A 55649-nucleotide genomic window follows, 5' to 3' on the forward strand; every position below is an offset into this window, starting at 1 on the left:
CGCCTCGCCTGAACGTCACGGCATGCGCCCCAACCGACCCGAGTGCGTTAACCGCAGTACAGGCAGTACAGGCAGTACAGGCACTACACGCAGGACCCGCAGTACAGGCAGTACCCGCAGCACTGACTGGAGCCCTCTCGACCGGTCCGCCGTCCTGGCCGAGGGGGCTCGGCCATGTCCGCGTACGGTCGGCTACCTCAGCTGGTCGACGTACCGGTCGGTCCCCGGCACCGTGGGGATGAACGGCGCCACCAGCTCCACCCGCCCCAGCCCCGCCTCCGCGACCTCCGCGTCCAGCCCCTGGAAGCGGTCCCAGCAGGTCCGGGGGTCCTGCTCCAGGAACCACAGGAGCGTCAGGCGGGTGTCGACCCCCTCGACCTGCTTGACGTACGTCATCCGGTCGCCGGGCAGCGGCGTCGGCCGGAAGACCGTCACCATCGCGGCAGGGGAGCCCTGCAGCCGCTTCGGCAGGGCCCGTGCGCGCAGCCACTCCAGCAGCTCGGCCCGCTGCGCCGGGCCGTCGGCGTCGACGACCTGGACGACGAGGCCGGCGTACGGGTGGTCGAGGGCGTGGAAGTCCCGCGGACCGGCGGCCCCGTCGCGGTAGACGGTGGCCTCGTGGTCCTGGAAGGCCGTGAACACGTGGGTGCGGTCCTGGTAGACCCGCCCGTCTCGATTGAGCCTCTTGTTGATGCCGACCGTCCACTTCATGTGCTCGTCGTAGCGGCCCTCGGTGACCCAGTACGTCGAGATGTAGCAGCCGGCGGTGACGGGCTGGGCGACGGCCGACTTCTCCGGGTAGCGCAGTTCCTGGAGTTCGCGGGTGGCCACCCAGCGCCGGCCCGCGTACATCCAGGGCATGGCCATCGCCCCGGCGTAGTAGTGGTCGTCCTCGTACCAGCGGTTGTACGCGTGCTCGTGGCCGGGATGCGGCTCCACCATGGTGATCAGCGCATGGCCGGGGCGGACGCCGTACGGGCCGACGGCCGCGAGCTCGGCGTAGTCCCCGGCGCGGGTGTCCCGCTCTTCTGTCGTCATGCGACCGGTGTAGCTGATGTGACGTCAGATCGGGAGTCCTCGGGGGCCGTTCACCATGTGACACATAGGTGTCGTCTGCACCTTTCAGTGGCTACGATGCCCGCACCCCACACCCGGAGGAGAGCCCACCGTGCCCGCTGCCGCCGTCTCCGCTCCCGACTCGGACTCCGCTCGCGCCGCCGCGCCGCCGCCCGCGTTCGCCTCGCGCGCCGCCTCGGTCGGCGGCTCCCCCGTACGGGAGATCCTCGCCCTCACCGAACGCCCCGGGGTGATCTCCTTCGCCGGCGGCCTCCCCGCGCCCGAGCTCTTCGACGCCGAGGGCCTGCGGACGGCGTACGACACCGCCTTCGCCGTGTCGGCACGGCGGGCGCTGCAGTACTCGACCACCGAGGGCGCGCCGGAGCTGCGCGAGGCCGTCGCGCGCCGGGCCACGGCCCGGGGCCTGGCGACGGGCGCGCAGGACGTGCTCGTCACCTCGGGCTCGCAGCAGGCCCTCACCCTCCTCACCACCGCGCTGGTCGAGCCCGGGGACGTGGTGCTGGTCGAGAACCCCACCTACCTGGCGGCGCTCCAGTGCTTCGGGCTGGCCGGGGCCCGTGTGGTGGCGGTGCCCTGTGACGCGGAGGGCCTGATACCCGAGGCCCTGGAGGAGATCGTCGCCCGCGAACGCCCCAAGCTGCTCTACACCGTCCCCACCTTCCAGAACCCGACGGGGCGCACCCTGCCGGGAGCCCGCCGGGCGGCTGTGGCGCGGACGGCGGCGCGGCTGGGGCTGTGGCTGATCGAGGACGACCCGTACGGGGACCTGCGCTACGAGGGGGCCCAGGTGCCGTGGCTGGCGGCGCATCCGGGGGCGGAGGACCGCACCGCCCTGCTCGGCAGCTTCTCGAAGATCATGGCGCCGGGGCTGCGGCTGGGCTGGCTGCGGGCGCCGGCGGCGCTGCGCCGGGCCGCGGTGGTCGCCAAGCAGGCGGCGGACCTGCACACCTCGACCGTGGACCAGCTGGCCGCCGCGCACTACTTGGCGGCGGTGGACCTCGACGCGCACGTGGCCGCGGTCCGCACCGCCTACCGGGCCCGGCGCGACGCCCTGCTGGCGGGTCTGGCCGGGGCCCTGCCGGAGGGCTCCGCCTGGAACCGTCCGGAGGGCGGCATGTTCGTGTGGGCGCGCCTTCCGGAGGCCCACGACGCGACGGCCCTGCTGAAGGCGGCCCTCGCCCACGACGTGGCCTTCGTCCCGGGCGCCCCGTTCTACACGGGCACCCCGGACCCCCGCACCCTGCGCCTGTCCTTCACCACGCACACCCCGGAGGAGATCACGGAGGGCCTGACCCGCCTGGCGGCGGCGGTGGCGGCGGGTTGAAGCCCGCCGAGGCGCGCGGTTGCACTCAGTCCGTGGCTTGCCGGACGCCGGAAAGGCCACCGGTTCGGGCGGTTCCGCGCGAGGCACGGCGCGATGCGGGCAGGGCCCGGCTAAACTTCTGAAAGGCCATCGGGAAGGTCTTGCTTCCTCGTTGGATCAGACCCTCGGCCGGGATTGCCGTCCCGCCGGGGGTCGTCTCATGTCTGGAGTTGTCGCGGCGAGCATATGCCAGGCAACCCCACGCGAATCCAGTCGAGTTGGACGGATTCACCCGACCGGGCGATTGCGGTCGAACGGGGAGGCTGGAGGGGTTGGGTCTGGTTCTTTCTCCGGTTCTTTGGTGGTTGACCACCGACACGACCGCACCCCCCGCGACCGGCGCACAGCGTTGCACCACCCGGTCCGAACAGGGCAGTTGTGCGTCCGGGCGCGTCGGCCCGCCCCGTGGGCGAACCGGCCGCGGCTACGGCGAGGACGGCGCGGGAGCCGTCCGCGTGGCGCCCGTCGGTTCGGGGGCGGTCGGCACGTGGCCCGGGTACACGTGGCCGGGGGTCACGATGCTCGTGATCGCCTCGCCGAAGAGCGTGCTCGGCTCCTGGCCCTTGTACAGGACGTCGGTGTTGAGCAGGACGACCATGGTGGCCTGGGCCTCCGGCAGGTAGACCGTCAGGGTCTCGTAGCCGGGCAGCGAGCCGTTGTGGCCGATCCAGCCCTGGACGTTGAAGATGCCCAGGCCGTATCCGGCGCCGGGTATGCCGTCGATCGAGGTGGTCTTCAGGCGCTCGGCCTGGGTCGCGGGCGTCAGCAGCGTGCCGGTGGCCACGGTGCGCGCCCAGCTGCGCAGGTCCATGAGGTCCGAGATCATCGCGCCCGCGGCCCAGGCCCACGACGGGTTCCAGTCGGTCGCGTTCACGATCTTCCCCGTCGTGTCGTCCGTGTAGCCCTGCGGGTGCGGGTCGGGGAAGTGCGCGTCGGTGGGGAAGAGCGTCTTGCGCAGCCCGGCGGGCTCCAGCACCTCCTCCCGGATGAACTCCTGGAGGGGCTTGCCCCCGACCTTCTCCACGACCAGGCCGAGCAGGATCAGGTTGGTGTTGCTGTACTGCCACTTCGCGTTCGGCTCGAACTGCACCGGGTGCCTGAAGGAGTAGCCGAGCAGCTGCTGCGGCGTGAAGGGCCGGGTCGGGCCGGCCGCGAGCGCCTTGTTGAAGTCCTCGTCCAGGCTGTAGTTGAAGAGCCCGCTGCGCATGCCCGCCAGTTCGCGCAGGGTGATGCGGTCCCCGTTCGGGACTCCGCTGACGTAGGTGCCGATGGTGTCGTCGAGGGCCAGCTTGCCCTGGTCGACGAGTTCGAGGAGCGCGGTGACCGTGAACGTCTTGGTCTCGCTGCCGATGCGGATGTTGAAGCCGGTCTCCATGGGGGAGCCCGTCGCCTTGTCGGCCGTGCCGAAGGTGCGTACGTAGCTCCCCTTGCCGGGAGCCCACAGCCCCACGATCACGCCCGGCACCCCGGACTCGCGCAGGACCTGCCGGATCGCGGCGTCCAGCTTCGCCGCGACGGCCGGGGTGAGCTCGGGGAAGGCGGCGGCGCCGTCCGGGGACGGGGCAGCGGAGGAGGCGGAGGGGCCCGGCGTGGGAGCACCGTGGGCGGGGCCCGCGAGGGCCGGGGTGACGAGCAGACCTGCTGCTGCGGCGGCCACGCAGGCCCGGCGCAGCCGTGTGCGGGTGGGACTCACGGCATGCCTCCTGTCGCACGGGGGAACGAACGCACGTACGAGTACGCGGACCCCGTACGCGGACCAAGGCAGCACGACCAGCGTAGGCCCGCCCCGACCGGGTCGCGAGGCGAGCGGCCCGGAGGCCCGGCGGCGAACGGGCCGACCCGCTCCCCACCCCTTCCCATCCCGCCGCCGGGACCCTAGCCTGACGAACCGTCAGATCCACTGTTCCTGGAGGCCCGTCATGCTGCTGCGAGGGAAGACCGTCATCGTCTCCGGAGTCGGGGCCGGGCTCGGGCACCAGGTCGCCGCCACCGTGGTCCGCGACGGCGGGAACGCCGTGCTGGGGGCGCGGACCGAGGCGAATCTGGCCAAGTCCGCCGCCGAGATCGACCCCGACGGGGCGCGCACCGCCTACCTGCCCACCGACATCGGCGACGAGCGCCAGTGCGAGGCCCTCGCCGCGCTCGCACGCGAGCGCTTCGGCCGGATCGACGCCGTCGTGCACGTCGCCGCCTGGGACTCGTACTTCGGCGGCCTGGAGGACGCCGACTTCGGCACCTGGCAGCAGATCCTCGACGTGAACCTGCTGGGAACCCTCCGGATGACCCGGGCCTGCCTGCCCGCGCTCAAGGAGAACGGCGGCTCCGTCGTCATCATCGGCACGCAGTCCGCCGTCGCCGCGCCCAACGAGGTCCAGCAGGCCGCCTACGCCGCCTCCAAAGGCGCCCTGACCTCCGCCATGTACTCCATGGCCCGCGAGCTCGGGCCGCACCGGATCCGGGTCAACACCGTGCTCCCCGGCTGGATGTGGGGCCCGCCCGTGCAGGCCTTCGTCACCTTCACCGCCCACACCGAGAACGTCCCCGAGGCCGAGGTCCACGCCCGCCTGACCGAGCGCATGGCGCTGCCCGACCTCGCCACCGACGGGGACGTCGCCGACGCCGCCGCCTTCCTCGCCTCCGACCGGGCGCGGTCGATAACCGGCCAGTCGCTGCTGGTCAACGCCGGTGAGCTGATGCGGTGAGCACGCCGATCGCCTCCCCCTGCCCGTACGACCGGATCGTATGCTCGGCCCATGACCACTCCGAGTGACGCTCCGACCGAAAACGCGATGCGCCGCGCGCTCCGGCGGGCCCGCGACGGCGTCGCGCTCGACGCGACCGAGGCGGCCGTACTCCTCCAGGCGCGCGGTGAGGCGCTCGACGACCTCACCGCCTCCGCCGCCCGCGTGAGGGACTCCGGACTCGCCGCCGCCGGGCGGCCCGGTGTCATCACGTACTCGAAGAGCGTGTTCATCCCGCTGACCCGCCTGTGCCGCGACAAGTGCCACTACTGCACCTTCGCCACCGTCCCCGGCCGGCTCCGCCGCGCCGGCCACGGGATGTACATGTCCCCGGACGAGGTCCTCGACATCGCCCGCCGCGGCGCGGCGCTCGGCTGCAAGGAAGCGCTCATCACCCTCGGCGACAAGCCCGAGGACCGCTGGCCCGAGGCGCGCGAGTGGCTCGAGGCGGAGGGCTACAGCGACACCATCTCCTACGTCCGGGCCATCTCCATCCGGATCCTGGAGGAGACCGGCCTGCTCCCCCACCTGAACCCGGGCGTGATGTCCTGGGCCGACTTCCAGCGGCTCAAGCCCGTCGCCCCGTCCATGGGCATGATGCTGGAGACCACGGCCACCCGCCTGTGGTCCGAGCCGGGCGGCCCGCACCACGGCTCCCCCGACAAGGAGCCGGCGGTCCGGCTGCGCGTGCTGGAGGACGCCGGGCGGTCCTCGGTCCCCTTCACGAGCGGCCTGCTGATCGGCATCGGCGAGACCTACGAGGAGCGCGCCGAGTCCCTCTTCGCGCTGCGCCGGGTCGCCCGCTCCTACCACGGCATACAGGAGCTGATCATCCAGAACTTCCGCGCCAAGCCGGACACGGCCATGCGCGGGATGCCGGACGCCGAACTCGACGACCTCGTCGCCACGATCGCCGTCGCCCGGCACATCATGGGCCCCTCCGCCTGCCTGCAGGCGCCGCCCAACCTGGTCGACGGCGAGTACGCCCGCCTGATCGGCGCCGGGATCGACGACTGGGGCGGCGTCTCGCCGCTGACCCCCGACCACGTCAACCCCGAGCGCCCGTGGCCGCAGATCGACCTGCTGGCCGAGCGGTCCGCGGCGGCCGGTTTCGAGCTGCGGGAACGGCTGTGCGTGTACCCGGAGTTCGTGCAGCGCGGCGAACCCTGGCTGGACCCGCGGCTGCTGCCGCACGTGCGGGCGCTCGCCGACCCGGACACGGGGCTGGCCGACGCCTCCGCCGAGGTCGTGGGCCGGCCGTGGCAGGAGCCGGACGAGGGCTTCGCCGCGTACGGGCGCACCGATCTGCACACCGCCATCGACAGCGAGGGCCGCACCGGCGACCGCCGCGAGGACTTCGACCACGTCTACGGCGACTGGGAGGCGCTGCGGGAGGCCGCCGCGCCCGGGATGGTGCCCGAGCGCATCGACACCGACGTACGGGCCGCGCTCGCGCAGGCCGCCGACGACCCGACCCTGCTCACCGACGCGCAGGCCCTGGCCCTGCTGCACGCCGACGGGCCGGCCCTGGACGCCCTCTGCCGGATCGCCGACGACCTGCGGAAGTCGGTGGTCGGCGACGAGGTCACCTACATCGTCACGCGCAACATCAACTTCACCAACGTCTGCTACACCGGCTGCCGCTTCTGCGCCTTCGCGCAGCGCCGTACGGACGCCGACGCGTACACCCTCTCCCTGGACCAGGTCGCCGACCGGGCCGCCCAGGCCTGGGACGTGGGCGCGGTCGAGGTGTGCATGCAGGGCGGCATCCACCCGGACCTGCCCGGGACGGCGTACTTCGACATCGCGCGCGCGGTCAAGCAGCGCGTCCCCGGGATGCACGTGCACGCCTTCTCGCCGATGGAGGTCGTCAACGGGGCCACGCGGACGGGCATGTCCGTACGGGACTGGCTGACGGCCGCCAAGGAGGCCGGGCTCGACTCCGTCCCCGGCACGGCGGCGGAGATCCTCGACGACGAGGTGCGGTGGGTCCTGACCAAGGGCAAGCTGCCGACGGCGGACTGGATCGAGGTCATCAGCACGGCGCACGAGCTCGGCATCCGGTCCTCGTCCACGATGATGTACGGGCACGTGGACCAGCCGCGGCACTGGCTCGGGCACTTCCGCACGCTGGCCCGGATCCAGCAGAGCGCCCTGTCCAAGGGCGTGGAGGGCTTCACCGAGTTCGTGACGCTGCCGTTCATCCACACCAACGCGCCCGTGTACCTGGCGGGCATCGCCCGGCCCGGGCCCACGGTCCGCGACAACCGGGCGGTCACGGCGATGGCGCGGCTGCTGCTCCACCCGTACATCCCCAACATCCAGACCAGCTGGGTGAAGCTGGGCACGGAGGGTGCGGCCGAGATGCTCCGGTCCGGAGCCAACGACCTCGGCGGGACCCTGATGGAGGAGACCATCTCGCGGATGGCGGGATCGAGTTACGGCTCGTACAAGTCGGTCCGGGACCTGGTCGCCGTCGCGGAGGCGGCGGGGCGGCCCGCGAAGGCCCGTACGACGCTGTACGGGGAGGTGCCGGCGGAGCGCCAGGACGCGGCCCGCGCCTCGGACGGGCACCTGCCGGATCTGCTGCCCGTCCTGGACTAGCGGCGGGCGCTACCGCGAGGGGAACGGGGGGAGCCCGGCCGGGGCGTGGCGTGTCCGGCCGGGCTCCCGCACGGGGTGCGCCCCGTCAGCCGACCAGGAGGTCCTTCTTGAGCTGCTTCAGCTCGCGGGCGTCGATGCCGAGCCCGTCCGCGAGGTAGCGGTCGAAGGAGCCGTACTTCGCGGTGACCTCGTCGTAGCCCGCGTTCAGGTACTCGGGGCGCACGTCGAGCAGGGGCTTGTAGACGGCGGCCTGCTGGGCGGGCAGGTGGGAGAGGACCGCCTCGTTCGCGGCCCTGCGGTAGTCGTTGCTGGCCAGGTAGTCGGCCTCGACGGTCGCCCGGGGGACGCCGAGGGCGGTCAGCAGCGCGGCGTTGGCCCAACCGGTGCGGTCCTTGCCGGCGGTGCAGTGGAACAGGACCGAGCGGCCGCGGTCGCGCTCGATGCCCTCGAGGACCTGCGTGTAGGCCTTCCTGCCGCCCTCGTCGGAGACCATGGCCTTCTCCGCGTCGACCATGGCCCCGACGGCCTCGTCGGGGGTCTTGGGCAGGGTCTGGAAGGAGCCGGAGCCCGCGAAGACGTCGGCGACGACGTACGCGGCACCCGCGGGGACCTTGTCGGCGGCCTGGGCGCGCTCGTCCGCCATGCGCAGGTCGAAGACCGTCCTGACGCGCAGGCGCTGGAGCTTGGCCAGGTCGCTCCCGGTCAGCTTGTCGAGGGCGTCGGAGCGGTAGACCTCGCCCATCTTGACCCACTGGCCGTTCGCGGTGCGGTAGCCGCCGGCGTCGCGGAAGTTGACGGTGCCGTCCAGCTTGACCAGTCGGTCGGCGAGGCGCAGACCCTGGCCGCGCCGCGGCTTGAAGTCGAACCACTGGCGGTCGGCGGCGGGCAGCCCGGTGACGACGGCCCGGCCCTGGGCGCCGCCCTGGGCGACGACCTTTCCGTTCGCCCTGACCTCCACCCGCTGGGTGCCTTCGGCCTTCCACTGCAGGGTGAAGGAGCCGTCGGCTCCGGCGGTGACGGTGGCCTCGGTGAACGGGATGGCGGACCGGTCCTGCCGGTCCCCGCCGGAGGCGGCGGCGAGCGGGGCCGCGAGCAGGGAGGCGGTGACGGCGGAGGCGACGAGGGTCGCGGCGAGGAGTGCCTTCTTCATGCCTGTGAGGCTGGGCGGCCGCGGAGAACCGGGGATGAACGGGGCATGGCGGGGACCGGCCGGCTCGAAGGCCAGTGGCAAAACGTGTCATCAGCCGGGGCGGCGGCCGAAAGTGTTCGGTTTCCGGCCGTTCTCCGCATGCTTACGGACCGCTTGAGGGGCCGCTTCCGGATGCAACCGAAGCTGTCCACTACAGTGCGCGCCAGTGCCGCCGCGGCGGCGGCCGCAGGCACGGCCAGGGGGACGGTGAGGGCGATGGACGCGACAACGGGCGCGGGCGCGGAGGTCATTCAGGGCACACCGACCGGCCCGGCACCGGGCCCAGCCCCGAGCCCGCCCGCCACCGGCCCGACCCCGGCCGCCCCCGTCCCGAACGAGCCCCCGTACACCGGCGGCACGGCGACGGGCCCGTCCGCCACCGGCCCGACCCCCTCGACGGACGGCCGCGGCACCCCGTACGCCCCCGGCACCGGGCCAGCCACCGACGGGCACGGCATGACGACCGGGCCCGGCCCGGCACAGCCGACGGACGGCCGGGGCACCCCGTACGCCCCCGGCACCGGCCCGGCCACCGACGGGCACGGCATGACGACCGGGCCCGGCCCGGCACAGCCGACGGACGGCCGGGGCACCCCGTACGCCCCCGGCACCGGGCCGGCGGCCCAGGGTCGCGGGACGTCGTGCCGGCCGGACGGTGCCGGGGTCGCCGGGGCGGGTCCGGCGGAGGCCGGGCCCGGCGGGCCGGGGCAGGCCGTGCACGGGCGCGGCGGCGCCCCCGTGCGGCGGGTCGCGTCGCCCGCCACCGGCCTGTGGGGGCGGTTCGAGCAACAGGACTTCCGCAGCCGGGTCCGCGGCACCCTCCTCGGCTCCGCCATCGGCGACGCCTTCGGCGCGTCCGTCGGCGCGCTCACCCTCGACGCCATCCGCGCAGCACACGGCCCGCAGGGCCTGACCACGCCCGCCGCCGGCCCCGTCACGGCCGCCACCCAGCTCACCCTCTTCACGGTGGACGGGCTCATACGGGCCCACGTACGCCGGGACACCGGCACCTGGCACCCGCCCACCGACATCCACCGCGCCTACCTCCGCTGGGCCGCCACCCAGCACGACTGGGGTCCCGACGAGCGCCGCAAGGACAACGGCTGGCTCGCGCAGCAGGAGTGGCTCTACGCCCGCCGCGGCCCCGACCGCGCCTGCCTGACCGGCTTCGCCGACGACATCCTCGGCACCCCCGCCCAGCCGAAGAACCCCGCCGCCCGCGGCGCGGCCGCCGCCACCCGCTCGGCACCCTTCGGCCTGCTCGTCGGCTGGGAGCCGGCCCTGGTCCTCCAACTCGCCGTCGAATGCGCCGCGCAGAGCCACGGCCACCCCGCCGCGTACCTCTCCGCCGGCGCCTTCGCCCTCGTCGTGCACGGCCTGACGCGCGGCGAGCCCCTGGACTCCGCCGTCCAGCGCGCCCTCGGCCAGCTGGGCAGCCGCCCCGGGCACCAACCCGTCACCGACGCCCTCCAGCGCGCCCTGGCGGCCGTCACACAGGGCGTGCCCGGCCCCGCGACCGTGGAGACCCTCGCCGCCGGTGACGCCGAAGCCGCCCTCGCCGTGGCCGTCTACTGCACGCTGGTCGCCGAGGACGTCCCGCACGGCCTGCGCCTGGCCGTGAACCACGGCGGGGACTCGGCCGCCGCCGGAGCCCTGTGCGGAGCACTCCTCGGCGCCCTGCACGGCGAGACCGCCCTCCCGGCCGCCTGGCTCGCCGAGCTCGACGGCCGCGCCACGCTGCTGGAGCTCGCCGACGACTTCGCCCTGGAGATGACCCAGGGCCCCGCCCTGCACGGCCCCTCGACCGCCTCCCCCGGCTGGCTGGCCCGCTACCCGCGCGGCTAGGGAGCCTCCGTTGCGGGAGCCCCACTGGCGGGTGCTCCCGCGGCGGGTGCCTGGTGGGGGACTCGCGCGGTGATCAGATCGCCCACACCGGCAACCTCGTTGAGTGCCTCGGCGAGCGAGAGCAACACCTTGCGCACGCCGTTGATCTCCTCACGCAGCTCGGCCGCCAGCGCCCACCGCCGTTCATGCGAGACGGGATCGACGTGGTCCCCCCGCGTCGCCTCGTGCGCGGTGAGCAGCGGATGCCACCGACTGAGCAGCGGCCTGATCGAGAGGTTGAGTACGTTGACCGCCAGGACCCCGAACGTCACGTGGCCCGGCGCCACGCGAGGAGCGACCGCGGGCCCGTACCGGCGCAGGATCTCCCGGGTGGTGCCGAAGACGGTGTAGAGGGAGGACAACGCCTCCCTCAAGAGGCCTTCGTCCTCGCCCAGTTCCACGACCGAAATCCGGGTGGCCAGTTCCACGTAGAGCTCCCAGGCGGCCTCGCGCTCGGAGTCCACGGGCTCCCAGATGCCGCTGATCTCCCCGACGAACGGGATGGCGAGCTTGACCGTGATCTCCTGTGGGCCGAACCCTCCACCGCTACGCCTACCCCTGCGCCGCAACACCATCCGCCAACCCCTCCCGTGCAGCAAAGTCTCCGTGTAACCCTACGAGTTGAGCGAGATCACACAAGTAGCGGGCGAGCCGGGGGGCAGTCATGGACCGCGAACGCGATGCGTTCATTTCGTATAGCCACAAGCGGGATGTCACGCTGGCGCAGGGTCTTCAACGCGGCCTGCATCGGCTCGCCCGGCCATGGACACGCCGCCAGGTCATCAACGTCTTCCGGGACACCACGAGTCTCTCGGCCAACAGCGACCTCGGCGGATCCATCAAAGAGGAGCTGGCGCGCTCCCGTTACTTCATATACCTGGCCTCGCCCGAGGCCGCGGCCTCCCGCTGGGTGCGCGAGGAAATCGAGTTCTGGGTTGCGAACCGGCCCATGGACCGCTTCCTCATCGCGGTCAGTGGAGGCACGGTCGCCTGGGACACACGCACGGGTGACTTCGACTGGGACGGCACCACCGCTCTGCCGCCGGTCCTCCGCGGCAAGTTCGCGACAGAACCGCTCTGGGTGGACCTGACTGCCTTCCGGGGGTCCGAGAATCTCTCCTTACGCCAGGCGGATTTCCGTGACGCCGTCGCCACCCTCGCCGCCCCGCTCCACGGCCGCAGCAAGGACGCGCTGGACAGCGAGGACCTCCGCCAGCACCGGATCGCCACCCGCATGCTCCGCGGCGCCGTAGCCGCCCTTTCCGTGCTCCTGGTGACTGCCCTCATCGCCGGCGGCCTCGCCTGGCAGCAACGGGGCGAAGCCCTCGACCGCGCACGGCGCTCCGCCTCCCAGGCCCTCGCGGCCCGCGCCCTGGAAATCTCCGGAACGGACCCCCGCAGGGCTGCCCAGCTCGCCCTCTACGCGGAGGCAGTACAGCCCACCGGCGAGTCGGCGCAGGCCATGGCCCGGGCGGTGGCGGCCAACGAGGGCGTGACACGGCACTTCGAGGCGGGAAGCGATCAGGTATTCGGGTCTCGCGGTGCGGGTACGATCCCCGCCGCCGAAGTGGCGATCAGCCCCGACGGCAGCATGCTCGCGTACTACCTGGACTTCGGCGAGGTTCATCTCTACGACACACGCTCCGGCACCGCCCTGCCGTCGCTGCCCACCAGTGGGCCGCAGAACGGAGGGGCACTGCGGTTCAGCGCGGACGGGAAGCTGCTCGTGATGGAGACCGCCTACAACGAGATCGAGCTGTGGGACGTGCCCGGCGCCAAGCTGCTGCGGACCATCGTCGCGAGCAACGGAAGAGAACTGTCCCAAGCACACGTGAGGCTGAAGGGTCAGGCGCTGTCCGACGACGGAAAATGGCTCGCCGCGACCTACTACACCCAAGCCATGGACGTCGAACACCTCGGCGTCTGGGATACCGGCACCGGTAACGCCGTCACCCAAGGCCCGGCCTCGGCGGACGGGCTCAGCCTCGCCTTCGACGGCTCGAACCGGCTTGTCACCTTTGCCAGTGACACGGGCACCGTACGGGAATACACCCCGGCGTCGAACACGTGGAGCCCCTCGCGCCAGGTGCAGGGGCTGCCCACAGGGGACGAGGCGAGGAGCGTCATACTCTCGCCTCACGGGGACTGGGCATACGTCCTCGCTCCGAAGAAGGGGGGCAAGGACGAGCTGTGGAGTCTGACCGAGCACAGGCGCATCGCAGAACTGGCGGATGCACCGCCGCTGGCCACCCGCTCGACCGGCGCGCGCGCTCTCGCCCTTCCCGCCGACAGCGGCCGGCTGATCACGATGTCAGACGGCCAGTCGGTGACCGTCTACGACCCTGCCCTTCGACGACGGCGCAGTCTGGGTTCGTTCACGTGGCCCGTTCTCAGCGTCGCCGCCTCCGCCGATGGCAAGTGGGTGGCCGCGGCGGCCGAGAACGGAGCCGTGTCCCTCTTCGCCACGACGACGGGACAAGGTGGCGAATCCCTGCCGAACGAGGACCGGGTCAAGCCGGACGAGCTCAGTCCTGCCGGCTGGCTGGCGCTGCGGTCGAACGGGGACAGCACCGACCTGTGGACGGTAGCCGGTGGAGACGCCGGTGTTCAGCGCGTGGGACACATCCCGCGAAAGCTCCACTCGAACGAATCCGTGGTGGCCGTGAATGCCGACGGCAGTCGCGCGGCCTTGGTGGAAGGGGCGGAACTGTCGCTCTGGGATCCACGCACGGGTACCCAGGTGGGATCTTCCCGGACGTTCCCCGAGCGGTACACCGGAAACCGGAGCCGCCGGCCGCTCCTCTTCATGCCGGACGGGATACACGTCGTCGTGGCCGGGGCCGACAGGCTCCTACTGGTCGACAGCCGGTCCTGGGAGACCCGCCAGGACCTGGGTGAGTACAGCACGAACGGGGACAGCGCCGAGACCAGCGGAGATGGAAGAACGCTGATCGCCATGGACGTCCTCGGGGACGTAACCGTGTGGGGGTGGACCGGTAACGCCCACCTCAAGCAGGTACGCAAGGGCTCGGTCGGCAACATGGTGCAAAGCGTCGTGGTCAGCCACGAGGGGGAAAAGCTCGCGGCCGTCGACGGCAATCGCCGCATCAGCATTCTTGACGTCGGAACCGGGCACGTCACGCGGAGTTCGGCCGGAATGCAGTACAGCGAGGGTTCCGTCGTCTTCAGCAAGGACGCCAGGCTCCTTGTGCAACGCGTCAGGAGCGGCGCCGAGTGGACCCTGCAGTTCTGGGACACGGTTTCCGGCGACGCCGTCGGCAGCTGGACCGTCCCGACGTGGGGCACCGACAGCGAGAGCGCCGTGCAACTGCTCTCCGGCCCCGGAGGCGGAGTCCTCTCCCTCAAGGAGGACGGGACCTTCGCACGGCACACCATCGACTTCTCCTCGTGGCACAAAGCCCTGTGCGCGCTCGTGCCGGAGCCACTCCCCAAGGACGAGTACGACCGCTATCTCAAGGATGTGGAGGTCGTCGCGCCCTGCCGTCCGTAGGCGGAAGCCCGTACCTTGTCCTTCCCACGTCTCGGAGGTGCCAGAAGCCATGCGGATCGCCACGACCATCTTCCTCACCGACCGCACCGTCTCGCCCGTCCGCCTCGCGCGCAGTCTGGAGGAGCGGGGCTTCGCCGGGCTCTACCTGCCGGAGCACACCCACATCCCGGTCGTCCGCGAGACCGCCGCCCCCATGGGCGGCGACCTCCCCGAGATGTACGGGCGCACGCTCGACCCGTTCGTGGCCCTCGGCCAGGCCGCCGCCGTGACCGAGCGGCTCCACCTCGGCACCGGCATCACGCTCGTCGCGCAGCACGACCCGATCGACCTCGCCAAGCAGATCGCCACCCTCGACCACCTCTCCGGCGGCCGCTTCACCCTCGGCATCGGTTACGGCTGGAACGTCGAGGAGGCCGCCGACCACGGGGTCGAGTGGCGCACCCGCCGTGAACTGGTCCGCGACCGGATGGCCCTGATGCGGGCCCTGTGGGCCCCGGAACCGACCGCGTACGTCGGCGAGTTCTCCTCCGTCCAGGCCAGCGCCGCCCACCCGAAGCCGGTCCAGGCGCCGCGCGAACTCGGCCCCGGCGTCCCCCTGTACGGCCCCCGCACCCTGATCGGCGGCCAGGCCGGCCCGAAGCTGTTCACGGCCATCGCCGACCACGCCGACGGCTGGCTGCCGATCGGCGGCGGCGGCCTCACCGAGTCCCTGCCGGTGCTGCGCCGGTTCTGGGAGACCGCCGGCCGCGACCCGAAGTCCCTCCAGGTGGTCCCGTACGCCGTCCAGCCCACCCCCGGCAAGATGGGCCACTACGCCGACCTCGGCATCGAGGAGGTCGTCCTCCAGCTCCCCTCGGCCCCGGAACCGGAGGTCCTGCGCACCCTGGACGAGTTCGCCCGGTACCTCTGACCCCGGGGCGGACGGACCCTCCCGCAGGCGGCCCCCCGGCAGCCGGGAGTAGCGTGGGGAGAGGCGCACCGCCCGGCCGTCGGCCCCGCCGACCGCCGTCGGCGCCTCATCCTCTGCACGAGGAGGACCACACGCATGTCCAGAACACTGCGCGGCGTGTCCGTGCTGCTGCTCGCGCTCACCGGAGCGCTGGGCTACGCCCCCGGCGCGGTCGCCGACGACATACGGGATCTCCGCACGGGGGACTGCTTCACCACGGACGACGACCTGAAGGACTACAAGGAGGACGGCAGCGGCAGCGCCAGCCCCGAGGTGACCGAAGTGCCCTGCGACCAGCCGCACGAGGGAGAGGTGTACGCCACCTTCTCCCTGCCGGCCGGGACCTACCCGGGGCTGGAGAAGATCTCCGCGCTCGCCAGCGACAAGTGCACCAAGACGACGGCGCTCCACGACTACGTGGGAGGCGGGGAGCTCCCCAAGGAGCTGCGCGTCTTCTACTACGGCCCGCATTCCACCGGCTGGGTCCTGGGCGACCGCGACATCACCTGCTTCGTGGGCTACGAGGACCGCACCAGCAAGGGCTCGTTCCGATCCGATTCGCCCTAGCCGAGCTCTGCCCAGACGGTCTTGCCGATCAGCCGGTCCATGACCCCCCAGTGGGCGGCGACGGCATCGACGATGCGCAGCCCGTAGCCTGATTCGGCCTGGTAGGCGTGGGGCAGCGGAACGGGCCGCCGGTCGCGGCGCGGGTCCGACACCTCGATCCTGAGCGCCCCCTCCAGCAACACCATCCGCAGCTCGAAGTCCCGCCCGGGAACCCGCCCGTGGGTGACGGCATTGGCGGCGAGCTCGGCGACGACGAGCCCGGCGTCGGCGGACAGCGCGGTGGATTCGGGGATGCCCCATGCGTGGAGTTCCACGAGGGCGAGCTGGCGGGCGAGACGGGCCCCGAGGCGGGTGGAGCTGAAACGCTGAGTGAACATGCGTACGAGCGTCCCGGCGGGGATGAGGGGTGCGGTCATGGCAGCAACATCCCGTGCAGCCAGGGCTGTTCCCAGCACGGCAACCGCTACTTTTCAACTGTACGAGTCGAGTATCTGGACAGTAGTGGTCACCGTCCGTGAGCCTGAGTGCCGGGAGGTGACCGTGACGACACATGCGCACGCCGAGGAGAGCGGTGACGGCGAGGTCGAGCCGGACGATGACCTGCGGAACTTCGGCGAGGTGGTCAAGGCCTCCCGCAGGCGGGGCGGCCTGACCCAGGAGCAACTGGCCACGAAGATCCGCTACTCGGTCCAGTACGTCGGCTCGGTCGAACAGGGCCGACGCCACCCGTCGGCGAAGTTCGTGGACCGGGTGGAGGAGGCCCTGAACGCCTTCGGCGTCATCCACATCGCGGCGGCCCAGCTGACGCGGCGGCGGGGCCTGGCGAGGTGGTTCAGGCGGTGGGCGGAGCTGGAGGCTGAGGCGATCGCCCTCCATACGTACGAATGCAGGTCGGTCCCCGGGCTGTTACAGACGGAGGCCTACGCGCGGGCCCAGATCCGGGACGTGCCGCCATTGGCGACGGCGGAACAGGCCGAGGCCCGCGTCACCTCCCGGCTGGCCCGCCAGGCGGTGCTGCTGAAAACGCCGTACGTCGCCTTCAGCTTCATCATCGAGCAGTCGGTGATCGAGCGGCAGACGGGCGGGCCGGCGGTGACGCGCGAGCTGATCGACCACCTGCTGGACGTCGGGAAGCTGCCCAATGTGGACCTTCAGATCATGCCGACGATCAGCCCCGAACACGCGGGTACCGATGGGCCCTTCTGCCTCCTCGAAACACAGGAGCACGAGTGGCGCGGCTACACCGAAGGCCCGCAGATGGGCCAGGTCATCTCTGACCCGAAAGCCGCCAGCAATCTCCATCAGCAGTATGCAAAACTTCGCATCCAGGCCCTCAATCCTGCGGACAGCGCGGGCCTGTTGATGCGAATGCGAGGTTCCCTGTGAACAGCTCCCGGCTCCGGTGGTTCAAGAGCAGTTACAGCAGCAGCCAGGGCGACAACTGCGTCGAGGTCGCCCTCTCCTGGCACAAGTCCACGTACAGCGGAAGCGAGGGCGACAACTGCGTCGAGGTCGCAGCCTGCGCGGAAGCCGTCCACGTCCGGGATTCCAAGGTGACGGCCGGGCCCGAGCTGGCCGTCGACCCCGCCGCCTGGGGCGTCTTCCTGGGCGGGGTCACGGCCGACCGCTGAGCTACGCCTCGTACGGGAACCGGGCGAGCGGGGTCTCGCGCGCGAAGAAGGTCTTGGCGCGGGTCATCGCCCGCTCGTCGTTCCGCACCTGGCCGGGCCGTGAGCCGTTGCCGAGGAGTACCCCGCCGAAGTGCATCCGCATGTACGCGGCCGAGTGGTTGAGGCTGGTGATCAGCGCGTCGGCGACCTCTTCCTCTTCGTGAGCCAGGACGGTGACCCCCCACAGGGTCCGGCCCGCCATCCGCTTCTTGAAGTCCATGCCGGGCACGCCCAGCCAGCCCGACCAGTAGTCGAGGTAGCGCTTGGTGTGCGCGGAGAGGGAGTACCAGTACAGGGGTGAGGCGATGACGATGTCGGTGGCCTCCAGCGTGGCCCGCCGCAGCTCCTCCTCGGCCTCCCCGACCGGCCAGGACCCGCTCTCGTGCCGGCCGTCCTGGAAGTCGGGCAGCGAGAGCTTCGTCAGGTCCACCCAGCGCTGCGGGGTGCCGGCGGGCAGCTGCTCGGCGGCGGCGCGGGCCAGGATCTCGGTGTTGCCGTCGGGCCGGGAACTGCCGAGGACGAAGAGGAACGAGCGGTCCGTGTCGCTTACAAGGTCGGTCGTCATGTCTGCTCCGGTCTCGGTCGACGTCGCGTACCTCGCCTGCAACTCCCTTACCTGGCGGCAAATTCCCCCACCGGGGCGCCGACGTTGCCACGCCGCCGGCGGGAGCAGAAAGGCACGCGCGGGGGCGCTCGAATCGTCCAGGGCGTGCGAGCACACCCCTGCACGCCCCCGGCCCCGGGCGGCGGGAGGCCGCCCCCGCCCCCGTACCCTGCCCCACATGATCAATTCCAGTACACACATCCGCGTCGCCCGGCCCTCCCTCGATCTGACGGCCGCCGAGCGGTTCTACGTCGGCGGGCTCGGGCTCGAAGTGCTGTGGCGCAGCGAGAAGAGGGTGCCCGGAGAGCACGACCTGTTGATGGTCGGGCCCGCCGGGGGCGGTTGGCATTTCGAGCTGACGCGGGACGACGAAAACCCCGTCGCGCCCGCGCCCACCGTTGACGACCTCTTCGTGGTCTACCTGGGCGAAGCCCCCGACGAGGCCCTCGTCCAGCGGCTCGTCGAGCACGGCGGCACGCGCGTGGCCGCCCACAATCCGTACTGGGACGAGTGGGGCGTCACCTTCGTCGACCCCGACGGCTACCGCCTCGTGCTCTGCTCCCGCACCTGGGGCTAGCCGGCCGCCCAGAACGGCGCCAGGGCCGCCTCCTTGTACGGTTGCGGGCTCACGCTCAGGTCTCCCGCGAAGGGGCGGTCCAGTGCGACGACCAGCAGCAGGCTGAAGCCGATCAGTCCGGCCACCGCGGAGACGAACAGCAGCTGCATCTTCAGGCTCCGCAGCCCGAACAGGAACGTGAGCGGGAGGATCACCAGCGCGCCGCCGTACACGAGCACTTGCAGCAGGATCGGCAGCGAGGTCTCCGCCATCGAGACGCGGGCCCGGCGCTGCGCGGCGACGTCGTTGAGGCGGGTGACCGCCTCGGCGTAGAAGGTCTCGGCGCGGGTGCCGGTCGGCTCGTACGCCTGGAGGGCCTTGTACAGGGCCTGGGTCTGCGGCGCGGTCGCCTCGTAACTCGGCTCCCCCTGGCGCATCAGCGGCCACTGCACCTCGACGACGGCGTGCGTGTACGCGCCCACCGCCTGCTGCACCCGCTCGCGGTCGGCCGGTGGGAATGCGTCGGCGCTGCGCATGACCAGGGCCAGGTCCGTGGCCTCGGTGGCGACGATGTTCTGGGTGTTCTCGAGCTGCGTCCAGAGCGTGACGACGACGAAGGCCAGGATGATGCCGTAGATCGCGCCGAACATGCCGAGCGCGACCCCGACCATCTCATTGTGCTCGCCCTTGGCGAGGTGCGGGAAGCGGCGGCGGGCGGCCAGGCTGCCGGCCACGGCGAGGCCGGTGAGGCCGCCGACGAGGAGGACGGCGATGACGAAGGTGCTGAGGTGATTGAGCAACCAGAGGATCATGTGCTGCTCAACGAGCGTCCTACCCCGAAAGCCCCGCCTGGGCGTTCGATCAGCTCGTCCCAGTGCTCCCGCGTCCGGGTCGGCGCCGAGACCTTCCCGGCGACCGCCCGCCGGGCCACCCCGGCCGAGGCCGACCGCCTGTGGCCGGTGGTGGCCGCGATGCCCTCGTACGCGGCCTACCGCGAGGCGACGGCCCGCGAGATCCCGCTGGTCCTGGTCACCCGTACCGGCTGAGGTCAGCCGACCTTCGGGGCGCTCGGGAGGCCGCCGGACAGGGCGGTGCCCGCGCCCGACAGGGAGGAGTCGGTGGCCTTGGTCGCGGAGCCGGCCGCCGCGGCGGTCACGCCCAGGGCGGTCTTGGTGTCCTGGACGGTCTGGCCCGGGTGGTCGACGATCTCGAGGACCCGCCCGGCGACCGGCGGCGCCTTGGCCGGCTCGTCGGCGTGGGCGGCGACGGGGGTGAGTGCGAGGGCGGCCCCGCCGGAGAGGACCAGGGCGGAGAGGGTGCGCTTCATGGCATTCATGCCGTGCCCAACGATCCGGCCACCGCCCGGGTCACCGCTCGCCCCCGCCGTTCCGCGCATCGGATGACTCCGTCCCCGCACGGCCGGGCCGGCACGCACCGCGGCCCCGGACCGGGGGGATCGATCCGGGGCCGCGGCGCTGACTCGGCAGGTGGCGCGGGGTGGGGTCAGTCCTCGACCACCAGGGAGGGGGTGGACTTCGTCAGGACCTCGCCGCGGAAGAAGGCCGGGCTGCGGCGTTCGGTGACGAACATGATCACCAGGCCGAGGGCCAGCAGGCCGACCCCGATGACGAAGACGTTGCCGACGCCCACGCCGGGGAGGGTGGAGCCGGAGCCGTAGGCCGGGTCGTAGGCGTCGTACAGGGTCTTGAAGAACACCGCGGCCAGCAGCAGGCCGCCCAGGACCGGGAAGACGCCCTTGAAGAACAGGTCGCGGGCGGAGCGGCGCAGCTCGCCGCGGAAGTACCACGCGCAGGCGAAGGCGGTCAGCGAGTAGTAGAAGCAGATCATCAGGCCGAGCGCGAAGATCGTGTCGGTGAGGACGTTCTCGCTGACCAGGGTCATCACGGTGTAGAACGCGCCGGTGGCGACACCCGCCACGACCGTGGCGCGGCCCGGGGTCTTGAACCGCTCGTGGACCTTGGCGTACGCGGGCGGCAGGGCCTCGTAGGTCGACATGGCGAGGACCGTGCGGGCGACCGGGATGAAGGTGGTCTGCAGCGAGGCGGCGGCCGAGGCCAGGACCGCGACGAAGAGCAGGATGCCGAGCGCCGGGCCCATCACCGGGCCGGCGAGGGCGGCGAAGACGTTGCCGGAGGTCTCCTCGTTGCCGAGGCCGAGGCCCTCGCCGCCGGCGCCGACGGCCATCTGGGCGGCGACGCCGGTGGCCAGGTAGGAGCCGACGAGGACGACCATGGCGATGAGGGAGGCGCGGCCCGGGGTCTTCGTGGAGCCGGTGGTCTCCTCGTTGGTGGCCAGGCAGGCGTCCCAGCCCCAGTACATGAAGATCGAGAGCGAGAGTCCGGCGGTGAAGGCCGCCATGGACTCGACCGCGAAGGGGTTCATCCAGGACCAGGAGAAGTCCAGGCCGGTGTCGAAGGTGCCGGCGGAGGCCTTCTGGAAGGCCATCGCGACGAAGACGGCGAGGACGACGAGCTGGAGGCCGACCAGCGCGTACTGGACGCCCTTGGTGGCCGTCATGCCGCGGTAGCTGATGGCGGTCGCGACGGCGATCAGGGTGAGGCAGGTGGCGATGTGGACGAGCTTGTTCTCGTCCAGGGCGGCGATCGACGGATTGCCCGTGATCTCGCCGGCCAGCAGCCAGAAGTAGGAGGTGGCGACGCCGGCCAGGTTGGAGAGCACGATGATCGTGGCGATCACCAGGCCCCAGCCGCACATCCAGCCGATCCGCGGGCCGAAGGCCTTGACGGTCCAGGTGAAGGAGGTGCCGCAGTCCGGCATGGCCTTGTTGAGCTCGCGGTAGGCGAAGGCGACCAGGAGCATCGGGAGGAACCCGGCGAGGAAGATCGCCGGCATCTGCACTCCGACCTCGCCGGCGGTGGAGCCGAGGGTCGATGTCAGGCAGTAGACAGGGGCGACGGTCGAGATGCCGATGACGGCGCTTCCCACCAGGCCGACGGACCCCTTGCCGAGGCCCTTGCCGCGAACATCGCCCTCGGCGACGCCGCTTACCGTGTCTCCGGCCTGAGGCCGAACGTCCAGCTGAGTCATGAGTCAGGACGTTAGATGCTGCGCATTCCACATACGGAGGACGTAGGTCCGGAACCAAAGCCGCCGGATTCCCTTTGAATCCTGAGGACTGCACCGTTCACGAGTATGTAATACAAGGTTCATCAATCAATCCATCCATGGTTCAGCAGGCATCCGGCGGACTCTTTCGCCATACGGAAACCGCAGCCATGTCCGTTTTGGGCGTTTCCAAACTTTCCCTCGTGACTTTGTGGTGACCACCGGTAACCCGGCTCGGTCGGCGCCCGATCCGCCGGACGCGTCCCGCTGGTCGAGGCCGGGGGCGGGTCCTCGCGCCGGCCCCCGCCCCGGCCCCGGCCCCGCTACGTGGTCCAGACGATCGACTGGATCTCGCTGTAGGCGTGCAATGCGTACGAGCCGACGTCCCGGCCCACCCCGGACCGCTTGAAGCCGCCGAACGGCGCCTCCATGTTCCGGCCGATGGTGTTCACGCCCACCCCGCCGGAGCGCAGCCGCCGGGCCACCCGGAAGGCCCGTGCCGGGTCACCCGACCACACGTAGCTGATCAGCCCGAAGTCGGAGTCGTTGGCCAGGGCCACGGCCTCCTCCTCCGTGTCGAAGGGGACGACCACGACCACCGGGCCGAAGATCTCCTCGCGGACCACCCGCATGTCGTTGGTGCAGTCCACCAGCAGGGTCGGGGCCACGTAGAAGCCCTTGCCGTCCGCGCGGACGGCCGGACGGTCGCCGCCCACCGCGATCCGGGCGCCCTCCTTGCGGCCGAGCTCGATGTAGGACTCCACCCGGTCGCGGTGGGCCGCCGAGATGACCGGGCCGACCACCGTGCCCTGCGCCGCCGGTTCGCCGACCTTCATGAAGGCCAGGTAGCCGGTCAGCTTCTCCACCAGTGCGTCGTGGACGGAGCGGTGCACGATCACCCGGGTCGGGGCGGTGCAGATCTGGCCGGAGTAGAAGGAGAAGGTGGTGCCGATGCCCATCATCGCCGCGTCCAGGTCGGCGTCCTCGAAGACGATCGCCGCGCCCTTGCCGCCCAGCTCCATGAGCTGCCGCTTCATGGACCGCCCGCACACCTCGGCGATCCGCTGCCCGACCGCGGTGGAGCCGGTGAAGGACACCATGTCCACGTCCGGGGAGTCCACGGCCGCCTCGCCGACCGCCACCGACTGCCCGTTGACCACGTTCACCACACCTGCCGGGACCCCCGCCTCCGCGAGTGCCTCGGCCATCTTGAACACCGACAGCGGATCCTGGGGGGCCGGCTTGACCACCACCGTGTTGCCCATGGCCAGCGCCGGGGCGACCTTGCCCGCCGGATTCGCCCACGGGTTGTTGTACGAGGTGATGCAGGCGACCACGCCGACCGGCTGGCGCACCTCCAGCGCGCCGAGCACACCCGCCTTCCCCATCGGACCGGCCTCCGCCACCTGCGGCGGCAGGCCCTTCTCCACGGGTTCCAGGGCTCCGCGCGCGTAGCGCCGGAACCGGGCCACGCCCACCCCGACCTGCATGCCCCGGGCGATGCCCGTCGGCGCGCCGGTCTCGGCCTGGGCGAGCGCGGTCCACGGCTCGTACTCGCGCTGGATGATGTCGGCGGCCCGGTCCAGGATCGCGGCCCGCTCCTGCGGCCTCGTGCGGGACCACGCGCCGAAGGCCTCGGCCGCGGCGCGCGCCGCCTGCGCGACCTGCGCCGGTGACGCCTCGGGCGCCAGCCCGACCACCGACTCGTCCGCCGGGTTGACCACCTCGTAGTGCCCGCCCTCCGGCTCCACCCACTCGCCGCCGATGAAGAGCCTGCCGGCCTCGTGCTTCCGCGCTTCGGTCACCGCGTGCTCACCGTCCTCGTGTCCCTGCCCGACCGGAGCACGATGCCCGGGATCGCGCCCGTCACTTCGTCGTCGCGGATGGTCTCCACGCCGTTGACGCGTACCGAGACGATCCCGACGGCCCGTGCGTCCAGCCGCGGGCTGTCCCCGGGCAGGTCGTGGACCAGGGTCGCCGGGCCGGCGTCGATGCGCTCCGGGTCGAAGAGCACCAGGTCCGCGTGGTAGCCCTCGGCGATCCGGCCGCGTTCGCGCAGCCCGAACAGCTGGGCGGGGTCGTCGGTGAGCATCCGTACCGCCTGCTCCAGCGGGACCAGCTTGCGGCCGCGCAGGCAGTCGCCGAGGAAGCGGGTCGTGTACGGGGCCCCGCACATGCGGTCGAGGTGCGCGCCGGCGTCGGAGCCGCCCAGCATGACGTCCTCGTGCTGCCAGGTCTCGGCCCGCAGGGCCCAGCTCGCCGGGTCGTTGTCCGTGGGCATCGGCCAGAGCACCGTACGCAGCTCGTCGTTGGCGCAGACCTCCACCAGGCACTGGAAGGCGTCCTGGCCGCGCTCGGCGGCGATGTCGCCCACCACCCGGCCGGAGAGCCCCTCGTTCTCCTTGCTGTACGTGTCGCCGATGACGTAGCGGCCGAAGTTGGCGAGGCGGCGGAAGACCCCGGCCTCCTTGGAGGCGGCCCGCTCCAGCATCCCGGCGCGCACGACGGGGTCGCGCAGCTTCTCGATCCGCTCGGGGACGGGCAGGCCGAGGATCTCGCCCCAGCCGGGGATGAGGTTGAGCGCGCAGAAGGTGCCGAGCGACATGTTCATGGGGGTGAGGATCGGCATGGTCAGGGCGACGATCCGGCCCCCGGCCTCGCGGGCGCGCTCGCTCGGGACGAGCTGGCGCGGGACCCGCTCCGGGACGGAGGCGTCGATGGTGAGGACGTTCCAGTTCAGCGGCCGGCCGGCGGCGCTGCTCATCTCGACGAAGAGGTCGATCTCCGCGTCGGAGAACTGGTCGAGGCAGCCCGCGACGATGGCCTCCAGCTGGGTGCCCTCGTGTTCGGCGACCGCCTTGGACAGGGCGAGGAGTTCGGCGGGCTTCGCGTGGCGGGAGGCGACGGGGGCGCCGGAGCCGTCGGAGTGGGTGGAGGACTGGGTGGTGGACAGGCCCCAGGCGCCGGCGTCCATGGCGTCGTGGAAGAGGTCGAGCATCTCCCGCATCTGCTCGGGGGTGGGCTGCCCGCCGACGGCGTCCTCGCCCATCACGTGGCGGCGCAGGGCGCAGTGGCCGACCATGAACCCGGCGTTGACGGCGATCCGGCCCTCGAGGGCGTCGAGGTACTCGCCGAAGCCGGACCAGGTCCAGTCGACGCCCTCCTCCAGGGCCTTGAGGGCCATGCCCTCGACCTTGCTCATCATGCGGCGGGTGTAGTCGGCGTCCTCGGGGCGGTCCGGGTGCAGCGGGGCCAGCGTGAAGCCGCAGTTGCCGCCGGCGACGGTGGTGACGCCGTGGTTCATGGAGGGGGTGGCGTACGGGTCCCAGAAGAGCTGGGCGTCGTAGTGCGTGTGGGGGTCGATGAAGCCGGGGGCCAGCACGAGGCCGGTGGCGTCCTCGGTGGTCCGCGCGTCCTCCTGTGTCGTGCCGGGGTCCGTGATGGCGACGATGCGGCCGTCGCGCAGGCCGATGTCTGCGACGCGGGCGGGGGCGCCGGTGCCGTCCACGACGGTGGCGCCCTTGATCAGGTGGTCGAGCATGACGTCCCTTCTGCCGGTGCGGTTCGTGTCACGGCGCGCGCCGTCGTCCTGGGGCTCCGCCCCAGGCCCTCCCCCAGACTCCGTCCGGGGGGACCCCCACGCCTCGAACGCCGGCGGGCTGGATCCGGTCGCGGCAGCCCGCCAAATGCGGCCGGACTGCCGCAAGGCGAGCCTGGCCGAATCCAGCCCCGCCGGCGTTTGAGGCGCCGCCGGAGGCAAAACGAGCCGCGCGGCGTGTGAGGCGGGCCCCGGTCGGGGGTCGTCGGGCCGGCCGCGGCCCTGGGGCGACCTCCGGCCGGGGCCGGTGCGGGGCGGCGGTCCGGGAAGACGCCGCCCCCGTACGGGGGCCCCGGGCGGACGCCCGGGGTGGCAGGGGCGCGCGGGTCGGGGCGGAGCCCCGGTACCCCTGCCGGGCCCAGTGCTACGCGCCTTCGCGAAAACGCGTCGTCCGGTGGACCGGGTCCGTGTCGATCTCCGGGATCACGTGTTCGCCGATGAGCTTGATCGTGGTCATCGTGTCCTCGTACGACACCCCGGTCGGCAGGCCGAAGGACAGCTGGTCGGCGCCGGCCTGCTCCCAGCGCTTGCACTGCCGGCGGACCTCGGACGGGTCGCCGCAGATCATCAGCTCCTCGGCGATCAGCAGCTCGATGATCTCCGCGTTGTACTCCGGCAGCAGCTCGGGCCACTGCGGGATGGCCTCCGGCCGCGGGAAGGTGTCGTGGTAGCGGAAGACGAGCGACTGGAAGCGGTTCATCTGGGCGTTGACCGCGATCTCGACGGCCTTGTCGTGGGTCTCGGCGCAGATCGCCGTCGAGGTGACCATGACGTTGTCGTTGACGAAGGCCCCGATGGCCTTGGCCTCCTGGATGGCCGTCTTGTACTGGTCGAGCACCCACTCCATGTCGGAGACCTTCTGCACGCTGAAGCCCAGCACGCCCAGGCCCTTCTTCGCCGCCATCGCGTACGAGGAGGGGGAGCCGGCGGCGTACCACATGGCCGGGTGCGCCTTGCCGTACGGCTTGGGGAAGACCTTGCGCGGCGGCAGCGACCAGTGCTTGCCCTGGAACCCCTCGTACTCCTCCTGGAGGAACATCTTGGGGAACTCCGCGATGGTCTCCTCCCAGATCTCCTTCGTGCCGTTCATGTCCTCGATGCCGGGCAGGAAGCCGAGTATCTCGTGGCTCCCCGCGCCGCGGCCGGTGCCGAACTCGAAGCGGCCCTTGGAAAGGTGGTCGAGCATGGCGACCTTCTCGGCCACCTTGACCGGGTGGTTCACCGGGGCGAGCGGGTTGAAGATGCCGGAGCCGAGGTGGATCCGCTCGGTGGCGTGCGCGAGGTACCCGAGGAAGACCTCGTTGGCCGACAGGTGCGAGTACTCCTCCAGGAAGTGGTGCTCGGAGGCCCAGGCGTACTTGAAGCCCGACTTGTCGGCCTGGATGACGTACTCGGTCTCCTCGATCAGCGCCTTGTGCTCTGCCTCGGGGTCGACCTTGGACCGTGACTCGGCCACGTATCCCTGCACGAAGAGCCCGAATTCCAAGGGAGTTCACCGTCCTTTGATTTCTGACGTTGCGTCAGATTCGATGTCTCGACTGTTCCACCGCCGGGGCGGGAGCGTCAATACCTGACGCTCCATCAGATAGGACTAGAGGATGCTCACACCCGCCATCCAGCCGCCGTCGATCACGAACGGCTGGCCGGTGATGTACGAGGAGTCCGCGCTGGTCAGGAACAGGGCCAGCCGCGCGATCTCCTCCGGCCGCCCGACCCGCCCCATCGGCACGACCCGCTTGTACAGCTCCGCCATCGCCTCGCGCGCCTCGTCCGACAGCCCCGCCGGATCCAGCAGGCCGGGATTGGCCATCGGGGTGTCCACGGCCCCCGGGCACATCGCGTTGACCCGGATCCCCTTGGCCGCCAGCTCCAGCGCGGCCACCCGGGTCAGGCTCAGGATGGCCGCCTTGGTCGCGGCGTACGTGCCGACGTACGCCATGCCCGTCAGGCCGGTGTACGAGGAGGTGTTGACGATCGTGCCGCCGCCCGCCGCCTCGATCTCGGGGGCGACCGACTTGATGCCGAGGAAGGCGCCCACCTGGTTGACCTGGACCACCTGCTGGAACTCCTCCAGCGGGGTCGCGGTCAGCTCGTTGAAGCGCAGGATGCCCGCGTTGTTGACCAGCCCGTCGACCGGGCCGAAGGCCTCCTTCGCGGCGGCTACCGCCCCCGCCCAGTCCTCCTCGCGGCTCACGTCGAGGCGTACGTAGCGGGCCCGGTCCTCGCCGATCTCCTTGGCCACGGCGGCGCCCTGCTCGTCCAGAACGTCCCCGAGGAGCACCCGGGCGCCCTCGGCGGCGAAGAGGCGGGCCTCCTGCTCGCCCTGCCCGCGCGCCGCGCCCGTGATGATGACGACGCGCCCGTCCAGCTTTCCCATGCCGTACTCCAGTCGCTCGTCGCCGGTGGTGGCCACCGGCAGCTAGCCGTTGAGGAGGGGGCCCACCTCGGCCCCGAAAGCGGTGATCTGGTCCACGAGCTCGGCGCGGTCGCGATTGCGGAAGCGGACCTGGATCTGGTCCACGCCGAGCGCCCCGTACTCCCGCAGGGACTCGGCGAGCGCCTCCGCCTTGCCGGTCAGGGCCCGGCGGCCGGTGTCCCAGCCGGGCTCGCCGACGTAGAGCGGCTCGGTGATCGCGCCGAACTCGACGGGGCCGGCGACCCCGGCCTCCGCCCGCAGCTCCTTGATCCGGGCGATCTGCGCGGGGAGCTTCTCGCGCGGGTCGCCCTGCGGGAGCCAGCCGTCGCCGCGCAGCGCGGCCCGGCGGACGGCCGCGGGAGAGGAGCCGCCGACCCAGACGGGGATCCGCTCCTGGGCGGGCCGGGGCAGCTGGCCGAGGTCCTTGAAGGAGAACAGCTCGCCCTCGAACTCCGGGTACTCCTCGGGGCCGAGCGCGGCCCGCAGCGCGTCGAGGGTCTCGTCGAGGACGGCCCCCCGGCGGGCGAAGTCCACCCCGAGGACCTCGAACTCCTCCTGGACGTGCCCGGCGCCGACGCCGAGGATCAGCCGGCCGCCGGAGAGGTGGTCGAGGGTGGCGTACTGCTTGGCGCTGACCAGCGGGTGGCGCAGGCCCAGGATCGCGACGTGGCTCAGCAGGCGCACGTGCTCGGTGATCCCGGCGAGGAAGGACAGGGTGGCGACCGGGTCGTACCAGATGGTGCTCATGGGACCGGCGAGCCGGCGCGGGATGGCCACGTGGTCGCAGGTGGCCACGTACCCGAAGCCGGCCCGGTCGGCGGCCCGCGCCACCTCGGCGAGATCGGCGGCGGTGGCCGACGCCTCCCAGGGCTCGGCGTAGATGGTGCTCTGCGACTGGACCGGGAGCTGCATCCCGTAGACCAGCCGACCTTCCGGAAACACGCGCGCCATGCCGGACCCGCCTCGCCTTCGTCTGCCGATGCGTCATATCGGTGCCGGGCCATCGTCGTAGCTGACGGACCGTCAGGCAAGAGGGCTGCGCGGATCCCGCACGGAGCAGGGGCCGTGGGTGCGCGGCGTGCCCGGACCGGGCGCGCGCCCGCCGCCGCCGGGCGGGGATCGGCGGGGCTCGTGGGGGCGACCGGGCGCCCGGTACGGCGGAGCGCCCGGCCCGCCGCGCGGCCCGCGGCGGCCGGATCAGACGGACCGGGGCTTCAGAAGCCTTCCGGGCCCATCACGATGACCGGCTTCGCCGCCGGGTCGAGGATCTGCAGGACCTTCTTCATCGCGTCCTTCGGGATGCCGACACAGCCCTGCGAGGGGCCGTCGTGGTCCACGTGGAGCCAGATGTTGCCGCCCTTGCGCTCGCCCTCCGGCTTGACCGGGTCGAGGGGCGAGTTGCCCGGCCTGCGGTTGAAGTCGATGGCGACGACATAGTCGAAGGATCCCGCCAGCGACTCCCCGTTCACCCCGCGCCCCGTGGCGACGAACGCGCGGTCCTTGTCGTAGGGGAGCCGGGTGCCGGGCGGCGGCGGCAGCAGGCCGCCCGCGTCGGTGAGTGCGAAGACGCCCTGCGGGGAGGTCAGGTCCCCGTAAGTCCGCTCCGTGGACCAGCCCTTCGCCCCGTTGCGGGCCGGCCAGCTCTCGCCCCGCACCCAGTCGGCCCCGGCCGCGGGCCGGGTGTAGAACGCGGCGGTGGACTCCGAGGAGTCCCCGGCCCTGCCCGTGACCAGAACGAGCTGGCGGGAGTCGGCCGGGATCTTCGCCAGGGTCTGCTCGCTGATGCCGGTCAGCCCCTGGAGGGGGGCCCGGGGAGCGGCCTCGGGGGCGTCCTTGGGCGCGGCGTCCCGGCGGGCGTCGCGCGCCGCCCGGTCCGCGGCCGGGGGACGGGAGTCGGCGCTCGCCTGCGACGAGGTGCCGACGGCCTTCTCGTCGAGGGCGTACACCCAGCCCGCCGCGAAGGTCAGCAGGCCGACGGTGGCGGCGAGGGCCACGCGCCGGGACGTGGGCGAGGACGTACGAGTGCGTCCCTGACGAGGCGTACGCGACGTACGCAGCGTGCGGGGGCGGACTCGGCGGTGCTTGCTCATTGAACCGACCGTACATCAGCCGCCCTTCACCGCGGCTGAACGCTGCCCTGCCGCCCCGCGTCTCCCACCGGGAAGCGGACCCGGACCGTCAGCCCGCCGTCCGGCGCCGGATTGGCCCGCGCCGTCAGTTCCGCCTCGTGCGCCCGTGCGATCGAGGCGACGATCGACAGCCCGAGACCGGCCCCCTCACCTGCGGTGTGCTGCCGTTCCGCGCGCCGCCGGAAGGGTTCCAGGAGCCTCGGCACGTCGTCCGGGTCTATCACCGGGCCGGTGTTGGACACCGTCAGCTCCCCCTCGGCGGACGTGGCCAGGGTCAGCCGGCCGCCCGCGCGGTTGTGACGAACGGCATTGGTGAGCAGGTTGCGGACCAGGTGTCCCAGCAGGGCCCGATCCCCCGTCACGGTCAGCGGGGCCAGGGCGCGTTCCACCGTCAGGCCCTGCTGCGGGCAGGCCGCCAGCTCGGCGGCGGCCAGGGCGGCGAGGTCCACCCGCCCGGTGGACTCCAGCCCCTCCTCCGACACCGCGAGCAGCAGCAGCGATTCGATGAGGTGCTCGCTGGAGTCCGCCACGCCGATCAGCCGCTCGCGGATCCTGGCGACCCGCTCCGGCGGCGGATCCCCGGCCAGCCCGATCTCGGCCGCCGCCCGCTGCACGGCGAGCGGGGTGCGCAGCTCGTGCGCCGCGTTCGCCGCGAACCTCCGCTGGGCGGAGACCAGGTGCTCCATCCGCCCCAGCATCGCGTCGAAGGTGTCGGCGAGCTCCTTGAGCTCGCCGGGCGGGGCGTCGAGGGCGATCCGCTCGTCCAGGTTCTCGCCGGACAGCCGCCGGGCGGTCCCGGTGATCACGGCGAGCGGGCGCAGCACCCGGCCGGCCATCCACCAGGCCAGCCAGATCGACAGGACGGCGAAGACGGCGAGGGCGATGAGCGAGACGGTCAGCAGCCGGTGCTGGGTCGCCTCGGTGACGGCGCCCGTCAGGTTCTGGGTGAGGGCGTAGCTCCTCAGCTCCTGCGGTGTGGGCCCCTCGCCCGGGGCCAGGCTCTGGGCGGGGACGGGGCTGCGGCCGGGGTCCACCTCGACCCGTTCGCCCAGGCGCAGTGCGGGGCTGACGGTGCTGACGGCCCCGCTGACGCTCGCGTAGAGCCCCTGGCCGAGCAGGACGTAGACCAGGGCCACCAGTCCGCCGCCCGCCAGGAGCAGCAGCGACCCGTACAGGGCGGTGAGCCGGCCGCGCTCGGTGCGCAGGACGCCGCGCGCGAACGCGGTCACCGGGCCGCGATCCGGTAGCCCGCGCCCGGCACGGTCTCGATGAGCGGCGGCTCGCCCAGCTTGGCGCGGAGCTTGCTGAGCGTGACGCGGACGGCGTTGGTGGAGTAGCTGGTGTCCTCCTCCCAGACGTCCTCGATGAGGTCGTCGCTGCTGACCACCGCGCCCTCGGCGCGCAGCAGCGCCTCCAGGACGGCGAACTCCTTGCGGGACAGCGCGAGCCGGCGTCCGTCCCGGGTGGCGCTGCGGCGGGCGGTGTCGACGGCCACCCCGGCGCGCTCGAGCACGGGCGGCAGGGCGGGGCGGGCGCGCCGGCCCAGGGCGAGGACGCGGGCGAGGAGCTCGTCGTAGGCGAAGGGCTTGGTGAGGTAGTCGTCGGCGCCCAGGCCCAGGCCCTCGACCCGGTCGCGTACGGTCCCGGACGCGGTCAGCATCAGGACGCGGGTCAGCAGCCGCTCGCGCACCACCTGGCGGCAGACCTCGTCGCCGTGCAGGCCGGGCAGGTCGCGGTCCAGGACCAGCACGTCGTACGCGCCCAGGCGCAGGCGCTCCAGGGCCTCGAGACCGTCGCCGGCCTCGTCCACGGCCAGCGCGTCGCGGCGCAGCCCCTCGGCGATCATCTCCCGGAGGAATTCCTCGTCCTCCACCACCAGTACGCGCATGGCGTCCTCTCTACCCGAGATCGGCATTTCGGCGGTGTAAGCACGGGGGGAGAGGGAAGCGAAAGGGCCCTTTGCCGCAGGGTCGGGCCCATGAAGCGATCCCTCATCATGACCACGGCCGCTGCCATCACCGGCCTGGCCCTCGCCGTCACCGGGTGCGCGGGCGGTTCGGACGGCGGCACGAAGGACTCCTCCTCGGGCGGCGGTTCCGGATCCGGCTCGGGTACGGACGCGGACAACGCCGTGAAGATGCGCCAGTGCCTGCGCGAGCACGGCATAGACGCGCCCGACCCCAAGCCCGGGCAGGACCCGCGCGGGATGACGGTCGGCGCCGGCGCCGACCCGCAGAAGATGCAGGAGGCCATGAAGGCCTGCGGGATGGCCGGGCCGGGCTCGGGCAAGGAGCCCACCCAGGAGGAGAAGGACAAGGAGCTCAAGTGGATCCGCTGCATGCGCGACAACGGGATCCAGCTGAAGGACCCTGAGTACAACGGCGGCGCGCGGACCGGCATCGAGATCCCCCAGGGCCAGGAGAAGGCCTTCGAGGACGCGCAGAAGAAGTGCGAAGCGGCCCGGTCGTGAGCAGGCGGGGAAAGTGGCTGCTGGGGTCGCTGGCCGTCGTGCTCGCCGCCTCGGGCGGCGGGTACGCGGTCATGGCCCAGCCGCAGCAGGAGAGCAGGCAGGAGCAGCGCGGCGACGGGCTGCCGCCGGCCACCGCGCCGGTGCAGCGCGGCGACCTCAGCTCCGGCCTCCAGGTGGAGGGCACCCTCGGCTACGCGCAGGAGCGCAAGGTCAACGCGGCCGGCCCGGGCGTCCTGACCTGGGTCGCGGGCGAGGGCACCGCGGTGGAGCGGGACGGGAGGCTGTACGAGGTCAACGGCAAGGCGGTGCGGCTCATGTACGGGTCCACGCCGATGTACCGGCCGCTGAAGGCCGGGGACAAGGGCGAGGACGTCAAGCAGCTCAAGCGCAACCTCCAGGCGCTGGGCCACGGGACCGGGCTGGACCCCGAGGACGGCACCTTCACGGCGGGCACCGCGACGGCGGTCAAGCGGTGGCAGAAGGCGCACAAGGCGCCGGAGACGGGCGAGGTCGCCAAGGAGGACATCGCCTTCGCCTCGGGGCCGCAGCGGGTCCGCAAGAACGACTCGGCGGTCGGTGACGAGCCGGGGCCCGGCAAGCCGGTGATGACCCTGACCGGCACCGAGCGGATCGTCCGCTTCCAGATGGACGCGGCCAAGGCGGGCGCGGCCAGGGCCGGCGAACCGGTCAGCGTGCGGCTGCCCGGCGGTGCCACGGTCACGGGGAAGGTCGAATCGGTGGGCGGCACGGCCGGTGCGGACGAGAAGAACGAGGGCGGCGGACCCGGCGGCGGTGACAAGAAGGCCAAGGTCGAGGTGGTCGTCGCGCTGGACAAGCCCGGCGAGGTGAACGCCCCGGACCAGTCCCCGGTGTCGGTCGGGCTGACCGGCGAGACGCGCAAGGGCGTGCTCTCCGTACCGGTCAACGCGCTGCTGGCGCTGACCGGCGGCGGCTTCGGCGTGCAGGTCGTCGAGGACGGCAGGGCGCGCGAGGTCAAGGTGGAGCTGGGCATGTTCGGCAACGGCCGGGTCGAGGTGACCGGCGACGCCCTCGAGGAGGGCATGCAGGTGGGGATCCCCAAGCTATGACGCACACGCATCCCGTTCCCGTGGTCGAGCTGTCCGGGGTCACGAAGGAGTACCCGGGCGGGGTCGCGGCCCTGCGCGGGGTCGACCTGACCGTCACGAGCGGCGAACTGCTCGCCATCGTCGGCCCGTCCGGTTCCGGGAAGTCCACCCTGCTGCACATCGTCGGCACGCTGGACCGGCCGACGGCGGGCGGCGTACGGATCGCCGGCCACGACGTGGCGGCCCTCTCGGACCGCGCGCTGTCGGCGCTGCGGTCCCGGCACGTCGGCTTCGTCTTCCAGTCCTTCCACCTGGTGCCGGGCGTCAGCGCCCGGGCGAACGTCGCCGAGGGGCTGCTGTACTCCGGCCTCTCGCGGGCCGAGCGCGGCCGCCGGGCGGAGCGGGCCCTGGAGCGGGTCGGCCTCGGCGACCGGATGGAGCACCGGCCGCACGAGCTGTCCGGCGGGCAGAAGCAGCGGGTGGCGATCGCCCGGGCGGTGGCGGGCGCCCCGGACCTGCTGCTGGCCGACGAGCCCACGGGCGCGCTGGACACGGCGTCCGGGGAGTCGGTGATGGAGCTGCTGCACGAGCTGAACGCGGACGGCGCCACCATCGCCGTGATCACCCACGACCACGAGATCGCGGCGAGCCTGCCGCGGCAGGTGCGGATCCGGGACGGCGAGATCGTGGCGGACGTCCGCAACGCGGCGGCCGGGTCCCCGGCCGCCGGGGCGGGGGTGGCGGGATGAGCCGGCGAAGCGGCCGTACGGGCACCCGCGGGGCCCGGCGCGCCGCACGGCTGACCCCGCCGAGGCTGACCCCCCGCGACGTCCTGCACGTCGGATCTGCGGGGCTGCGCTCGCGCCCGATGCGGGTGTTCCTGTCCGCGCTCGGCATCGCCATCGGCATCGCGACGATGATCGCGGTGGTCGGGATCTCCTCGTCCAGCCAGGCCAAGCTGCTGCGCGAACTCGACCGGCTCGGTACGAACATGCTGGTCGTGACACCGGGTCAGGGGATGTTCACCGGGCAGGACACCAAACTGCCCAAGGACGCCCCCGGCATGGTCTCCCGCATCCAGGGGGTCGAGTCGGTCGGCACCACCGGCGACGTCGCCGAGTCCGTACGCCGCTCGGAGAACATCCCCGAGGAGGAGACGGGCGGGATCGTGCTGAAGGCGGCCAAGGACGACCTGCTGGGCACACTGCGCGCCCGGATGGGCAGCGGCACCTGGCTCAACGGGGCCACCGGCCGCTATCCCTCGGTGGTGCTCGGCGACGTCTCGGCCCGGCGCCTGGGCATCACCGAGCCGGGCCAGCAGGTGTTCATCGGCGGCCGGTACTTCACGGTGATCGGGATCCTGGCGCCGGTACCGCTGGCTCCGGAGATCGAGCGCTCGGCGCTGATCGGCTGGGACGCGGCCGAGCAGCTGCTCGGCTTCGACGGGCACCCGACGGCGGTGTACGAGCGGTCGGCGGACGACCGGGTGGCCCAGGTGCGCGGCCTGATCGCCCAGACGGCCAATCCGCAGACCCCGAGCGCGGTCTCGGTCAGCGACCCGTCGGCGGCGCTCCAGGCGAAGGCGGCCACGGAGGGCGCCTTCAGCACCCTGCTGCTGGGGCTGGGCGGGATCGCCCTGCTGGTCGGCGGGGTCGGCGTCGCCAACACCATGATCATCTCGGTGCTGGAACGCCGCCACGAGATCGGCCTGCGCCGCTCGCTGGGCGCCACGAAGGGGCAGATCCGGATCCAGTTCGTCACGGAGTCCCTGCTGCTGTCCGGCCTCGGCGGCATCGCCGGCATCGCCCTGGGCGCGGCGGCCACGGCCGTCTACGCCCGGGCCGGCGACCTGCCCTGGGTCGTCCCCCTCTGGGCGGTGACCGGCGGCTTCGCGGCCACCCTGGCCATCGGCACCCTGGCCGGCCTCTACCCGGCGGTCCGGGCGGCCCGGCTGTCCCCGACGCTGGCGCTGGCAGCGGGATAATCCCCGGAGCCCGCCGCGATCACCGGCGTACGCTGGTCGGATGCGAACTCCACGTCACGCAGCGCGCGTTGTCATCCTGTCCCCCGCCGGGTCGGTGTTCCTCTTCCGCGAGAACAACGTGGAGGTCGGCATCCACTGGCTGCCGCCCGGCGGGGGCATCGACCCGGGGGAGAGCCCCGAGGAGTGCGTGCGGCGCGAGCTGCGCGAGGAGACCGGGTGGACCGACCTGGAGCCGGGGCGGCTGCTGTGCACCTGGGAGCACGACTTCACGCACCAGGGGATCCCGGTCCGCCAGCACGAGCACATCTACCTCACCACGGGCCCGCACCGCGAACCGGTGCTGGAGTACCCGGGCATCCACTGGCAGTGGCTCTCCCCGCAGCGCCTGGCCACCCTCGGCGAACCGCTGTGGCCGCCGCGCCTGCCGGACCTCCTGGCGAACGCGCCGGCCGATCCGGTGCACCTGGGGCTGATCAGCTAGTTCGGCTGGTTCTGCTGGTTCTGCCGGTTCGGCCGGCCGTCGCCCTTGGCCGCGGTGGCCTTGGCGTACAGCGAGGCGGCGTAGTCGCCCAGGATGGTGCTGGTCGACACGTCGTCCGTGTCGCCGCCCGTCAGGATGCCGATGATCTTTCCGTCGCGGGCGATCCAGGCGCTGCCGCTGGTGCCGCCGGGGAAGTCGGCGCAGTCGAAGCGCTGTTCCGTCTCGCTCTCGCGGACGGTGACCGCCGTGCAGGTACGGGGCACCTTGCGGTCGGCGGGGTAGCCGGTGACGGTGACCTCCTCGCCCGAGCGGCCGCTGGTGTCCAGCGCCGCCGCCCCGGTCACGTCCTCGATGTTCCGGCCCGCGGCGTCGGGGGCCAGGCGGGCGAAGGCGAGGTCGTAGCTGTCGTCCGTGCCCTCGGCCCAGCGGTCGTCCTCGAAGACCTCCTCGAGCTTCCACGTGCCGTACGGGGCGATCCCGTTGGCGTACGCGGGCACGAAGACGGCGGTGCCGCCGCCCTGGTCCCCGTCGAGCAGGCAGTGCCCGGCGGTGATGATCAGATTCCGGCCGGGGCTCTGCACCACGGTGGCGGTGCAGAAGTGATCGCTGTCCAGGCCGTTCGTGAACAGGGCCCCGGTGAAGGCCGCGGGACCGCCGGGCTGGGGGGTGACCGCGGGCGGCAGCGTGCTCTTGGGCGGGGTGGTCAGCTGCGGTTTCGCCGCCTGGGAACGGGACGGGGCCGTGGTCGGCTGCGTCGGCCCGGCCTTGGCCCGCGCGGGCGCGCCCGCCTCGGGCGGCGGCGCCAGCTCGGCCACCGCGGCGGAGGCCCCCAGCGCCGCGAGGGCGCACAGCACCACGGTCACGACGGTCCGCTTGTCCACCGACATGATGATCCTTCCGCTGCGCCCCGGCGAAGCATGCCCCGCGGGCGGGGCCGGGTGCAAGGCGGCCCCGGGCCCCACCCCCGGGGCGCCCCGGCCGGGGCGCCCCCGCGCCCGCCCCCGCCGTCTGCGCCCGGCCCGCGCTCAGCCCCCGTACAGCCGCTCGATCTCCGCCGCGTACCGCTCCGCCACCGCCCTGCGCCGCAGCTTCAGCGTCGGCGTCAGGGTCCCGGACGCGATCGTGAAGTCCTCCGGGAGGACGTGGAAGGCGCGGACGCGGGCCGGGCGGGAGACCGAGGCGTTGGCCTCCGCCACCGCCGCCTCGACCAGGGCGCGGACCGCCGGGTGGGCGCAGGGGGCGGTGCCCAGGTCGTGGCCCTCGCGGGCGGCCCAGGCGGTGATCTCCTCCGCGTCCAAGGTGATCAGGGCCACCGGGTGCGGGCGGCGGTCGCCGATCATCACCGCGCGGGAGACGTAGCGGGAGCGCTGGATGGCGAACTCGACCTCCGTGGGGGTGAGGTTCTTCCCCGCCGAGGTGATGACGATCTCCTTCTTGCGCCCGGTGATCCGCAGGTACCCGTCGGCGTCCAGTTCGCCCAGGTCGCCGGTGTGCAGCCAGCCCTCCGGGTCCAGGGCCTGCGCCGAGGCCGCCTCGTTCGCGTGGTAGCCCGGGAACACCATCGGCCCGCGCGCCAGCACCTCGCCGTCCGGCGCGATGCGCACCTCGCAGCCCTCGATCGGGCGCCCCACCGTCCCGTGGCGGACCGCCCCGGGGTGGTTGAGGGAGATGACTCCGCCCGACTCCGTCATCCCGTACCCCTCGTACACCGCGATCCCGCAGGCCCGCAGCAGGTCCAAGGTGGCCGGGGCGATCGGGGCGCCGCCGGTGAGCGCCCACTTGAGCCGGCCCCCGAACGCGCCCCGGACCAGGGAGTACAGCGACTTGTCCGCCGCCTCGTACGCGTCCCGGTGCTCCTGCGGCAGCCGGCCCTCCGCCGCGAGCACGCCCAGCCGCACCGCCTCCTCGAGGCGTTCCCGCCCGCCCGCCTCGGCCTCGGCCAGCGACAGCACCACCGAGTGGAGCTTCTCGAACAGCCGCGGCACGGAGGGGAGGTGGGTGGGGCGGACCTCCGACAGCTCCGCCAGCACGTCCTCGATCCTGCCGCCGAAGTAGCAGAGCTCCCCGCCCTCCAGCAGCGTGGTGAACTGGATCAGCTGCGCCAGCAGGTGCGCGAGCGGCAGGTAGAGGTACGTCGTGTCCCCCGGGCCGCCCCTGACCAGCGGGAGGGTGGCGTCCTGGATCGCGCCCAGGTTGCCGTGGGTGAGCCGGCAGCCCTTCGGCAGGCCGGTGGTGCCCGAGGTGTAGACGATCGAGGCGTCCTCGCCGGGCACGACGGCCGCCGTGCGGGCGAGCAGCTCCGCCTCCGGTGCCGGCGGCAGGCCCGGCAGCGCGTCCATCCCCACCACCGTGCGCAGCGCGGGCAGTGCGGCCCGCAGCGCCTCGACCCGGGCGGCCTGCGCCGCGTCGTCGCAGACCACGACCACCGCCGCCGAGTCCTTGAGCACCCAGGCGAGTTCCTCCTCGCCCGCCGTCGGATAGACGGGGACGAGGACCGCGCCCGCCGCGAGCACCCCGAAGTGGGTGTACGTCCACTGCGGGCGGGTCTCGGCCAGTACGGCCACCCGCTCGCCCGCGGCCACCCCCAGCCCGAGCAGCGCCCGCCCGACGGCCCGTACCTCCGCGCCCAGTTCCGCGTACGTACGGGTCTGCCAGCCGCCGTCCCCCGGTGCCCGGAACCTGAGGGCCGCCTGCGGCCCGTACCGCTCCTCGGTCCACTGGGTGAAGCGCGCCAGTGTGCTCGGCCGGCCGTCGACGTCCATCGCGTGCCCTCCCGGGAGTCGGTGGCCCCCGACCCTAGGCAGCCGGGGCGCCCCGGGGCATGACCGGAAGCGTCAGCCGTGCTGGCCGCAGCGCTCATCGCGGCCCGGGGCGGCACCCGTCGTGTGCCGAAGATGTGGTCGTCCAGTGAGCGTCGAGTGGTCATCGACCGGTTCTTGTCGGCCAGGAAGGCCTGTTTCCGGCCAAGCCGTTCCAGGTAAAGCGCGTCCCAAGGCGGGAATATGCAGGTCCGCGACCGGAACGCCGCTCCACACCATGCCTGTTGGCCAATTCAACAGTGGCCAAGTGATCGTCTTGTAGGTAACGTTCGCGTGTGCCCGGCCTTCGAAGGACGAGACGGCCGGGCACACCGTCGGGCTTCTCTCTGACCAAGAGCGGTTCGGCAGACCAATTAATCGGGGGAAAGAAGTCCGGGGGGACCTTTCGGTTTCCACGCCTGTTCAGGTTGCCCGTTGGGCTTCCTCCCCCTTGCGACAACGCAAGGGAATCAAATGAATCGCAACACCCTGCGGATGACGGCCGTCTCGGCCGTCGCCGCCATCGCCATCGGGGGCGGCGCCGGCCTGGCCCAGGCCTCCAGCGCGTCCGTGGCCGCTCCCCAGAGCATCTCGGCCACCCAGCAGGCCGAGGCCCAGCAGGCCGCGCGCGCCCTGCTGTCCAGCCCGCTGGCCGCCGAGCTCACGCCCGCCGAGCGGGCCGAGATGAACAAGATCGTCAACGGCGAGCTCTCCGCCGCCAGCAGGTGGAGCGCGATCCGGGCCGCCTTCAGCAAGGTCGGCGGTTTCGCGAAGGCCATCGGCGGCAAGTTCAGCGACTTCAAGAAGTGGTACGACGGTCTGTCCTGGTGGGTGCGCGCCCCCCTCGCGGCCGTCTCCCCGGGCCTGACCCTTCTCGAGATCTACAACGCCCTCCACTGATCGAGTGGAGTGGGCCGGTCCGTCCGGGTTCTCCCCGGGCGGGCCGGCCCGGCCACCCGTAGCCCTGCCCCGCTACGGGACACGCAGAGACGGAGCGTCCGGGATGACCGACACCAAGTCCACAGCCCGCACCCGCGCGGCCGGCGGGGGTACGTGGGCCCTGCCCCTGCTGGCGCTCGCGCCGGCGGCGGCCATCGACAAGTTCACCGACCACGCCACGCCGTGGCTCGTGATCTCCTGGGTGTGCTGCGCACTGGCCGCCGTACTGCTGGCGGCCGGCTGGTCGACCGTATTCCGCAACGGAATGCGAAATGCCGGATCCTGGGCGACGTGCATTCTCGCGCACGCGGTCCTGGCGATCCAGCTGATATGGCTCGTCCGGCACTGAGCGCACACCTGACGCCATATCAGAATTCGGAATTGGATTCACCATTGAGCAAGTCAATCGGGGGAAGAAACCCGCGGGTGACAACCCTTCGGTTTCCACGCCTGTTCAGGTCGCCTGGTGCGGGCTTCCTCCCCCTTGCGATAACGCAGGGAGACCCTACATGAACCGCCGCTCCCTGAATACGGAGCCGGGCGGAGTCCTGGTGGAGGCGGAAGGCCTCGGCCGCTCCTTCGGCCCCAAGCGGGTCCTGGACGGTGTCTCGATGAGCCTGCGCTCCGGAGAGGTGACCGGCTTCGTCGGGGCCAACGGGGCCGGGAAGTCCACCACCATCCAGCTGATGCTGGGCCTGTTGCACGGCGAGGGCAGCACCAGCTACCTCGGCCGTCCGCTGCGCGCCTGGGGCGCGCCGGGCACGGTCGTCGGCGCCGTCCTGGGCGGCGTCGCCGGCCACTCGAGGCACCGTGTCCGCACCCATCTGCGGATGGTGGCGGCCGGCTCCGGCGTTTCGGACCGCCGCGTCGCCGAACTCCTGGACACCGTCGGCCTGACGGAGGCCGGCGCGCTGCGCCTGGAGCAGCTGTCGCTCGGCATGGCCCAGCGCGTCGCCATCGCCCAGGCCCTGCTGGGCGATCCGCCCGTGCTCGTCCTCGACGAGCCCGCGAACGGGCTCGACCCCCATTCGATCCGCTGGCTGCGGGAGTTCCTCCGCGCGCAGGCGGACCTGGGCCGGGCGGTCCTGGTCTCCAGCCACTTCCTCGGCGAGATGGAGCAGTTGGCCGACCGCGTGGTCGTCCTGTCGCGCGGCCGGGTCGTGGCCTCCTCACCGATGGCCGAGCTGCTGGCCCGCGCCGCCGACCGGCGGGTGGTGACCGTGGAGTCGCCCGATCTGCCGCGGCTGGCCGGGCTCGTCGAGGCGCACGGCGGGCGGCTCACTGCCACGGGCGGCGCGGCCGCGCGCATCACCGGCCTGGACCGGGTGCGGATCGGCACCCTCGCGGCCGAGAGCGCCCTGCCGCTGTACTGGCTGCACGAGGCGGGCCCGTCACTGGAGGAGTTCTACCTGGCCATCGCGGAAGAGGAGTTCAAGATCTCGTGAGGTCATCGGCACCGGCGGCCCCCGAGGCCGCCGTTCCCCCCGCCCTGCCGGCCCCCGTGGCCGTCTCCCCCGCCGAGGCCTTCCGCCGGGCCTGCCGTTACGAGTGGCGGCATCTGGCGGGGCTGGGCTCGACGTGGATCCTGCTCGGCGTCGTGGCGGTACTGAGCCTGCTGACGGGCGTCACCCTGCTGCTCGACCTCGACAAGGACCGGCCGGTCACTCCGGCCACCATGGCCGACGTGATCGCGTGGACCCCGCTCGCCACACAGGTCCCGGCCCTGTGCTTCTTCCTCCTCGTCCTGGGCACCGGGCCGGTCTCCACCGAACTGGTGCGCGGAGGCGCCCGTACGACGTGGCTGGCGGTGAACGGACGCTTCACCGCCTACACCGCGAAATGCCTGGTCGGCTTCCTGCTGGCGGCCTCGACGGCCGCCACCAGCGCCCTGCTCGGCGCCCTCTCCTCCGCGACCGTCCTGGCCGTGAAGGGCGCCCCGCAGCCCGAGTGGGGCGGAGTGCTGGTGCCCGCCCTGCGGTTCACGCTGTGGATGGGCTGCTGGACGCTGCTCTGCCTGGCGCTCGTGTCCCTGGTCCGCAGCCGGATCATCCCGGTGCTGATCCTGTGCATGTGGCCGCTGATCGTCGAGCGGCTCGCGGGCGGGGCGCTCGGCTACGTGCCCGGGCTGGACGGGGTGGGCGGCTGGATGCCCTTCGCAGCCGGTCGGGCCATGCTGACGGACGTCTCCGCCTACCCGCCCGACGACCGGCCCTTCGCGCAGGCTCTGGTCGGATCCCACCTGTCCTCGGGCACGGCCACGCTGGTGTTCTGCCTGTACACCGCCGCGATCGCGGCTGCGGGCTGCTGGGCGTACTGCCGCCGGGACGCCAAGACGGGCTGACCGGACCGCTCCCCGCGCCACTCCCCGCGCCGCCGCTTCCGTATCGCACGGCGGCGCGGGGGGCTACCTTCGGAGCATGGGGAGGCGGACGATCACCGTGCACCACGTGCGGGCCGTGCTCGCGGGGGCCCGCGGCAGCGGCATCGACACGGTGCCCCTGCTCCAGGAGGCGCAGATCCCGCCGCTGCTGCTGGGCGACGACCGGGCACGGATCACACCGGCGCAGTTCGCCCGCCTGTTCCGGGCGCTGTACCGGACCACGCAGGACGAGTTCCTCGGCCTGAGCCCGGTCCCCAGCCGCCCCGGTACCTTCGCGATGATGTGCTACGCCTCGCTCGGCTGCCGGGATCTGGGCGCGGCGATGGAGCGGGCGGCCGCCTTCTACGGGCTGTTCCCGGGCGGGCCGGAGCTCGCCCTCGAAGTGGTCGGCCCCCAGGCCCGGTTCACCGTGCGCAATGACTTCGCCCGGGACGAGGAGCGCTTCCTCACCGAGTGCGTGCTGGCCATCTGGCACCGGCTGAGCAGCTGGCTGGTCGGGCGGCGCATCCCGCTGGCGCACGCCGCCTTCTCCTATCCGCCGCCGCCGCACGAGGCCGAGTACGAGGTCCTCTTCGACTGCCCGGTCCGCTTCGGGGAGGCCCGTACGGGCGCCGCGTTCGACGCGCACTGGCTGACGGCGCCGCTGGTACGGGACGAGGCCGCGCTCGACGCGATGCTGCGCCGGGCACCGTTCGACCTGCTGTCGCGGCCCGAGTACGGGACCACGGTCGCGGAGCAGGTCCGCCGGGCCCTGACCCAGCAGCTGCGCGCCTCGCCGCGGTTGCCGGCGCTCGGGGAGGTGGCGGCGCGGCTTGCGGTGTCCCCGGCGACGCTGCGGCGGCGGCTGCAGCACGAGGGGACCTCCTTCCAGCAGCTGAAGGACCATGTCCGGCGGGACGCGGCGATCGCGGGCCTGGCGGAGAGCGGTGAGCCGATCGCGGAGCTCGCGGCGCGACTGGGGTTCTCCGAGGACACGGCGTTCCACCGGGCCTTCCGCCGCTGGACGGGCACCACCCCGGGCGCCTACCGCCTGGCCTCGACCCTCTGACCCCCCAGCCTCCCGGGGCTCCGCCCCGGACCCCGCGCCGCACACGCCGGCGGGGCCGGATGTCGGCGCCGCCCGACGAAATTCCAGCCCCGCCGACGTTTGAGGCGCGCCGGACAGGGCCTGCCGCGCCCGGCCAGGAAAGGTGAGCTGCACGGTCAGCGACCTTCCTACCGGTCGGTCACTACCTTCGCCTCACCACCCCCACCCGGACCCTTGGGAGAGCCGCCCATGCGCTTGCGAAGCAACGCCCTGGCCGCCGTCACCGCCCTGGCCCTCTCGGCCGCGATCCCCGCCACCGGAACAGCGGCCGCGGCCGCGATCCCCGCCGCCGAAGCCGGCGCCGCGGGAGCCGGCCGCCCCGGTGACCTGGTCAGCAGCGCCCCCTCCGCCTTCCACCCGCTCCCCGGCCAGCCCACCCGCACCAAGGCCTGGAAGATCCACTACCGCTCCACCACCGCCGAAGGAGCCCCGAACACCGTCTCCGGCACCGTGATCGTCCCCCAGGACGGCCGCACCGGCCCGCGCCCGCTCATCACGTACGCCGTCGGCACCGTCGGCATGGGCGACTCCTGCGCGCCGAGCAACAACATCCCGCACGGCACCGCCATGGAGGCCAACCTCATCCAGCAGCTGACCCTGCGCGGCTGGGCCGTGGTCGTCACCGACTACGAGGGCCTCGGCACGCCGGGCGTGCACACCTACACCGTGGGCCCCTCGGCCGGGCACGCCGTGCTCGACGCGGCCCGCGCCGCCACCCGGCTCCCGGAAGCCGGCCTCCCGGCCGACACCCCGATCGGCATCATGGGCTACTCCCAGGGCGGCCAGGCCAGCAGCTGGGCCGCCGAGCTGCAGGGCTCGTACGCCCCGGAGCTGAAGGTCAAGGGCACGGCGACCGGCGGCGTCCCGGCCGACCTGATGAAGGTCGCCGACTTCAACAACGGATCCTTCGGCTCCGGACTGATCTTCATGGCGGCGGCCGGCCAGGACGCGGCCTTCCCGGAGCTGAAGCTGGACTCCTACCTCAACCCGCTCGGCAAGGCGCTGGTCGCCGGCATGAAGGAGAACTGCGTGGCGATCGACGCGATCGCCGGCTCCTTCAAGCGGATCTCCGACCTGACCACGCGCAACCCGCTCGACCAGCCGGACTGGCAGGCCCGGCTCGGCCAGAGCAGGCTCGGGCGCACCGCCCCGGCCGCGCCGGTGTACCAGTACCACGCGCTCGCCGACGAGTTGATCCCCTACGGGGTGGGCCGCGGGCTGCGCTCCGACTGGTGCGCGAGGGGCGCGAACCTGGAGTTCGACACCATCCTGATCGGTGAACACGTCAGCGGCGTGATCACCCAGTCCCTCGCGGCCGGCAACTGGCTCGCCGACCGCTTCGCCGGGCGCGCCACGCACGCCAACTGCTGACGCCTGGCCCGCAAGGCCCGGCACCCGCCCCGCCGCCGCTCACCCTCCCCCGGCCGTCGCCGGGGGGACCTCCTCGGCGGGGCAGGACCGCGTCCCGGACGGCAGCCGCCCGGCGAGCAGGAAGCGGTCCACGTACTCCCGGACGCAGCGCGAGGACACGTAGCCGGTGTGGCCCTCCCCCTTGTAGTCCACGATCACCGCCGAGCCGAGCCGCTCGGCCGTCTCCTCCGTCCACTCGTACGGGGTCGCCGGGTCCCCGCGGGTGCCGACCAGCAGCATCCGCGGGGCGCCCGGGCGGTCGATCCGCCGGATGAAGTCGGTGCCGGCGGGGCGCCCGTAGCAGGAGAGCACGGTGGCCAGCTGGCTCGGCCCGAAGATCTTCGAGGCCTTGAGGAACTCCTCCTCCAGGGCTGCCACTTCCTTCTCCACGGTCGCCGCACCGGCCTTCACGTCGGACCGGTCCGGGTCGTCCGCGCAGCTCACGGCGAGGAGGGCGGCCTGGGGGTTGTCGGCGGGCACCGTCCCGGGGCCGTCGGGCTCCTCCTCCTCGTCCGAGGGGACCGCCGGTCCGCCGAGCTGGAGCAGTTCCGCCGGGTCGCCGCCCCGTTCGGCCGTCGCCAGCGCGTCGGCGAGCGCGGGCCACATGAGCGGGGAGTACAGGGCGGCTCCGATCGCGTAGACGAGGTCCTGCCCGGTCACGTACGAGCCGTCGTGGCCCACCAGCGGCTCCTCGTCGAGCCGGGTCACCAGGGCGTCGACCTTCTCCCGGGCGGTGCGGGTGTTGGTCCCGTAGACGCAGTCCTGCTGGTGGGCGCACCAGGAGAGGAAGTTCTCCAGGGCCCGCTGCTGCCCGCGCGCCGAGGCCAGGGCCTGCTCCGCCAGCGGCTCGGTGAGGGTGTCGACGCCGTCGAGGACCATGCGGCCGGTGCTGCCGGGGAACTGCGCCGCGTACACGGCGCCGAGCCGGGTCCCGTACGAGAAGCCGAGATAGTTGAGCTTCTTGTCGCCAAGTGCCCGGCGGATCGCGTCCATGTCGCGGGCCACGTGCACGGTCCCGACGTACGGGAGGACCGGGCCGGAGGCGAGCTCACAGCTCCTGGCCAGGGCCCGCAGGGCGGCCAGCTGCGCGGCGGCGTCCGCTCCCTCCTCCAGTGCGGTCTCCTGGGAGCTGCCGCAGGAGACCGGCTCGCTGTGGCCGACGCCGCGCGGGTCGAAGGCGACGAGGTCGTAGCGCTCGCCGAGGTCGGCGAAGGCGTCGGGGTCGGCGGCCAGGCTCGCGATGCCCGGACTGCCGGGGCCGCCGTAGTTCAGCAGGAGCGAGCCGAGGCGCTTCTCGCGGTCGGTGGCCGGTATGCGGGCCAGGGCGATCTCCACCGTGCCCTTGCCGGGGGCCGCGTGGTCGAGGGGCACCTCGATGGTCCCGCACCGCATCCCGGCGGGTACGGGCCGGTCGGGGCACTTCCCCCACCGGACGGCGGGCGCGGGGGGTTCGGAGCCCGGGCCGGGTGCGGGTGCGGATCCAGGGCCGGGAGCCGCTCCGAGGCAGGCCAGGACGAGCACGCAGGCCGCGGCGGCCCTGGCCGGGCCGCGGCAACGGCTGCGGCAACGGCTGCGGCTACGGGGGCGGGAACGGTGCACGGCGCCCTCCTCGGGCATTCCCCCGGGCCGCTGGAGCGGTCAGCCCACCATAAGCGCGCCCGCCGACCCCCGCCCCTCGACCGGAGCCTCCGCGCCCCGCCCCCGCCGGCAGCCGGGCCCACCCACATCCCGGCCCGGCCCGGCCCACATCCCGGCCCGGCCCGGCCCACATCCCGGCCCGGCCCGGCCCACGTCCCGGCCCGGCCCGCAGGCCGGGCTCACCCGCACCCCGGCCCCGCCCGGCGCCCGGGCGCTCGCCCGGGCCCCGCCTTGTCCCGGCGCCCGGCTCAGGCCTCCCGGGCCCCGCCTTGCCCTTCCGCCCGGCTCAGGCCTCGCGGGGTCCCCGGTACAGCTCGTCGATCTCGCGGGCGTAGTCGCGGGCGATCACGGCCCGCTTCAGCTTCAGCGACGGGGTCAGATGGCCGCGCGCCTCCGTGAAATCGCCCTGCAGGACGGTGAACCGGCGGATCGACTCGGCGCGCGACACCAGTCGGTTCGCCTCGTCGACCGCCCGCTGGATGTCCGCCCGCAGCTCCTCGTCCCGCACCAGCTCGTAGATCGGCACGCCCACCTTCTTGTGCATCTGCCGCCAGTGCAGCAGGCCGTCCGGTTCCAGGGTGATCAGGGCGGTGATGTAGGGCCGGTTGTCGCCGACCACCAGGCACTGGCCCACCAGGGGATGGGCCCGCAGCCAGTCCTCCAGGGGCGCGGGGGCCACGTTCTTGCCGCCGGAGGTGATGATCAGGTCCTTCTTGCGGCCGGTGATGGTGAGGTAGCCGTCGGCGTCGAGCTCGCCGATGTCGCCGGTCGGCAGCCAGCTCCCGTACGGCACGCCCTGGCCGCTGTTCCAGTACCCGGCGAAGACGTGCCGCCCGCCGAGCAGCACCTCGCCGTCGTCCGCGATCCGCACGGCCGTGCCGGGCAGCGGCCAGCCGACGGTGCCGAGTCTGGGCCGCAGCGGCGGGGTCACGGTGGAGGCGCCGGTCGTCTCGGTGAGGCCGTACCCCTCGAAGACCTCGATGCCGGCGCCGGTGTAGAACGCGGCGAGGCGGCTGCCGAGCGGGGATCCCCCGCTGAGGACGTAGCGGACGCGGCCGCCGAGCGCGGCCCGGATCCGCCGGTAGACGAGTGGGTCGTACAGCGCCCGCGCGGCGCGCAGCCCGAGCCCGGGCGCCCTGCCCTCGACGGCCTTCTCGCCCAGGCGCCGCGCGATGCGGGCGGCGCGGTCGAAGGAGGCGGCCCGGCCCATCTTCTCGGCGGTGGCGCGGGCGGTGTTGAAGACCTTCTCCAGGACGTAGGGGATCGCGAGCAGGAAGGTCGGCCGGAACCCGGCGAGGTCCGCCAGCAGCTCCTCGGTGGCGATGCTCGGCGCGTGCCCGAGCTTCACCCGGGCCCGCAGGCAGCCGACCGCGACCATCCGACCGAAGACGTGGGACAGCGGCAGGAACAGCAGGGTGGAGGCCGGGTCCTTGCTGACGGACTTGAAGACGGGGTGCAGCAGCTCCACCGCGTTGTCCACCTCGGCGAAGAAGTTGCCGTGCGTGATGACGCAGCCCTTGGGCTGCCCGGTCGTGCCCGAGGTGTAGATCAGGGTGGCGACGGCCTCCGGGGTACGGGCGGCCCGCCGCGCGTGCACCACCGCGTCGGGCAGGTGCTCGCCGGCCTTGACCAGCCGGGCGAGGGCGCCGGTGTCGAACTCCCACAGGTGCGCCAGCCAGGGCAGGTTGGCCCGTTCGGCGCTGATGATGCGCGCCTGCGCGGTGTCCTCGACGGCGCAGGCGACGGCGCCGGAGTCCTGGATGATCCAGCGCGCCTGGAGGGCGGAGGAGGTGGGGTAGACCGGTACGGTGACCAGCCCGGCGGCCCATCCGGCGAAGTCGAGCAGCGTCCACTCGTAGGTCGTGCGGGCCATGATGGCGAGCCGGTCGCCCTCCCGCAGCCCCTCGGCGATCAGCCCCTTCGCGACGGCGAGCACCTCGGCGGCGAACTGGGCCGCGGTCACGTCCCGCCAGGTCCCGTCCCGGCCCTTGCGGGCGAGGACCGCCTCGCCGGGAGCCTGCCGGGCGTTGTCGAAGGGGATGTCCCCGAGCGAGCCCCGCTCGGGCACCCCCGCCAGCGCGGGCACCCGTACTTCGCGCACCACCCCGTCGACCGTGGTCTTGACGGGCTCGACGGGTGCCACGGGCCTGGCCGGCCTCAGCTCGGCTTCCACGGTGCACTCTCCTCTGGGATAGCGAGTTACCGCCGGTAATGTACGCAGCGGTAACCCCGCCCGACCACCCCCCGACCTCCTTCTTCACCGACGCTCCACGCTTCCCCCGCCACCCGAGGCGAAGCGCCCGCCCGCCGGGAAGCCCAGTCCGGTGACTCCGCTTGCATCCGGACACAGGGGCTTCGGGCAGAGGGAGGCAGCGGATTCCTTGCATTTATCTACGCGATTTCTGATGACGCCGTCGCCGAACTCCCGACCCCGGCAAAGAAAGGGGGCCGCTGAAACACGGCCCCCCTCCTTGTGCGGATTGCTTCCGATTCAGCCGAGCAGCGCCTTCACCGCCGCGATCACGGGAACTCCGGCCTCTCCGATGAGCGCCGCGATTCCGGAGAACATCCGGAGAAGTTTGTTGAAGCGGCCCTCGGAGGGATTCGAAACGATCTCCTCGATCGCCGCGTCCACCTCCGCCCGGTCGCCCTCGTCCAGGTGCGGCCGCATCGCCCGGACCTCGTCGAGGAGCTTCTGCAGCTCCGGCGACCCCACCTGGGGGACGCCCACGTGCTTCCCGCCGGCCACGATGTCGCCGGCGCCGCTGTGCTCCGCCCTGCCGATGCTCCCCGGCCCGTACTGGGTGTACTGGTCACCGCTCATCAGCGGCTCCCGATGTTGCCGGAGCCGCTGTGTTGCGCCCTGCCGATGCTCCCGGCCCCGTACTGCTCGATGTGGTCCCCCATGACGGCGTGCTTGACGTTGTAGACCACCTGCGCGGTGTCCGGGCGGCCGATCGCCTTGGTGATCTCCATGACGAGGGCGTGGATCTCGCTGCGCTCCGTGGACCACACGGCATCGCGCTGCGTGCCGGAGGTGTTGAGGACCAGGCCGTACAGCGGGGGCTTGCCGATGACCGCGACGAGCTGCCAGATCAGCAGGCCCAGCACGACGACCAGCAGGACGACCCCGATCTCCCCTGCGGCGGCGGACACGATCCCGCCGATGACGAGGGTGATGAGCGCGCGGGCGATGAACTTTCTCCACGCCGCACCCTTGTCGACCTCCAATACTCGCTGCCCTACGTGGGAGATGTTGCGCAGCGGATAAGCCTCACCGTCGACCCACAGCACGCCTTCCTGCACCCGGACTTCAACGGTTGATTGGCTAGGCGCCATATCCCGCCCCCCTTGCCTCTTTATTTGGAGTTCTCGGCACGCAGTGTAGGGCGAGGTCGATCGGTCAAGTAGAGATCGGACAACTTCGACTTAGTGATGATCAATTGACCATTCCGCTTGACATGGCACCCGGCGGAAATGACCTCGCCCACACACCCCGGCGGCCCCTCAATTTCCGCTTCGTAAAAGGGAGTTGGCGCGCGCCATCGGCGGCCGCGCGGCGTCGGCACGCGGAGAGATCATGGTCGATTAGCATGGACATGATCTGTGATGTCCAGGCCAAGTCGGGGGTAACCAGGTGTCGTTCGACGCGGAATGGGCGCAGCACAAGGCGGCCGCCCTGGCCGGCCGGCCGTCTCCCGCCCTGCGGCTGAACCAGGTGGCGCCGGAGGCGGGCGGCAGCCCCGCGGGCAGCCTGCCGGCCGGGGCCGGGTCCCTCAACGGAAACGCCAACCTCCCCGCCGACCGGCTGACCGAGGCCCAGAAGCGGGAGATCGCCGCACGCTGCAACGGCGGCCCCTATGGGGACCTGGGCAAGGCCCAGGGATACGGTGACCGGTTCGTCGACGACCTGGGCGGGGCGAAGGAGGCCATGCGGTGAGGCCGCGCCGCGAGAGCATCGACCTGCCCGAGGACCGGGGCTGCCTGCAGTGGGTGCTGGGCGTCCCGCTCGGCCTGCTCTACCTGCCCGCGGTGTACTTCTGCGTGCTCCTGCTGGTCGCGGAGGCGGACCCGGGCGACGACCGGATGCGCGCCGATATGCGGTCGGGCGCCCACGCCGTGTACGCCGTCTGCCTGATCGGGCTGCTCGTCTGCCTGTTGCCGGTGTATCGCCGGACGATGAACCGCTGGTGGTACGCCCTGCCGATGCTGCTCGCCGCGGTCGCGTGGGTCCGTATCGCGACCCTGCGCTAGACGGCCTGGACACGCCACGGCCCCCGCCCGGACGGGGGCGGGGGCTGCGGCGAGTGCGCGGGCGCGGGCTGTCGGGCGTCAGGCGGGGACGGCGACCGGCTCGGGCTTGGCGGTCTCGGCGGCCGTCGCCGGGGCGGCCTCGTCATCCAGGGGGGAGGCCGAGGCGGAGGCGTAGGCCTCCTTGTCCAGGATCCCCTCGCGAGCCGAGACGATGACCGGGACCAGGGCCTGGCCGGCCACGTTGGTGGCGGTGCGCATCATGTCCAGGATCGGGTCGATCGCCATCAGCAGGCCGACACCCGCCAGCGGCAGGCCCAGCGTGGACAGGGTCAGCGTCAGCATGACCGTCGCGCCGGTCAGACCGGCCGTCGCGGCCGAGCCGATGACCGAGACGAACGCGATGAGCAGGTACTCCTTGATGCCCAGCTGGACGTCGAAGATCTGCGCGATGAAGATCGCGGCGAGCGCCGGGTAGATCGCGGCGCAGCCGTCCATCTTCGTGGTGGCGCCGAACGGGACGGCGAAGGAGGCGTACTCCTTCGGGACGCCGAGGCGCTCGGTGACCTTCTGGGTGACCGGCATGGTGCCGACCGAGGAACGGGAGACGAAGGCCAGCTGGATGGCGGGCCAGGCGCCCTTGAAGAACTGCAGCGGGCTGACCTTGGCGACCGTGGCGAGCAGCAGCGGGTACACGCCGAACATCACCAGGGCGCAGCCGATGTAGACGTCGGCCGTGAAGGTCGCGTACTTGCCGATGAGCTCCCAGCCGTACGTGGCGATCGCGGTGCCGATCAGGCCGATGGTGCCGATCGGGGCGAGGCGGATGACCCACCACAGGGCCTTCTGGAGCAGCTCGAGCACGGACTCGGCGAGGTCGAGGACCGGCTTGGCCTTGCTGCCGAGCTGGAGGGCGGCGATACCGGCGACGACGGCCAGGAAGACGATCTGGAGGACCTTCAGCTCGGTGAACGGCGTGACGATGTTCGTCGGCACGATCCCGGTGAGGAAGTCGATCCAGGAGCCGGTCTTCTTGGGCTCCTTGCCGTCGGCGGCGGTGAGGCCGGTGCCCGCGCCCGGGTCGGTCAGCAGGCCGATCGCTATGCCTATGCCGACCGCGATCAGCGAGGTGATCATGAACCAGAGCAGCGTGCGGGAGGCGAGCCGCGCGGCGTTGTTGACCTTCCGCAGGTTGGTGATGGACACCAGGATCGCGAAGAAGACGAGCGGCGCGATGGCCAGCTTCAGCAGCTGGACGAAGATGTCGCCGGTCTTCTCCAGGGTGGTGCCGAGCCAGCTGACGTCCTGGCTGCGGGCGATCCAGCCGAACAGGACGCCCAGGACCAGACCGGCGATGATCTGGGCCCAGAACGGGAACTTGAACGAGGCCTTGGCGGGAGCCTGGGCCTGGGGGGACGCGGACACGAACACGCTCCTGGGGTGACGCACGAAGACAGGGGGAGGCTTTGCGGGAGGGGTGGTGCGGTGCGGCGGCAGCCAGGGGCGCCTCCCGGGCAGACCGGGGGAGGAGCGCGGCCGGCCGGGACCGCTGCTGTATCGATTCAGCGCACGATGCGGATCAACAGCAACAGGCCGCGGTCGCGCGGCGGCAGAGGTCGACGTCCAGGCGCGCCACGAGCGGGACGCTCACGGTCATCGGGTGCGCAGCTCTGGTCAACATGTTGAACACGCTAACACTTCCCCTTTGGGAATCTCAAAGGGGTTCTTTGAGGTGGGCAAACACCGCCGCCCCAGCGCTACGGGCGGTTGGCCCGGCTCTGGGGCGGTTCGGTGTGTGAGGAAGCTAACGGCCGGCGGCGCGACCCGGGTGGCCGCCCGGCGCGGCGCGTCCACGCGACACGAGACGTTCACGCGCCGCGCGCCGTTCACGCCCCGCGCGCCGTTCACGCGCCGGGCGGTGTCCCGCGGCGCGCGTCGGGCCCTCGCTCCTCAGGAGTTCACGCGCGCCGCGTCGTCGGCCGCGTCCTCCTGGTCGCGGTTCGCGGCGAGCTTCTGCTTCGCGCCCGCGACCCGGCCGGAGATCTGCGCGGACATCTCGTCGCGCTGCTTGCGCAGGAGCACGAAGGAGAGCGGCGCGGAGAGGACGAGGGCCAGCAGCACGACCCAGGCGAAGTTGGCGTCCCCGAGCCCGGCGGGCACCCAGCCGAGGCGGACCAGGACGGCGACGACGACGAGGCATCCGACGAAGATGCCCAGCCGCATCGCGGTGTAGCGGATCGTCGCGCTCGGCTTGAGGGACACGGTGACCCCTTCTTTCTCGTCTTCGTACGGCGGCACGTGCCCGTCCAGTGAAGCACGCCGCTGCTACCCGCAAGGCTGCCGGGGGGGCGTACGCCGGGACGAGGCGCAGGGAGGACAGCGGAACCTTGAGGGCCGCCTTCCCCTCCGCGTCCCACAGCACAGCGGCCCGCCCGCGTCCCCCAGGAGCAGCCACCCCGCCACCCGCGCCTCCTCGTTGACCCGTTACGACGTCAGTACAGCGGCAGCAGCATCGTGATGTCGTCGCGGTCGTCGCCGGGGGCGACGCGGATGGCGTCGGGGACGCGGCCGACCTCCTTGTAGCCGCAGGACTCGTAGAAGCGCTCCAGGCCGAGGCCGCCGCGGCAGCCGAGCCGGATCGCGTCGATGCCCTCGAGGGAGCGGGCCGCGTCCGCCGCCGCGGCCATCAGGTCGCGGCCGTACCCCTTGCCCTGGTGGCGCGGGTGGACCATCACCGTGTACGCCCACACCCAGTGCAGCTGCAGCCGGTGCGTGTTGTGGGTCAGGAACGCGGTCGCGGCGACCTCGCCGTCCCCGTCGTGCCCGACGAGGAGCCGGCTGCCCCCGTCGGCGACCGCGGCGAGCTGCTTGATCAGCGCCGGGCGGATGTCGTCGGCGGTCACCGGGGGCACGAAGCCCACGGCGCCGCCCGCGTTGGAGACGTCGGCCCACAGCGACAGGATGCCCTCGCGCAGGGCGGGGCCGATGACCGGATCCAGGGTGAAAGTAAGGGTCACGCCCGAAGGTTATCCATTACGGCCAGAGCTGGCAACGAAGCCCCGGCCCGCCGTGCGGACCGGGGCTCGCCACATGCCCGGGCGACGCCCGCGCGTCAGACCCGCATCGCCTGCGGGGTCTCGCGCAGGCCGGCGTCCGGACCGGGGTACTCGCGGATGATCTCGTAGCGCGTGTTGCGCTCGACCGGGCGGAAGCCCGCCTCGCGGATCAGCTCCAGCAGGTCCTCGCGGCCCAGCTTGTTCGGGGTGCCGTAGTTGTCCGCGTCGTGCGTGATCTTGTACTCGACGACCGAGCCGTCCATGTCGTCCGCGCCGTGCTGGAGCGCGAGCTGGGCGGTCTGCACGCCGTGCATCACCCAGAAGACCTTGACGTGCGGCACGTTGTCGAAGAGCAGGCGCGAGACGGCGAAGGTCTTCAGCGCCTCGGCGCCCGTCGCCATCGTGGTCCGCGCCTGGAGCTTGTTGCGGACCTTGCCGTCCTGCATGTCCACGAAGTCGTGCTGGTAGCGCAGCGGGATGAAGACCTGGAAGCCGCCGGTCTCGTCCTGGAGCTCGCGCAGCCGCAGCACGTGGTCCACGCGGTGGCGCGGCTCCTCGATGTGCCCGTACAGCATCGTCGAAGGGGTCTTGAGGCCCTTCGAGTGCGCCAGCCGGTGGATGCGCGACCAGTCCTCCCAGTGGGTGCGGTGGTCGACGATGTGCTGGCGGACCTCCCAGTCGAAGATCTCCGCGCCGCCGCCGGTGAGCGACTCCAGGCCGGCCTCGATCAGCTCGTCCAGGATGTCCGAGGCGGACATGCCGGAGATCGTCTCGAAGTGGTGGATCTCCGTCGCCGTGAACGCCTTCAGCGAGACGTTCGGCAGCGCCTTCTTCAGCTCGGACAGCGAGCGCGGGTAGTAGCGCCACGGCAGGTTGGGGTGCAGGCCGTTGACGATGTGCAGCTCGGTGAGGTTGTCGTTCTCCATGGCCTTGGCCAGGCGCACGGCCTCTTCGATGCGCATCGTGTACGCGTCCTTCTCGCCCGGCTTGCGCTGGAACGAGCAGTACGCGCACGAGGCGGTGCACACGTTCGTCATGTTGAGGTGGCGGTTGACGTTGAAGTGGACGACGTCGCCGTTCTTGCGCGTGCGCACCTCGTGGGCGAGGCCTCCGAGCCAGGCCAGGTCGTCCGACTCGTAGAGGGCGATGCCGTCCTCACGGGTCAGCCGCTCGCCGGAACGGACCTTCTCCTCCAGCTCGCGCTTGAGCCCAGCGTCCATCAGCCGGTCGCCTCCTCTAGATGCCTGTCCTGCAACCCGTCCAACCGTACTCTCAGCCTTCCTCGGGAAGTTCCCCGACCCGGTTCTCCCACTTCGTGGAGAGCACGATGGTGGTGCGGGTGCGGGAGACGCCCTTGGTGCCGGAGAGCCTGCGAATGATCTTCTCCAGGCCGTCCACGTCGTTGGCGCGCACCTTCAGCATGAAGGAGTCGTCGCCCGCGATGAACCAGCAGTCCTCGATCTCGGCCAGGTCGCGCAGCCGCCGGGCGACGTCCTCGTGGTCGGCGGCGTCCGACATGGAGAGCCCGATCAGCGCGGTGACGCCGAGGCCGAGCGAGGCCGCGTTCACCGTCGCGCGGTAGCCGGTGATGACGCCGGCCGACTCCAGCCGGTTGATGCGGTCGGTGACGCTGGGGCCGGAGAGGCCCACGAGACGGCCCAGCTCCGCGTACGAGGCACGACCGTTCTCGCGAAGTGCCTGGATGAGCTGCCTGTCCACCGTGTCCATTACGTGGAGCCTTCCATTATTCGGCGATCCTGCAAGTTTAGGTATAGAATCTAAGGCACACAGGGTCAACACCCTGTGAATCTTTCAACAGATCAATGACGATCTTCAGGAGTGGTTCACCGTGTACACGATCGAGATGGCCTACGCGCACATGCGACAGCTCCAGGAGCTGGCCAACCGATCCCGCACCGACCAGCCGTCCGCCGCGCACCGCGTGGACAAGACCCGCAGCCCGCGCGGCGCCAAGAAGCGCTAGCCACCGCTCGCCTCGGGAGGCCGGGAGCCGCCGAGCTCCCCCTTCCGAGCGACGGCTCCGCCGAGCTCTCCCTTCCGAGCGACGGCTCCGCCGAGCTCTCCCTCCCAGCGGCGGTACAGCCGGTGCGGCACCCCTGCCGCGTCCAGCACCCGCCCCGCG

General features: G+C 72.4%; 55 protein-coding genes (2 of these 55 cut by a window edge). 26 read left to right on the top strand and 29 right to left on the bottom strand.

Annotation, left to right across the window (positions count from 1 at the left end):
* Window positions 1–12: the final stretch of a DUF397 domain-containing protein gene (locus tag AB0D66_RS18695; protein WP_362304148.1), read on the top strand. Its footprint begins 198 nt before the window's first position; the window shows 12 of its 210 coding nt (coding positions 199–210); its start codon lies off the left edge, out of view; the stop codon is at window positions 10–12.
* Between the two features lie 180 nt (window positions 13–192).
* Here the strand turns inward: AB0D66_RS18695 and AB0D66_RS18700 are convergent, their stop codons facing one another.
* Window positions 193–1038 carry a hypothetical protein gene (locus tag AB0D66_RS18700; RefSeq protein ID WP_362304151.1) on the bottom strand — a complete coding sequence of 282 codons (846 nt, stop codon included), beginning with the start codon at window positions 1036–1038 and terminating at the stop codon, window positions 193–195.
* Window positions 1039–1168: 130 nt separating this feature from the next.
* Here AB0D66_RS18700 and AB0D66_RS18705 point away from each other — a divergent pair, with 130 nt between their 5' ends.
* A complete protein-coding gene (locus AB0D66_RS18705; RefSeq protein WP_362304154.1) occupies window positions 1169–2401 on the top strand; it encodes a PLP-dependent aminotransferase family protein in 1233 nt (410 codons plus the stop codon).
* Between the two features lie 463 nt (window positions 2402–2864).
* On the opposite strand, the gene AB0D66_RS18710 is transcribed toward AB0D66_RS18705, so the two are convergent.
* Window positions 2865–4133 (bottom strand): serine hydrolase domain-containing protein, encoded by a 1269-nt coding sequence (locus AB0D66_RS18710; protein ID WP_362304156.1) that lies wholly within the window; start codon window positions 4131–4133, stop codon window positions 2865–2867.
* Window positions 4134–4359: 226 nt separating this feature from the next.
* Between AB0D66_RS18710 and AB0D66_RS18715 the strand changes: the two genes are divergently transcribed.
* Window positions 4360–5142, top strand: a complete 783-nt coding sequence (locus AB0D66_RS18715; RefSeq protein WP_362304158.1) for an SDR family oxidoreductase — start codon at window positions 4360–4362, stop codon at window positions 5140–5142.
* A gap of 51 nt (window positions 5143–5193) precedes the next feature.
* Window positions 5194–7785 (top strand): bifunctional FO biosynthesis protein CofGH, encoded by a 2592-nt coding sequence (locus AB0D66_RS18720; protein WP_362304161.1) that lies wholly within the window; start codon window positions 5194–5196, stop codon window positions 7783–7785.
* 85 nt (window positions 7786–7870) lie between these two features.
* Here the strand turns inward: AB0D66_RS18720 and AB0D66_RS18725 are convergent, their stop codons facing one another.
* On the bottom strand, window positions 7871–8935 hold the full coding sequence (locus tag AB0D66_RS18725; RefSeq protein WP_362304164.1) for a tyrosine-protein phosphatase: 1065 nt from the start codon (window positions 8933–8935) through the stop codon (window positions 7871–7873).
* Between the two features lie 777 nt (window positions 8936–9712).
* Here AB0D66_RS18725 and AB0D66_RS18730 point away from each other — a divergent pair.
* Window positions 9713–10819 (top strand): ADP-ribosylglycohydrolase family protein, encoded by a 1107-nt coding sequence (locus AB0D66_RS18730; protein WP_362304377.1) that lies wholly within the window; start codon window positions 9713–9715, stop codon window positions 10817–10819.
* Here AB0D66_RS18730 and AB0D66_RS18735 read toward each other — a convergent pair.
* Complete coding sequence (locus AB0D66_RS18735) at window positions 10816–11433, bottom strand: hypothetical protein (protein WP_362304166.1); 618 nt, start codon at window positions 11431–11433, stop codon at window positions 10816–10818. The genes AB0D66_RS18730 and AB0D66_RS18735 overlap by 4 nt on opposite strands.
* An 89-nt stretch (window positions 11434–11522) precedes the next feature.
* Between AB0D66_RS18735 and AB0D66_RS18740 the strand changes: the two genes are divergently transcribed.
* The 3 genes from AB0D66_RS18740 to AB0D66_RS18750 all read left to right on the top strand — a co-directional run bounded on the left by AB0D66_RS18740 (window position 11523) and on the right by AB0D66_RS18750 (window position 15885).
* Window positions 11523–14369 (top strand): TIR domain-containing protein, encoded by a 2847-nt coding sequence (locus AB0D66_RS18740; RefSeq protein ID WP_362304168.1) that lies wholly within the window; start codon window positions 11523–11525, stop codon window positions 14367–14369.
* A gap of 49 nt (window positions 14370–14418) precedes the next feature.
* A complete protein-coding gene (locus AB0D66_RS18745) occupies window positions 14419–15279 on the top strand; it encodes a TIGR03619 family F420-dependent LLM class oxidoreductase (protein WP_362304171.1) in 861 nt (286 codons plus the stop codon).
* Between the two features lie 135 nt (window positions 15280–15414).
* Entirely contained in the window at window positions 15415–15885 is a 471-nt protein-coding gene (locus AB0D66_RS18750) for a septum formation family protein (RefSeq protein WP_362304174.1), read from the top strand.
* Here AB0D66_RS18750 and AB0D66_RS18755 read toward each other — a convergent pair.
* Window positions 15882–16301, bottom strand: a complete 420-nt coding sequence (locus tag AB0D66_RS18755; protein ID WP_362304177.1) for an ATP-binding protein — start codon at window positions 16299–16301, stop codon at window positions 15882–15884. The genes AB0D66_RS18750 and AB0D66_RS18755 overlap by 4 nt on opposite strands.
* 85 nt (window positions 16302–16386) lie before the next feature.
* Here AB0D66_RS18755 and AB0D66_RS18760 point away from each other — a divergent pair, with 85 nt between their 5' ends.
* Both AB0D66_RS18760 and AB0D66_RS18765 read left to right on the top strand, forming a co-directional pair.
* Window positions 16387–17271, top strand: a complete 885-nt coding sequence (locus tag AB0D66_RS18760; RefSeq protein ID WP_362304180.1) for a helix-turn-helix transcriptional regulator — start codon at window positions 16387–16389, stop codon at window positions 17269–17271.
* Window positions 17268–17516, top strand: coding sequence for a DUF397 domain-containing protein (locus tag AB0D66_RS18765; RefSeq protein WP_362304183.1), 249 nt, complete (start codon window positions 17268–17270; stop codon window positions 17514–17516). Before AB0D66_RS18760 ends, AB0D66_RS18765 begins: the two co-directional genes overlap by 4 nt.
* A 1-nt stretch (window position 17517) precedes the next feature.
* Here AB0D66_RS18765 and AB0D66_RS18770 read toward each other — a convergent pair whose 3' ends face one another.
* A complete protein-coding gene (locus tag AB0D66_RS18770) occupies window positions 17518–18120 on the bottom strand; it encodes an NAD(P)H-dependent oxidoreductase (RefSeq protein WP_362304186.1) in 603 nt (200 codons plus the stop codon).
* A 217-nt stretch (window positions 18121–18337) separates the two neighbouring features.
* Here AB0D66_RS18770 and AB0D66_RS18775 point away from each other — a divergent pair, with 217 nt between their 5' ends.
* Complete coding sequence (locus AB0D66_RS18775; protein ID WP_362304189.1) at window positions 18338–18736, top strand: VOC family protein; 399 nt, start codon at window positions 18338–18340, stop codon at window positions 18734–18736.
* On the opposite strand, the gene AB0D66_RS18780 is transcribed toward AB0D66_RS18775, so the two are convergent.
* Entirely contained in the window at window positions 18733–19527 is a 795-nt protein-coding gene (locus tag AB0D66_RS18780; RefSeq protein WP_362304192.1) for a DUF4239 domain-containing protein, read from the bottom strand. The two genes, AB0D66_RS18775 and AB0D66_RS18780, sit on opposite strands and share 4 nt — an antisense overlap.
* On the opposite strand from AB0D66_RS18780, the gene AB0D66_RS18785 reads away from it, so the two are divergent.
* Window positions 19504–19761: a nitroreductase/quinone reductase family protein gene (locus AB0D66_RS18785; RefSeq protein ID WP_362304195.1), complete on the top strand. Its 258-nt coding sequence runs from the start codon at window positions 19504–19506 to the stop codon at window positions 19759–19761. The genes AB0D66_RS18780 and AB0D66_RS18785 overlap by 24 nt on opposite strands.
* Window positions 19762–19763: 2 nt before the next feature.
* Here AB0D66_RS18785 and AB0D66_RS18790 read toward each other — a convergent pair whose 3' ends face one another.
* The 10 genes from AB0D66_RS18790 to AB0D66_RS18835 all read right to left on the bottom strand — a co-directional run bounded on the left by AB0D66_RS18790 (window position 19764) and on the right by AB0D66_RS18835 (window position 31833).
* Window positions 19764–20051, bottom strand: a complete 288-nt coding sequence (locus AB0D66_RS18790) for a hypothetical protein (RefSeq protein WP_362304199.1) — start codon at window positions 20049–20051, stop codon at window positions 19764–19766.
* Between the two features lie 167 nt (window positions 20052–20218).
* On the bottom strand, window positions 20219–21784 hold the full coding sequence (locus AB0D66_RS18795) for an APC family permease (RefSeq protein ID WP_362304202.1): 1566 nt from the start codon (window positions 21782–21784) through the stop codon (window positions 20219–20221).
* Window positions 21785–22125: 341 nt separating this feature from the next.
* Window positions 22126–23607 (bottom strand): aldehyde dehydrogenase family protein, encoded by a 1482-nt coding sequence (locus AB0D66_RS18800; protein ID WP_362304205.1) that lies wholly within the window; start codon window positions 23605–23607, stop codon window positions 22126–22128.
* Window positions 23604–25343, bottom strand: coding sequence for a D-aminoacylase (locus AB0D66_RS18805; protein ID WP_362304208.1), 1740 nt, complete (start codon window positions 25341–25343; stop codon window positions 23604–23606). Before AB0D66_RS18805 ends, AB0D66_RS18800 begins: the two co-directional genes overlap by 4 nt.
* Before the next feature lie 421 nt (window positions 25344–25764).
* Window positions 25765–26886 carry an LLM class flavin-dependent oxidoreductase gene (locus tag AB0D66_RS18810; RefSeq protein ID WP_362304211.1) on the bottom strand — a complete coding sequence of 374 codons (1122 nt, stop codon included), beginning with the start codon at window positions 26884–26886 and terminating at the stop codon, window positions 25765–25767.
* A gap of 105 nt (window positions 26887–26991) precedes the next feature.
* The gene (locus tag AB0D66_RS18815) at window positions 26992–27777 is read right to left on the bottom strand and encodes a glucose 1-dehydrogenase (protein ID WP_362304380.1); all 786 of its coding nucleotides are present in this window, start codon (window positions 27775–27777) and stop codon (window positions 26992–26994) included.
* A 42-nt stretch (window positions 27778–27819) separates the two neighbouring features.
* On the bottom strand, window positions 27820–28767 hold the full coding sequence (locus AB0D66_RS18820; RefSeq protein WP_362304214.1) for an LLM class F420-dependent oxidoreductase: 948 nt from the start codon (window positions 28765–28767) through the stop codon (window positions 27820–27822).
* 263 nt (window positions 28768–29030) lie between these two features.
* Window positions 29031–29906 carry a hypothetical protein gene (locus AB0D66_RS18825; RefSeq protein ID WP_362304217.1) on the bottom strand — a complete coding sequence of 292 codons (876 nt, stop codon included), beginning with the start codon at window positions 29904–29906 and terminating at the stop codon, window positions 29031–29033.
* A 26-nt stretch (window positions 29907–29932) separates the two neighbouring features.
* Window positions 29933–31174: an ATP-binding protein gene (locus AB0D66_RS18830; protein WP_362304220.1), complete on the bottom strand. Its 1242-nt coding sequence runs from the start codon at window positions 31172–31174 to the stop codon at window positions 29933–29935.
* A complete protein-coding gene (locus tag AB0D66_RS18835; RefSeq protein WP_362304223.1) occupies window positions 31171–31833 on the bottom strand; it encodes a response regulator transcription factor in 663 nt (220 codons plus the stop codon). Before AB0D66_RS18835 ends, AB0D66_RS18830 begins: the two co-directional genes overlap by 4 nt.
* Window positions 31834–31923: 90 nt before the next feature.
* On the opposite strand from AB0D66_RS18835, the gene AB0D66_RS18840 reads away from it, so the two are divergent.
* From AB0D66_RS18840 to AB0D66_RS18860, 5 genes are read left to right on the top strand one after another with little or no spacing between them, the layout of a single operon-like run.
* The gene (locus AB0D66_RS18840; RefSeq protein WP_362304226.1) at window positions 31924–32415 is read left to right on the top strand and encodes a hypothetical protein; all 492 of its coding nucleotides are present in this window, start codon (window positions 31924–31926) and stop codon (window positions 32413–32415) included.
* A complete protein-coding gene (locus AB0D66_RS18845) occupies window positions 32412–33503 on the top strand; it encodes a peptidoglycan-binding protein (protein ID WP_362304229.1) in 1092 nt (363 codons plus the stop codon). Before AB0D66_RS18840 ends, AB0D66_RS18845 begins: the two co-directional genes overlap by 4 nt.
* The gene (locus AB0D66_RS18850) at window positions 33500–34231 is read left to right on the top strand and encodes an ABC transporter ATP-binding protein (RefSeq protein WP_362304232.1); all 732 of its coding nucleotides are present in this window, start codon (window positions 33500–33502) and stop codon (window positions 34229–34231) included. The genes AB0D66_RS18845 and AB0D66_RS18850 overlap by 4 nt, the downstream gene beginning before the upstream one ends.
* The gene (locus AB0D66_RS18855) at window positions 34228–35466 is read left to right on the top strand and encodes an ABC transporter permease (protein ID WP_362304236.1); all 1239 of its coding nucleotides are present in this window, start codon (window positions 34228–34230) and stop codon (window positions 35464–35466) included. Before AB0D66_RS18850 ends, AB0D66_RS18855 begins: the two co-directional genes overlap by 4 nt.
* Window positions 35467–35506: 40 nt before the next feature.
* Complete coding sequence (locus tag AB0D66_RS18860) at window positions 35507–35947, top strand: NUDIX domain-containing protein (protein WP_362304239.1); 441 nt, start codon at window positions 35507–35509, stop codon at window positions 35945–35947.
* Here the strand turns inward: AB0D66_RS18860 and AB0D66_RS18865 are convergent.
* Both AB0D66_RS18865 and AB0D66_RS18870 read right to left on the bottom strand, forming a co-directional pair.
* Window positions 35944–36834: a trypsin-like peptidase domain-containing protein gene (locus AB0D66_RS18865; protein ID WP_362304242.1), complete on the bottom strand. Its 891-nt coding sequence runs from the start codon at window positions 36832–36834 to the stop codon at window positions 35944–35946. The genes AB0D66_RS18860 and AB0D66_RS18865 overlap by 4 nt on opposite strands.
* A gap of 138 nt (window positions 36835–36972) precedes the next feature.
* Entirely contained in the window at window positions 36973–38709 is a 1737-nt protein-coding gene (locus AB0D66_RS18870) for an AMP-dependent synthetase/ligase (protein ID WP_362304245.1), read from the bottom strand.
* A gap of 510 nt (window positions 38710–39219) precedes the next feature.
* On the opposite strand from AB0D66_RS18870, the gene AB0D66_RS18875 reads away from it, so the two are divergent.
* The 6 genes from AB0D66_RS18875 to AB0D66_RS18900 all read left to right on the top strand — a co-directional run bounded on the left by AB0D66_RS18875 (window position 39220) and on the right by AB0D66_RS18900 (window position 44522).
* Window positions 39220–39645: a hypothetical protein gene (locus tag AB0D66_RS18875; protein WP_362304248.1), complete on the top strand. Its 426-nt coding sequence runs from the start codon at window positions 39220–39222 to the stop codon at window positions 39643–39645.
* A gap of 103 nt (window positions 39646–39748) precedes the next feature.
* Window positions 39749–40033, top strand: a complete 285-nt coding sequence (locus AB0D66_RS18880) for a hypothetical protein (protein WP_362304251.1) — start codon at window positions 39749–39751, stop codon at window positions 40031–40033.
* A gap of 160 nt (window positions 40034–40193) precedes the next feature.
* Window positions 40194–41129 carry an ABC transporter ATP-binding protein gene (locus tag AB0D66_RS18885; protein WP_362304254.1) on the top strand — a complete coding sequence of 312 codons (936 nt, stop codon included), beginning with the start codon at window positions 40194–40196 and terminating at the stop codon, window positions 41127–41129.
* Entirely contained in the window at window positions 41126–42025 is a 900-nt protein-coding gene (locus AB0D66_RS18890; RefSeq protein ID WP_362304258.1) for a hypothetical protein, read from the top strand. Before AB0D66_RS18885 ends, AB0D66_RS18890 begins: the two co-directional genes overlap by 4 nt.
* A 76-nt stretch (window positions 42026–42101) precedes the next feature.
* The gene (locus AB0D66_RS18895) at window positions 42102–43112 is read left to right on the top strand and encodes an AraC family transcriptional regulator (RefSeq protein ID WP_362304261.1); all 1011 of its coding nucleotides are present in this window, start codon (window positions 42102–42104) and stop codon (window positions 43110–43112) included.
* 228 nt (window positions 43113–43340) lie between these two features.
* The gene (locus AB0D66_RS18900; protein ID WP_362304264.1) at window positions 43341–44522 is read left to right on the top strand and encodes a lipase family protein; all 1182 of its coding nucleotides are present in this window, start codon (window positions 43341–43343) and stop codon (window positions 44520–44522) included.
* A gap of 39 nt (window positions 44523–44561) precedes the next feature.
* Here the strand turns inward: AB0D66_RS18900 and AB0D66_RS18905 are convergent, their stop codons facing one another.
* From AB0D66_RS18905 to AB0D66_RS18920, 4 genes are all read right to left on the bottom strand, one after another.
* Complete coding sequence (locus tag AB0D66_RS18905) at window positions 44562–45932, bottom strand: alpha/beta hydrolase (protein WP_362304268.1); 1371 nt, start codon at window positions 45930–45932, stop codon at window positions 44562–44564.
* Window positions 45933–46485: 553 nt separating this feature from the next.
* Window positions 46486–48372: an AMP-dependent synthetase/ligase gene (locus AB0D66_RS18910; protein WP_362304271.1), complete on the bottom strand. Its 1887-nt coding sequence runs from the start codon at window positions 48370–48372 to the stop codon at window positions 46486–46488.
* Between the two features lie 318 nt (window positions 48373–48690).
* Window positions 48691–49023 (bottom strand): hypothetical protein, encoded by a 333-nt coding sequence (locus AB0D66_RS18915; protein ID WP_362304274.1) that lies wholly within the window; start codon window positions 49021–49023, stop codon window positions 48691–48693.
* Window positions 49023–49538, bottom strand: coding sequence for a DUF6232 family protein (locus AB0D66_RS18920; protein ID WP_362304277.1), 516 nt, complete (start codon window positions 49536–49538; stop codon window positions 49023–49025). The genes AB0D66_RS18915 and AB0D66_RS18920 overlap by 1 nt, the downstream gene beginning before the upstream one ends.
* Before the next feature lie 298 nt (window positions 49539–49836).
* On the opposite strand from AB0D66_RS18920, the gene AB0D66_RS18925 reads away from it, so the two are divergent.
* Together AB0D66_RS18925 and AB0D66_RS18930 are read left to right on the top strand one after the other, a co-directional pair.
* Complete coding sequence (locus AB0D66_RS18925; RefSeq protein WP_362304279.1) at window positions 49837–50139, top strand: hypothetical protein; 303 nt, start codon at window positions 49837–49839, stop codon at window positions 50137–50139.
* Window positions 50136–50453 (top strand): hypothetical protein, encoded by a 318-nt coding sequence (locus AB0D66_RS18930; RefSeq protein ID WP_362304282.1) that lies wholly within the window; start codon window positions 50136–50138, stop codon window positions 50451–50453. Before AB0D66_RS18925 ends, AB0D66_RS18930 begins: the two co-directional genes overlap by 4 nt.
* Before the next feature lie 78 nt (window positions 50454–50531).
* Here the strand turns inward: AB0D66_RS18930 and AB0D66_RS18935 are convergent, their stop codons facing one another.
* The 5 genes from AB0D66_RS18935 to AB0D66_RS18955 all read right to left on the bottom strand — a co-directional run bounded on the left by AB0D66_RS18935 (window position 50532) and on the right by AB0D66_RS18955 (window position 55234).
* Window positions 50532–51875 carry a dicarboxylate/amino acid:cation symporter gene (locus AB0D66_RS18935; RefSeq protein ID WP_362304285.1) on the bottom strand — a complete coding sequence of 448 codons (1344 nt, stop codon included), beginning with the start codon at window positions 51873–51875 and terminating at the stop codon, window positions 50532–50534.
* Window positions 51876–52400: 525 nt separating this feature from the next.
* Window positions 52401–52712, bottom strand: coding sequence for a DUF4229 domain-containing protein (locus AB0D66_RS18940; protein WP_362304288.1), 312 nt, complete (start codon window positions 52710–52712; stop codon window positions 52401–52403).
* 230 nt (window positions 52713–52942) lie between these two features.
* Entirely contained in the window at window positions 52943–53467 is a 525-nt protein-coding gene (locus tag AB0D66_RS18945) for a GNAT family N-acetyltransferase (protein ID WP_362304291.1), read from the bottom strand.
* Window positions 53468–53562: 95 nt separating this feature from the next.
* Window positions 53563–54726: an aminofutalosine synthase MqnE gene (mqnE, locus tag AB0D66_RS18950; RefSeq protein ID WP_069920704.1), complete on the bottom strand. Its 1164-nt coding sequence runs from the start codon at window positions 54724–54726 to the stop codon at window positions 53563–53565.
* 52 nt (window positions 54727–54778) lie between these two features.
* The gene (locus AB0D66_RS18955) at window positions 54779–55234 is read right to left on the bottom strand and encodes an Lrp/AsnC family transcriptional regulator (RefSeq protein ID WP_069920705.1); all 456 of its coding nucleotides are present in this window, start codon (window positions 55232–55234) and stop codon (window positions 54779–54781) included.
* Window positions 55235–55355: 121 nt separating this feature from the next.
* Here AB0D66_RS18955 and AB0D66_RS18960 point away from each other — a divergent pair, with 121 nt between their 5' ends.
* On the top strand, window positions 55356–55490 hold the full coding sequence (locus AB0D66_RS18960; protein ID WP_362304296.1) for a hypothetical protein: 135 nt from the start codon (window positions 55356–55358) through the stop codon (window positions 55488–55490).
* Here the strand turns inward: AB0D66_RS18960 and AB0D66_RS18965 are convergent.
* Window positions 55487–55649, bottom strand: the 3' portion of a protein-coding gene (locus tag AB0D66_RS18965) for a UbiX family flavin prenyltransferase (RefSeq protein WP_362304298.1). Its footprint extends 581 nt past the window's final position; only the last 163 of its 744 coding nucleotides appear in the window; its start codon lies off the right edge, out of view; the stop codon is at window positions 55487–55489. The two genes, AB0D66_RS18960 and AB0D66_RS18965, sit on opposite strands and share 4 nt — an antisense overlap.

The sequence above is a fragment of the Streptomyces sp. NPDC048270 genome (assembly GCF_040652335.1).
GTDB lineage: Bacteria > Actinomycetota > Actinomycetes > Streptomycetales > Streptomycetaceae > Streptomyces.

Excerpts from the sequence above, each read along its gene's own strand:
- AB0D66_RS18700 (WP_362304151.1), bottom strand. The coding sequence starts at position 1,038 with ATGACGACAGAAGAGCGGGACACCCGCGCCGGGGACTACGCCGAGCTC.
- AB0D66_RS18715 (WP_362304158.1), top strand. The coding sequence starts at position 4,360 with ATGCTGCTGCGAGGGAAGACCGTCATCGTCTCCGGAGTCGGGGCCGGG.
- AB0D66_RS18720 (WP_362304161.1), top strand. The coding sequence starts at position 5,194 with ATGACCACTCCGAGTGACGCTCCGACCGAAAACGCGATGCGCCGCGCG.
- AB0D66_RS18725 (WP_362304164.1), bottom strand. The coding sequence starts at position 8,935 with ATGAAGAAGGCACTCCTCGCCGCGACCCTCGTCGCCTCCGCCGTCACC.
- AB0D66_RS18735 (WP_362304166.1), bottom strand. The coding sequence starts at position 11,433 with ATGGTGTTGCGGCGCAGGGGTAGGCGTAGCGGTGGAGGGTTCGGCCCA.
- AB0D66_RS18740 (WP_362304168.1), top strand. The coding sequence starts at position 11,523 with ATGGACCGCGAACGCGATGCGTTCATTTCGTATAGCCACAAGCGGGAT.
- AB0D66_RS18745 (WP_362304171.1), top strand. The coding sequence starts at position 14,419 with ATGCGGATCGCCACGACCATCTTCCTCACCGACCGCACCGTCTCGCCC.
- AB0D66_RS18750 (WP_362304174.1), top strand. The coding sequence starts at position 15,415 with ATGTCCAGAACACTGCGCGGCGTGTCCGTGCTGCTGCTCGCGCTCACC.
- AB0D66_RS18755 (WP_362304177.1), bottom strand. The coding sequence starts at position 16,301 with ATGACCGCACCCCTCATCCCCGCCGGGACGCTCGTACGCATGTTCACT.
- AB0D66_RS18770 (WP_362304186.1), bottom strand. The coding sequence starts at position 18,120 with ATGACGACCGACCTTGTAAGCGACACGGACCGCTCGTTCCTCTTCGTC.
- AB0D66_RS18775 (WP_362304189.1), top strand. The coding sequence starts at position 18,338 with ATGATCAATTCCAGTACACACATCCGCGTCGCCCGGCCCTCCCTCGAT.
- AB0D66_RS18780 (WP_362304192.1), bottom strand. The coding sequence starts at position 19,527 with ATGATCCTCTGGTTGCTCAATCACCTCAGCACCTTCGTCATCGCCGTC.
- AB0D66_RS18790 (WP_362304199.1), bottom strand. The coding sequence starts at position 20,051 with ATGAATGCCATGAAGCGCACCCTCTCCGCCCTGGTCCTCTCCGGCGGG.
- AB0D66_RS18795 (WP_362304202.1), bottom strand. The coding sequence starts at position 21,784 with ATGACTCAGCTGGACGTTCGGCCTCAGGCCGGAGACACGGTAAGCGGC.
- AB0D66_RS18805 (WP_362304208.1), bottom strand. The coding sequence starts at position 25,343 with ATGCTCGACCACCTGATCAAGGGCGCCACCGTCGTGGACGGCACCGGC.
- AB0D66_RS18815 (WP_362304380.1), bottom strand. The coding sequence starts at position 27,777 with ATGGGAAAGCTGGACGGGCGCGTCGTCATCATCACGGGCGCGGCGCGC.
- AB0D66_RS18820 (WP_362304214.1), bottom strand. The coding sequence starts at position 28,767 with ATGGCGCGCGTGTTTCCGGAAGGTCGGCTGGTCTACGGGATGCAGCTC.
- AB0D66_RS18825 (WP_362304217.1), bottom strand. The coding sequence starts at position 29,906 with ATGAGCAAGCACCGCCGAGTCCGCCCCCGCACGCTGCGTACGTCGCGT.
- AB0D66_RS18835 (WP_362304223.1), bottom strand. The coding sequence starts at position 31,833 with ATGCGCGTACTGGTGGTGGAGGACGAGGAATTCCTCCGGGAGATGATC.
- AB0D66_RS18840 (WP_362304226.1), top strand. The coding sequence starts at position 31,924 with ATGAAGCGATCCCTCATCATGACCACGGCCGCTGCCATCACCGGCCTG.
- AB0D66_RS18850 (WP_362304232.1), top strand. The coding sequence starts at position 33,500 with ATGACGCACACGCATCCCGTTCCCGTGGTCGAGCTGTCCGGGGTCACG.
- AB0D66_RS18855 (WP_362304236.1), top strand. The coding sequence starts at position 34,228 with ATGAGCCGGCGAAGCGGCCGTACGGGCACCCGCGGGGCCCGGCGCGCC.
- AB0D66_RS18860 (WP_362304239.1), top strand. The coding sequence starts at position 35,507 with ATGCGAACTCCACGTCACGCAGCGCGCGTTGTCATCCTGTCCCCCGCC.
- AB0D66_RS18865 (WP_362304242.1), bottom strand. The coding sequence starts at position 36,834 with ATGTCGGTGGACAAGCGGACCGTCGTGACCGTGGTGCTGTGCGCCCTC.
- AB0D66_RS18870 (WP_362304245.1), bottom strand. The coding sequence starts at position 38,709 with ATGGACGTCGACGGCCGGCCGAGCACACTGGCGCGCTTCACCCAGTGG.
- AB0D66_RS18875 (WP_362304248.1), top strand. The coding sequence starts at position 39,220 with ATGAATCGCAACACCCTGCGGATGACGGCCGTCTCGGCCGTCGCCGCC.
- AB0D66_RS18880 (WP_362304251.1), top strand. The coding sequence starts at position 39,749 with ATGACCGACACCAAGTCCACAGCCCGCACCCGCGCGGCCGGCGGGGGT.
- AB0D66_RS18885 (WP_362304254.1), top strand. The coding sequence starts at position 40,194 with ATGAACCGCCGCTCCCTGAATACGGAGCCGGGCGGAGTCCTGGTGGAG.
- AB0D66_RS18895 (WP_362304261.1), top strand. The coding sequence starts at position 42,102 with ATGGGGAGGCGGACGATCACCGTGCACCACGTGCGGGCCGTGCTCGCG.
- AB0D66_RS18900 (WP_362304264.1), top strand. The coding sequence starts at position 43,341 with ATGCGCTTGCGAAGCAACGCCCTGGCCGCCGTCACCGCCCTGGCCCTC.
- AB0D66_RS18915 (WP_362304274.1), bottom strand. The coding sequence starts at position 49,023 with ATGAGCGGTGACCAGTACACCCAGTACGGGCCGGGGAGCATCGGCAGG.
- AB0D66_RS18920 (WP_362304277.1), bottom strand. The coding sequence starts at position 49,538 with ATGGCGCCTAGCCAATCAACCGTTGAAGTCCGGGTGCAGGAAGGCGTG.
- mqnE (WP_069920704.1), bottom strand. The coding sequence starts at position 54,726 with ATGGACGCTGGGCTCAAGCGCGAGCTGGAGGAGAAGGTCCGTTCCGGC.
- AB0D66_RS18955 (WP_069920705.1), bottom strand. The coding sequence starts at position 55,234 with ATGGACACGGTGGACAGGCAGCTCATCCAGGCACTTCGCGAGAACGGT.